Source organism: Vibrio sp. 10N.286.51.C3 (assembly GCF_003050065.1).
Classification (GTDB): domain Bacteria; phylum Pseudomonadota; class Gammaproteobacteria; order Enterobacterales; family Vibrionaceae; genus Vibrio; species Vibrio crassostreae.
The window spans coordinates 57,672-115,342 of record NZ_PIGC01000015.1 but is presented as its reverse complement, the minus strand read 5'-3'; the positions used below and the strand labels follow the sequence as shown (position 1 = coordinate 115,342).

56 protein-coding genes (2 of these 56 cut by a window edge) are annotated in these 57,671 nt (G+C 42.6%); 35 read left to right on the top strand and 21 right to left on the bottom strand.

Features of this window, described 5'->3' with window-relative positions; all coding sequences use genetic code 11:
- The 14 genes from CWO27_RS16615 to rmf form a co-directional block, all read left to right on the top strand.
- On the top strand, nt 1-45 hold the 3' portion of the coding sequence (locus CWO27_RS16615; protein WP_057622357.1) for a GAF domain-containing protein. 447 nt of this gene lie to the left of the window's left edge; only the last 45 of its 492 coding nucleotides appear in the window; its start codon lies beyond the left edge, outside the window; the stop codon is at nt 43-45.
- 97 nt (nt 46-142) lie between these two features.
- The gene (proQ, locus tag CWO27_RS16610) at nt 143-766 is read left to right on the top strand and encodes an RNA chaperone ProQ (RefSeq protein ID WP_017057223.1); all 624 of its coding nucleotides are present in this window, start codon (nt 143-145) and stop codon (nt 764-766) included.
- A 17-nt stretch (nt 767-783) separates the two neighbouring features.
- Nucleotides 784-2,778 carry a carboxy terminal-processing peptidase gene (gene prc / locus CWO27_RS16605; RefSeq protein WP_048660784.1) on the top strand — a complete coding sequence of 665 codons (1,995 nt, stop codon included), beginning with the start codon at nt 784-786 and terminating at the stop codon, nt 2,776-2,778.
- A gap of 262 nt (nt 2,779-3,040) precedes the next feature.
- A complete protein-coding gene (locus CWO27_RS16600) occupies nt 3,041-3,724 on the top strand; it encodes a hypothetical protein (protein ID WP_048660785.1) in 684 nt (227 codons plus the stop codon).
- Nucleotides 3,725-3,941: 217 nt separating this feature from the next.
- Nucleotides 3,942-6,548, top strand: coding sequence for an aminopeptidase N (gene pepN / locus CWO27_RS16595; RefSeq protein ID WP_107899239.1), 2,607 nt, complete (start codon nt 3,942-3,944; stop codon nt 6,546-6,548).
- 203 nt (nt 6,549-6,751) lie between these two features.
- Complete coding sequence (locus CWO27_RS16590) at nt 6,752-6,970, top strand: DUF2835 domain-containing protein (RefSeq protein ID WP_004733645.1); 219 nt, start codon at nt 6,752-6,754, stop codon at nt 6,968-6,970.
- Between the two features lie 228 nt (nt 6,971-7,198).
- On the top strand, nt 7,199-12,040 hold the full coding sequence (locus tag CWO27_RS16585; RefSeq protein WP_102432711.1) for an NAD-glutamate dehydrogenase: 4,842 nt from the start codon (nt 7,199-7,201) through the stop codon (nt 12,038-12,040).
- A gap of 329 nt (nt 12,041-12,369) precedes the next feature.
- Nucleotides 12,370-13,380, top strand: a complete 1,011-nt coding sequence (pyrD, locus tag CWO27_RS16580; protein ID WP_017059681.1) for a quinone-dependent dihydroorotate dehydrogenase — start codon at nt 12,370-12,372, stop codon at nt 13,378-13,380.
- A 206-nt stretch (nt 13,381-13,586) separates the two neighbouring features.
- Complete coding sequence (locus tag CWO27_RS16575; RefSeq protein ID WP_017059680.1) at nt 13,587-14,135, top strand: cell division protein ZapC; 549 nt, start codon at nt 13,587-13,589, stop codon at nt 14,133-14,135.
- A gap of 508 nt (nt 14,136-14,643) precedes the next feature.
- Nucleotides 14,644-16,764: a bifunctional 23S rRNA (guanine(2069)-N(7))-methyltransferase RlmK/23S rRNA (guanine(2445)-N(2))-methyltransferase RlmL gene (gene rlmKL, locus CWO27_RS16570; protein WP_102432710.1), complete on the top strand. Its 2,121-nt coding sequence runs from the start codon at nt 14,644-14,646 to the stop codon at nt 16,762-16,764.
- Nucleotides 16,765-16,789: 25 nt separating this feature from the next.
- Entirely contained in the window at nt 16,790-17,050 is a 261-nt protein-coding gene (locus tag CWO27_RS16565) for a glutaredoxin family protein (RefSeq protein ID WP_102432709.1), read from the top strand.
- Entirely contained in the window at nt 17,028-18,944 is a 1,917-nt protein-coding gene (locus CWO27_RS16560; protein ID WP_055318436.1) for an ABC transporter ATP-binding protein, read from the top strand. The genes CWO27_RS16565 and CWO27_RS16560 overlap by 23 nt, the downstream gene beginning before the upstream one ends.
- Before the next feature lie 9 nt (nt 18,945-18,953).
- Nucleotides 18,954-20,651, top strand: coding sequence for a DUF3466 family protein (locus tag CWO27_RS16555; RefSeq protein ID WP_102432708.1), 1,698 nt, complete (start codon nt 18,954-18,956; stop codon nt 20,649-20,651).
- A gap of 160 nt (nt 20,652-20,811) precedes the next feature.
- Nucleotides 20,812-20,985 carry a ribosome modulation factor gene (gene rmf, locus CWO27_RS16550; RefSeq protein WP_017059676.1) on the top strand — a complete coding sequence of 58 codons (174 nt, stop codon included), beginning with the start codon at nt 20,812-20,814 and terminating at the stop codon, nt 20,983-20,985.
- 252 nt (nt 20,986-21,237) lie between these two features.
- Here the strand turns inward: rmf and fabA are convergent, their stop codons facing one another.
- Nucleotides 21,238-21,753: a bifunctional 3-hydroxydecanoyl-ACP dehydratase/trans-2-decenoyl-ACP isomerase gene (fabA, locus tag CWO27_RS16545; RefSeq protein ID WP_017059675.1), complete on the bottom strand. Its 516-nt coding sequence runs from the start codon at nt 21,751-21,753 to the stop codon at nt 21,238-21,240.
- Nucleotides 21,754-21,823: 70 nt separating this feature from the next.
- Complete coding sequence (locus CWO27_RS16540; RefSeq protein ID WP_048660791.1) at nt 21,824-23,476, bottom strand: AAA family ATPase; 1,653 nt, start codon at nt 23,474-23,476, stop codon at nt 21,824-21,826.
- A 189-nt stretch (nt 23,477-23,665) separates the two neighbouring features.
- Here CWO27_RS16540 and matP point away from each other — a divergent pair, with 189 nt between their 5' ends.
- The 4 genes from matP to CWO27_RS16520 all read left to right on the top strand — a co-directional run bounded on the left by matP (nt 23,666) and on the right by CWO27_RS16520 (nt 26,235).
- On the top strand, nt 23,666-24,121 hold the full coding sequence (gene matP, locus CWO27_RS16535) for a macrodomain Ter protein MatP (protein WP_010440786.1): 456 nt from the start codon (nt 23,666-23,668) through the stop codon (nt 24,119-24,121).
- Between the two features lie 23 nt (nt 24,122-24,144).
- Nucleotides 24,145-24,453 carry a DUF3634 family protein gene (locus CWO27_RS16530; protein ID WP_017059672.1) on the top strand — a complete coding sequence of 103 codons (309 nt, stop codon included), beginning with the start codon at nt 24,145-24,147 and terminating at the stop codon, nt 24,451-24,453.
- 105 nt (nt 24,454-24,558) lie between these two features.
- Nucleotides 24,559-24,870 (top strand): hypothetical protein, encoded by a 312-nt coding sequence (locus CWO27_RS23790; RefSeq protein WP_055318438.1) that lies wholly within the window; start codon nt 24,559-24,561, stop codon nt 24,868-24,870.
- Between the two features lie 144 nt (nt 24,871-25,014).
- Nucleotides 25,015-26,235 (top strand): hypothetical protein, encoded by a 1,221-nt coding sequence (locus CWO27_RS16520; protein ID WP_048661960.1) that lies wholly within the window; start codon nt 25,015-25,017, stop codon nt 26,233-26,235.
- 83 nt (nt 26,236-26,318) lie between these two features.
- On the opposite strand, the gene CWO27_RS16515 is transcribed toward CWO27_RS16520, so the two are convergent.
- The gene (locus CWO27_RS16515) at nt 26,319-26,921 is read right to left on the bottom strand and encodes a DUF2971 domain-containing protein (RefSeq protein WP_102432707.1); all 603 of its coding nucleotides are present in this window, start codon (nt 26,919-26,921) and stop codon (nt 26,319-26,321) included.
- Between the two features lie 905 nt (nt 26,922-27,826).
- On the opposite strand from CWO27_RS16515, the gene CWO27_RS16505 reads away from it, so the two are divergent.
- The gene (locus CWO27_RS16505; protein ID WP_107899238.1) at nt 27,827-28,201 is read left to right on the top strand and encodes a phage protein; all 375 of its coding nucleotides are present in this window, start codon (nt 27,827-27,829) and stop codon (nt 28,199-28,201) included.
- 101 nt (nt 28,202-28,302) lie between these two features.
- On the opposite strand, the gene CWO27_RS16500 is transcribed toward CWO27_RS16505, so the two are convergent.
- The 11 genes from CWO27_RS16500 to CWO27_RS16450 form a co-directional block, all read right to left on the bottom strand.
- Nucleotides 28,303-28,899: a hypothetical protein gene (locus tag CWO27_RS16500; protein ID WP_136975634.1), complete on the bottom strand. Its 597-nt coding sequence runs from the start codon at nt 28,897-28,899 to the stop codon at nt 28,303-28,305.
- Between the two features lie 648 nt (nt 28,900-29,547).
- The gene (locus tag CWO27_RS16495; protein WP_107899236.1) at nt 29,548-30,915 is read right to left on the bottom strand and encodes a zonular occludens toxin domain-containing protein; all 1,368 of its coding nucleotides are present in this window, start codon (nt 30,913-30,915) and stop codon (nt 29,548-29,550) included.
- Nucleotides 30,915-31,256, bottom strand: a complete 342-nt coding sequence (locus CWO27_RS16490; RefSeq protein WP_048659343.1) for a hypothetical protein — start codon at nt 31,254-31,256, stop codon at nt 30,915-30,917. Before CWO27_RS16490 ends, CWO27_RS16495 begins: the two co-directional genes overlap by 1 nt.
- A 2-nt stretch (nt 31,257-31,258) precedes the next feature.
- Nucleotides 31,259-32,848 (bottom strand): hypothetical protein, encoded by a 1,590-nt coding sequence (locus CWO27_RS16485; protein ID WP_136975636.1) that lies wholly within the window; start codon nt 32,846-32,848, stop codon nt 31,259-31,261.
- Between the two features lie 129 nt (nt 32,849-32,977).
- Nucleotides 32,978-33,178, bottom strand: coding sequence for a hypothetical protein (locus CWO27_RS16480; protein WP_055319872.1), 201 nt, complete (start codon nt 33,176-33,178; stop codon nt 32,978-32,980).
- A 41-nt stretch (nt 33,179-33,219) separates the two neighbouring features.
- Nucleotides 33,220-33,444, bottom strand: coding sequence for a hypothetical protein (locus tag CWO27_RS16475; RefSeq protein WP_048659346.1), 225 nt, complete (start codon nt 33,442-33,444; stop codon nt 33,220-33,222).
- Nucleotides 33,445-33,447: 3 nt separating this feature from the next.
- The gene (locus tag CWO27_RS16470; protein WP_107899234.1) at nt 33,448-33,681 is read right to left on the bottom strand and encodes a hypothetical protein; all 234 of its coding nucleotides are present in this window, start codon (nt 33,679-33,681) and stop codon (nt 33,448-33,450) included.
- A 2-nt stretch (nt 33,682-33,683) separates the two neighbouring features.
- Nucleotides 33,684-34,031, bottom strand: a complete 348-nt coding sequence (locus CWO27_RS16465; RefSeq protein WP_107899233.1) for a DUF1293 family protein — start codon at nt 34,029-34,031, stop codon at nt 33,684-33,686.
- Nucleotides 34,019-35,131 (bottom strand): replication initiation factor domain-containing protein, encoded by a 1,113-nt coding sequence (locus CWO27_RS16460; protein WP_107899232.1) that lies wholly within the window; start codon nt 35,129-35,131, stop codon nt 34,019-34,021. Before CWO27_RS16460 ends, CWO27_RS16465 begins: the two co-directional genes overlap by 13 nt.
- The gene (locus CWO27_RS16455) at nt 35,121-35,321 is read right to left on the bottom strand and encodes a hypothetical protein (protein WP_020699819.1); all 201 of its coding nucleotides are present in this window, start codon (nt 35,319-35,321) and stop codon (nt 35,121-35,123) included. The genes CWO27_RS16460 and CWO27_RS16455 overlap by 11 nt, the downstream gene beginning before the upstream one ends.
- Before the next feature lie 2 nt (nt 35,322-35,323).
- On the bottom strand, nt 35,324-35,515 hold the full coding sequence (locus CWO27_RS16450; protein ID WP_107899231.1) for a hypothetical protein: 192 nt from the start codon (nt 35,513-35,515) through the stop codon (nt 35,324-35,326).
- A gap of 134 nt (nt 35,516-35,649) precedes the next feature.
- Between CWO27_RS16450 and CWO27_RS16445 the strand changes: the two genes are divergently transcribed.
- Nucleotides 35,650-36,018, top strand: coding sequence for a DUF3693 domain-containing protein (locus tag CWO27_RS16445; protein WP_107899230.1), 369 nt, complete (start codon nt 35,650-35,652; stop codon nt 36,016-36,018).
- A 150-nt stretch (nt 36,019-36,168) separates the two neighbouring features.
- Here the strand turns inward: CWO27_RS16445 and CWO27_RS16440 are convergent, their stop codons facing one another.
- The 3 genes from CWO27_RS16440 to CWO27_RS16430 all read right to left on the bottom strand — a co-directional run bounded on the left by CWO27_RS16440 (nt 36,169) and on the right by CWO27_RS16430 (nt 39,558).
- Nucleotides 36,169-37,893: an ATP-binding protein gene (locus CWO27_RS16440; RefSeq protein WP_048658753.1), complete on the bottom strand. Its 1,725-nt coding sequence runs from the start codon at nt 37,891-37,893 to the stop codon at nt 36,169-36,171.
- A complete protein-coding gene (locus CWO27_RS16435; RefSeq protein WP_107899229.1) occupies nt 37,893-39,077 on the bottom strand; it encodes an FIST signal transduction protein in 1,185 nt (394 codons plus the stop codon). Before CWO27_RS16435 ends, CWO27_RS16440 begins: the two co-directional genes overlap by 1 nt.
- A 115-nt stretch (nt 39,078-39,192) precedes the next feature.
- Nucleotides 39,193-39,558, bottom strand: a complete 366-nt coding sequence (locus tag CWO27_RS16430) for a hypothetical protein (RefSeq protein WP_102431922.1) — start codon at nt 39,556-39,558, stop codon at nt 39,193-39,195.
- 252 nt (nt 39,559-39,810) lie between these two features.
- Between CWO27_RS16430 and ccoN the strand changes: the two genes are divergently transcribed.
- The 10 genes from ccoN (at nt 39,811) to uspE (ending at nt 48,815) form a co-directional block, all read left to right on the top strand.
- Nucleotides 39,811-41,244: a cytochrome-c oxidase, cbb3-type subunit I gene (gene ccoN / locus CWO27_RS16425; protein ID WP_102424429.1), complete on the top strand. Its 1,434-nt coding sequence runs from the start codon at nt 39,811-39,813 to the stop codon at nt 41,242-41,244.
- A gap of 11 nt (nt 41,245-41,255) precedes the next feature.
- A complete protein-coding gene (gene ccoO, locus CWO27_RS16420; protein ID WP_102431923.1) occupies nt 41,256-41,876 on the top strand; it encodes a cytochrome-c oxidase, cbb3-type subunit II in 621 nt (206 codons plus the stop codon).
- Between the two features lie 9 nt (nt 41,877-41,885).
- Complete coding sequence (locus CWO27_RS16415) at nt 41,886-42,059, top strand: CcoQ/FixQ family Cbb3-type cytochrome c oxidase assembly chaperone (protein WP_004733679.1); 174 nt, start codon at nt 41,886-41,888, stop codon at nt 42,057-42,059.
- Nucleotides 42,059-43,033, top strand: coding sequence for a cytochrome-c oxidase, cbb3-type subunit III (gene ccoP / locus CWO27_RS16410; RefSeq protein ID WP_048658749.1), 975 nt, complete (start codon nt 42,059-42,061; stop codon nt 43,031-43,033). Before CWO27_RS16415 ends, ccoP begins: the two co-directional genes overlap by 1 nt.
- A 108-nt stretch (nt 43,034-43,141) precedes the next feature.
- A complete protein-coding gene (locus CWO27_RS16405; RefSeq protein WP_048658748.1) occupies nt 43,142-43,621 on the top strand; it encodes a FixH family protein in 480 nt (159 codons plus the stop codon).
- A 5-nt stretch (nt 43,622-43,626) separates the two neighbouring features.
- Nucleotides 43,627-45,999 (top strand): heavy metal translocating P-type ATPase, encoded by a 2,373-nt coding sequence (locus CWO27_RS16400; protein WP_102431924.1) that lies wholly within the window; start codon nt 43,627-43,629, stop codon nt 45,997-45,999.
- The gene (ccoS, locus tag CWO27_RS16395) at nt 45,999-46,235 is read left to right on the top strand and encodes a cbb3-type cytochrome oxidase assembly protein CcoS (protein ID WP_048658746.1); all 237 of its coding nucleotides are present in this window, start codon (nt 45,999-46,001) and stop codon (nt 46,233-46,235) included. The genes CWO27_RS16400 and ccoS overlap by 1 nt, the downstream gene beginning before the upstream one ends.
- Nucleotides 46,225-46,899, top strand: a complete 675-nt coding sequence (locus CWO27_RS16390; protein ID WP_107899228.1) for a sulfite exporter TauE/SafE family protein — start codon at nt 46,225-46,227, stop codon at nt 46,897-46,899. The genes ccoS and CWO27_RS16390 overlap by 11 nt, the downstream gene beginning before the upstream one ends.
- 86 nt (nt 46,900-46,985) lie before the next feature.
- Complete coding sequence (locus CWO27_RS16385) at nt 46,986-47,732, top strand: FNR family transcription factor (RefSeq protein ID WP_017632474.1); 747 nt, start codon at nt 46,986-46,988, stop codon at nt 47,730-47,732.
- Nucleotides 47,733-47,864: 132 nt separating this feature from the next.
- Entirely contained in the window at nt 47,865-48,815 is a 951-nt protein-coding gene (uspE, locus tag CWO27_RS16380; protein ID WP_017070547.1) for a universal stress protein UspE, read from the top strand.
- 139 nt (nt 48,816-48,954) lie between these two features.
- Here the strand turns inward: uspE and ttcA are convergent, their stop codons facing one another.
- The 4 genes from ttcA to CWO27_RS16360 all read right to left on the bottom strand — a co-directional run bounded on the left by ttcA (nt 48,955) and on the right by CWO27_RS16360 (nt 52,593).
- Complete coding sequence (gene ttcA / locus CWO27_RS16375; protein WP_017059635.1) at nt 48,955-49,848, bottom strand: tRNA 2-thiocytidine(32) synthetase TtcA; 894 nt, start codon at nt 49,846-49,848, stop codon at nt 48,955-48,957.
- Between the two features lie 303 nt (nt 49,849-50,151).
- Nucleotides 50,152-50,802, bottom strand: coding sequence for a DUF2987 domain-containing protein (locus tag CWO27_RS16370; protein ID WP_102479523.1), 651 nt, complete (start codon nt 50,800-50,802; stop codon nt 50,152-50,154).
- 122 nt (nt 50,803-50,924) lie between these two features.
- Nucleotides 50,925-51,773 (bottom strand): glucosaminidase domain-containing protein, encoded by an 849-nt coding sequence (locus CWO27_RS16365; RefSeq protein WP_102431929.1) that lies wholly within the window; start codon nt 51,771-51,773, stop codon nt 50,925-50,927.
- The gene (locus CWO27_RS16360) at nt 51,766-52,593 is read right to left on the bottom strand and encodes a hypothetical protein (protein ID WP_048612081.1); all 828 of its coding nucleotides are present in this window, start codon (nt 52,591-52,593) and stop codon (nt 51,766-51,768) included. Before CWO27_RS16360 ends, CWO27_RS16365 begins: the two co-directional genes overlap by 8 nt.
- Nucleotides 52,594-52,922: 329 nt before the next feature.
- Here CWO27_RS16360 and potA point away from each other — a divergent pair, with 329 nt between their 5' ends.
- The 5 genes from potA to CWO27_RS16335 form a co-directional block, all read left to right on the top strand.
- Nucleotides 52,923-54,038 (top strand): spermidine/putrescine ABC transporter ATP-binding protein PotA, encoded by a 1,116-nt coding sequence (gene potA / locus CWO27_RS16355; RefSeq protein WP_048658741.1) that lies wholly within the window; start codon nt 52,923-52,925, stop codon nt 54,036-54,038.
- A complete protein-coding gene (gene potB, locus CWO27_RS16350; protein WP_017059630.1) occupies nt 54,022-54,879 on the top strand; it encodes a spermidine/putrescine ABC transporter permease PotB in 858 nt (285 codons plus the stop codon). The genes potA and potB overlap by 17 nt, the downstream gene beginning before the upstream one ends.
- Nucleotides 54,879-55,649 (top strand): spermidine/putrescine ABC transporter permease PotC, encoded by a 771-nt coding sequence (potC, locus tag CWO27_RS16345; protein WP_004733706.1) that lies wholly within the window; start codon nt 54,879-54,881, stop codon nt 55,647-55,649. The genes potB and potC overlap by 1 nt, the downstream gene beginning before the upstream one ends.
- Nucleotides 55,650-55,796: 147 nt before the next feature.
- A complete protein-coding gene (locus CWO27_RS16340) occupies nt 55,797-56,831 on the top strand; it encodes an extracellular solute-binding protein (protein WP_017059628.1) in 1,035 nt (344 codons plus the stop codon).
- 211 nt (nt 56,832-57,042) lie between these two features.
- A protein-coding gene (locus tag CWO27_RS16335) for an extracellular solute-binding protein (RefSeq protein WP_008217941.1) crosses the window boundary here: on the top strand, nt 57,043-57,671 show its 5' portion. 409 nt of this gene lie beyond the right edge of the window; the window shows 629 of its 1,038 coding nt (coding positions 1-629); the start codon lies at nt 57,043-57,045; its stop codon lies beyond the right edge, outside the window.

Sequence of the window (57,671 nt, the reverse complement as noted above, 5' to 3'; positions counted from 1 at the left end):
GCAGAAGTGGAAAAGCTGCTTAATTCGCACGCGAACAAGGCATAAATTATTCTCTTACTGTGGTTTTTCCCAAGCATCTCTCTATAATACGTAAAAATATTTTCTTAATGCTCGCGGAAAACCGCAAAAACCAGGAACCCACATGGAAAACACTGAAAAGTTAAAAAACAGCAAAGAAGTTATCGCATATATTGCTGAATGTTTCCCTAAATGCTTTACTCTAGAAGGTGAAGCGAAGCCACTTAAAATTGGTATTTTTCAAGATCTTGCTGAACGTCTTAATGAAGATGAAAAAGTAAGTAAGACTCAGCTTCGTGCAGCGTTAAGACAGTACACATCATCATGGCGTTACCTGCACGGCGTAAAAGCTGGCGCAGAACGTGTTGACTTAGACGGCAACGCGTGTGGCACTCTAGAAGAAGAGCACGTTGAACACGCTAAAGCTACACTTGCAGAAAGCAAAGCGAAAGTTCAGGCTCGTCGTAAAGAACAAGCACAAAAAGCTCGTGAAGAAGGCAAAGCGAAACCTAAGGCGAAGAAAGCTCAACAGCCTCGTCGTCAAGCGCCTAAAGCACCAAAAGTAGAAAAGCCTGTAGAAACACGCGCTTTGAACGCTGACGAATTCATCGCTGGCAAAGAAGTAAATGTGAACATGGGTAAAGGAAACATGGCTGCGACCATTGTTGAAATCAATAAGGAAGATGTGCGTGTTCAGTTAGCAAACGGCCTACAAATGGTTGTTAAAGCGGAGCACTTGCGCGCTTAAAGGAGATACTCCTACGCATGAAATGCCGTTCAAAATTGACACTGATTGCTGCTAGCTTTTGGCTAGCAGCTTCAGCTCAGGCTCTCGAAGCCAAATTAGATCAGGACGATTTACCTCTACTCGCTCCTGAGGTCCAACACGAAACTGCTAGTAAACGTGTTACTTCTCGATTTACTCGTTCTCACTATAAACACTTCAATCTCAACGATGATTTCTCTCAAGCTATCTTTAATCGTTACTTAGAGATGCTGGATTATAATCGTAATATCTTCACTCAAGCTGATATTGACTCTTTCGCTGCGTCATCTACACAAATTGATGATCAACTGAAAGCGGGTAATAACCAGATTGCATTCGATGTTTATAATTTGTCTATGCAGAAGCGTTTTGAACGTTTTCAATATGCATTGTCTTTGCTAGATACAGAGATTAAGTTTGATACCGATGAAAGTATTGAGCTAAATCGTAGCGAAGCGGAATGGCCAAAAGATATCGCTGAAGTGAATGAGCTTTGGAGAAAACGCGTTAAATACGATGCGTTGAATCTAAAACTTACTGGTAAAGAGTGGCCAGAGATTCAAGAAGTTTTGGAAAAGCGTTACAACAATGCGATGAAGCGTATTACGCAATCGCACAACGAAGATGCTTTCCAAATCTACATGAACGCATTCGCGCGAGAAGTTGATCCGCACACCAGTTACCTTTCTCCAAGAAATGCAGAGCAATTCCAATCCGAGATGAATCTATCTCTAGAAGGTATTGGTGCTGTACTTCAGATGACAGACGACTACACCGTTATTCGATCTTTAGTTGCTGGTGGCCCTGCGTCAAATAGCAAACAATTGAGCGATGGCGACCGTATTGTTGGAGTTGGTCAAGATGGTGAAGAGATTGTTGATGTTATCGGCTGGCGTTTAGACGATGTAGTGCAATTAATTAAAGGACCGAAAGGGACTAAAGTTAAGCTACAGATCTTGCCAGACGGTAAAGATGCAAAAAGTCACGTTGTCACAATTGTACGCGATAAGATTCGTTTAGAAGACCGCGCTGTTAAGTCAGAAGTTATCGAGAAAGATGGCAAGAAGATTGGCGTACTAGAAGTACCAAGTTTCTATGTTGGCCTTTCTAAAGATACCGATAAACTGATCACCGAGCTTAAAGAGCAAGGTGTTGAAGGTATTATTGTTGACCTTCGAAACAATGGTGGTGGTGCACTGACTGAAGCAACCGAACTCTCTGGTTTGTTTATCAAAGAGGGACCTGTTGTTCAGGTTCGTGATAGCTACGGTCGTGTTAAAGTGAACAGTGATACCGATGGCCAAATCAGTTACCAAGGTCCGTTAACGGTATTGGTGAATCGCTATAGTGCTTCAGCATCTGAAATCTTTGCAGCAGCGATGCAAGATTACGGTCGTGCAATTATCTTGGGTGAAAACTCTTTCGGTAAAGGTACGGTGCAACAGCATCGCTCTTTGAATCATATTTATGATTTGTTCGATAAAGAGTTGGGTTACGTTCAATACACAATCCAGAAATTCTACCGAATCAATGGTGGTAGTACGCAAAACAAGGGCGTAGTGCCTGATATTGCTTACCCAACGCCAATTGATCCTGCCGATACTGGTGAAAGTGTTGAAGACAATGCTCTTCCTTGGGACAGCATCGACAAAGCGAAGTACTCAGTGTTACAGCGTAACGATGAGCAAATCGCAGCGTTGACGGCTAAACACCAAGCTCGTATCGCAACAGACATGGAATTTGGCTTTATCGCGCAAGATATTGAAAAATATAAGGCAGATAAAGACGACAACGACCTTTCTCTTAATGAAAAGGTTCGTCAACAAGAGAGTGATGATGCGGATGCGCTTCGTCTAGAGCGTATTAACCAACGTCAAAAAGCTGCTAAATTAGAGGCATTTAAAACGTTGGATGATATTCCAAAAGACTACGAAGCCCCGGATGCTTATCTTGATGAATCAGTTGCTATCATGCTGGATATGATCAAGAAATAAACAGAATGCCTGTTAAAAGACGTACTATTTTAAAAAGCGAGCTTAGGCTCGCTTTTTTTGTGTCTATGATTTGACAGGAATATCTGATTGTAACCGTTGAGATTGTCGTAAAGAACACGCAATATTAAGGGGCATTTAGCTCTGTTTTTCGTTGAATAATGACATTTAAGTTACTTCGCACTTAAAATTTAGTGACTTGGATCATATTTTTTCGCTTTCTAATCATTACGAGCCTAAGCTTAAAGAAAACGAGGGGGCGCGTATGAAATGGATTCTACTAATTTTATCTTGTTTAAGTTTTGTTGCTTTTGGGAGCGAGGTTGCTTCGAACAGTCAACAATCAAAAAGTGATAGTAATCTATCTCATTTTGACCTTCCTCTGTTGCTTGGCGATTGGTATTTGATGAATCCAGATCCTGAGCAAGGTACTGAAAACTTTAGAGCAATCAAACTCACTCTCGATTCAAATTACTCATTCACTATCGATATCCAAAAGAAAGACTATAGTGTTGATCATTGGGAAGGTTTGTATAACGCCAATGAAGATACGATTATTTTGGGTTTGAATACTTCTGAGCCCCAAGTTTACGCGTACAGCAGCAATCATAATATGCTGAATCTTAATGGTGTTATGTTCACCAAAGCCTTGCCCAACGCTCTGGCTGGAATATGGTCAAGCGCCGAACTGTCTGGAAGCGATTTGCGTGCGAGTAACATTCAAAAAATGGATTTAGTGCTTCAACCTGATTTTATTTTCATGTTTCGAGTATCAGATGAAGAAGGCGGTGAAGTCATTCGTCGCGGTGTGTATTACACCGAAGGCGACCAGCTAGTGTTACTTTATGAGAACGGTGAACACGGTACTCGATATACACTGAACAGTGATGTGTTGACGCTGCAAGGTGAAGAGGGAGACATGTTCGCAGTGCTTAATCGCATACGTTAAGTACGAGTTTTATCCATAACATCGGCTCGTTGAAAATATGGTACACAGTTCATTTCTTAGCCTTTCCTTTCTGATTTGATTGATAAAATAGCAAAACATGGAGGCATTTTCTTACAATGCCTCCTTTTTTTAATATTCCTCTTGTGTTCTTGGCGTTCAACCTTTAGATATATACAGTTAACAAATGATTACGTATAACGATCAAAAGGAACCCGTCATGGCACATACACCTCAAGCCAAGTATCGTAAAGATTATCAATCACCATCTCACACTATTTCTGATATCGATCTTACTTTCGATTTATACGATTCAGCATCCATTGTTACGGCTATTTCTAGTGTTAAGCAGGAGAAAGACAGCGCGACATTAGTACTTGATGGTGAAGGCTTGAAGTTGGTTTCTGTTTTGGTTGAAGGCAACGAATGGACTCAGTACGAGCAGTCTGAAACTCAACTGACGCTGAATGACCTTCCAAAAGAATTTACTCTAACCATCGTTACTGAAGTTAACCCTGAAGGGAATAGTGCACTTGAAGGCTTGTATAAGTCGGGTGGTGCGTTCTGTACTCAGTGTGAAGCCGAAGGTTTCCGTCGTATTACTTATTACATGGATCGCCCAGATGTGTTGGCGAAATTCACCACCACAGTAATCGCAGACAAAGCAGAAAACCCATTCTTATTAAGCAATGGTAACCGTGTAGATGAAGGCGAAGCTGAAAACGGTCGTCATTGGGTGAAGTGGCAAGACCCACATCCCAAGCCGGCATACCTATTTGCTTTAGTTGCGGGTGACTTCGATGTACTTCGTGACGCATACACTACACAATCGGGTCGCAAAGTTGACCTAGAAATCTTTGTTGATAAAGGCAATCTAGACCGTGCAAACCACGCGATGGTTTCTTTGATTAACTCAATGAAGTGGGACGAAGAGCGTTTCAATCTTGAATACGACTTAGACATATACATGATCGTAGCCGTTGATTTCTTCAACATGGGTGCGATGGAAAACAAAGGCCTGAACGTATTTAACTCTAAGTTTGTTCTAGCAAACGACCAAACTGCAACGGATACAGATTACCTTGGTATTGAAGCAGTAATCGGTCATGAATATTTCCATAACTGGACCGGCAACCGAGTGACTTGTCGCGACTGGTTTCAGCTGAGCTTGAAAGAAGGCCTAACGGTATTCCGCGATCAGGAGTTCTCGTCTGATCTTGGCTCTCGCGCAGTAAACCGAATCAGCAACGTTCGTATGATTCGCGGGCCACAATTCGCTGAAGACGCAAGCCCAATGTCACACCCAATTCGTCCTGAAAAAGTGATAGAAATGAATAACTTCTACACATTGACTGTTTACGAAAAGGGCAGCGAAGTGATCCGAATGATCCACACATTGTTGGGTGAAGACGGTTTCCAAAAAGGCATGAAGCTTTACTTTGAACGTCATGATGGCACGGCTGCAACATGTGAAGACTTCGTCGCGGCAATGGAAGATGCATCTGGCGTTGACCTATCTCAGTTCCGCTTATGGTACAGCCAGTCTGGTACGCCGACGCTGTCTGTTGAAAGTTATTACGATGCAGAAAACAAACAATACACGTTAACAACTCGCCAAGTAACGGCACCAACGCATGAGCAAACTGAAAAGCAGGCTTTGCATATCCCTCTGGATATCGAGCTGTACACGGCTTCAGGTGATGTTGTTGAGTTACAATGTAACGGAAATCCAGTTCATAACGTATTAGATGTCAAAGAAGCGGAACAAACCTTCGTGTTTGAAAATGTTTCTGAACAACCAATCCCATCACTACTTCGTGAATTCTCTGCGCCAGTGAAATTGGAGTACGACTATTCAGATGAAGAGCTTATCTTCTTGATGGTGAATGCGCGTAATGAGTTCTCTCGTTGGGATGCAGGTCAAATGCTATTGGCGAAGTACATTCGCAGCAACGTTGAGAAGGTTCAACAGGGTCAAGCATTTGAGCTTTCTGATTCTGTTGTTGATGCATTCCGTGGCGTACTGCTGAGTGATTCACTAGAGCCTGCGTTTATCGCAGAAATGCTTTCACTGCCAAGCCATAATGAAGTATCAGGTTGGTACGAGCGTGTTGATATTGATGCGGTCGCATCTGTTCTTAACTCAATGAAAGTAACATTAGCCGCTGAACTTGAAGACGAGTTAGCTGCGGTTTATCACAGCAATGCTCTCACTGAATACACAATCGATCACGATTCGATTGGTAAGCGCACTTTACGTAAAGTTTGCCTAAGTTACTTAGCGCACACAGAACAGGGTAACGATTTGGTTGTTGCAATGTACCAACAAGCAAACAACATGACCGATACAATGGCAGCAATGGGTGCGGCAAACAGTGCGCAACTACCATGTCGTGAAACCTTGATGGCGGATTACAGCGACAAGTGGAAACACGATGGTCTGGTTATGGATAAGTGGTTTGCTCTACAAGGTACAAACCCAAGTTCCAATGCTCTTGAAGTGATCAAAGCATCGATGTCACATCAAGCGTTTAGTTTGAAGAACCCGAATCGAATTCGTAACTTGGTTGGTTCATTATTAAACATGAACCCGGTACAGTTCCATGACAAGTCAGGTCAGGGCTATGAGTTTGCTGGCGAGATCTTGCGTGAGCTTAACAGCAGTAACCCGCAAGTTGCTTCACGTCTGATTGACCCGCTTCTTAAATTCCGTAAGTACGATGATGAACGCCAAGCTCTGATCAAGAAAGAACTTGAGACTTTAAAGGGGATGGACAACCTAGCTAAAGACTTATTTGAGAAAGTAACGAAGGCACTAGAAGCTTAAGTTAAACGTTCTCAAGTAACGGTTTACTTAAATCTGTTTACTTATCAAGAAAAGTCGTCAGTGGTAGAGAATATCTGCCACTGATTTTTTGTTTCTGGTTCATCGAATTTTCGATAAGCTAGAGCAGTTTCAAGCTAGGTTTCACAGTCAGACATCGTCAAGTGCCAAAAAATACTGGCACTGTATATTTATACAGGTATTGTATGAATCGCTATATTTTCCAACTTAACATCTCATATCAGCAGTTTTTAGCCAGCTATTCTGGTGCGGCAAGTAAAGTTCAAGTGATAACAACAACAGGTTTACGTTTACAGTTACCTGCAACTCGATTCAGACCATTTCTTACACAAATAGGGGTTAGAGGGCAGTTTAGGCTGACAACTGACCAAAAAAATAAGTTTATTAAGTTGGAAGCTCTGTAAACCTTGGCGTGCCTAGTGAGTTAAAAGGAATCTTAATCACATAATCAAACATTTCACCTCTTACCACCTCCAAAACAATTAACTATTTTTCAATAATGCTTTTACAATAAATGAATGCATTACCTCTGCTTAACTCGTTAGTAGAAAAGCGCTCAGCGGCACGTTTCAAACACTAGCTTAAGTGATCCCCCTAATAATAAAATATAATTCTAATTGTGGAGTGTGACTATGACCGCACGTGAAACTGTGGTTCCAGTTTTACTTGAAAAAGTTTACAAGCTGATTCAAGACAAACTTGACCTTGCTCATCGACCTCTCGTAACTCAACTTGCTCAACACTTGTTTAGTAACGTTTCTCACGACGATCTAACTCAGAGAAACGAATCCGATTTATATGGTGCTGTAGTTAGCTTATGGCATCACATCAATGAAAAGAAAGCCGACGAAATCTCTGTACGCGTTTTCAACCCGACGGTAAGTCGTCAAGGTTGGCAGTCTACTCATACTATCGTTGAGATAGTCGTTCCAGACAGCCCATTCCTTGTTGATTCCGTAAAAATGGCATTGACTCGCCTAGACCTTTCTTCTCACCTTATGCTTCATAACCCAACACAAATCTCTCGCTCAGATAAGGGCAGTGTTGTCGGTGTAAGCAATAACGAAGGTGCATTCCAATCGCTTTTCCATATTGAGGTTGACCGTCTTAGCAGTAAAGCTGAAATGACAGCGCTTAAAACGGAGCTACTGGATATCTTTACCGATACTAGCTTAGTTGTGAACGATTGGTTGAAGATGGTAGAACGACTTGAAGAAGTAACCAATCAAGTAGAAAAGCAGAAAGAGAGCATTCCTGTAGATGGCCAACGTTTTGATGAAACGTTGGCGTTTCTTCGTTGGTTAGGTGAACACAACTTTACATTCATGGGTTATAAGGAATATGACCTAGTTTCAGTTAACGGCGACACTGAACTGCAACCGACCAAGGAGCAAGGTCTTGGTTTGTTTGCGAACTCAGATCGTGTACGTAACGTTAAGTTATCTGAGTTTTCTGATTCGGCACGCCTTGAAGCGAAAAAGCCTTATGTACTTATCGTAACCAAGGGCAACACGGCTTCACGCATTCACCGCCCAGCTTACAACGATTACATTGGTATTAAGAAGTTCGATAAGAACGGTAAGGTCATTGGTGAGCACCGCTTTACTGGCCTTTACACATCTGCCGTTTATAACCAAACCGTTGAAACGATTCCTCTTGTTCGCGAGAAAGTAGAACGTATTTTGGATGCGAGTGGTTACCGTGAAGGTTCATACTCTTACAAAGCGCTGCACAACATTCTTGAAAACTACCCACGTGATGAACTGCTGCAAGCTCGAGAAGAAGAGCTACTAGAAGTCGGTACGGGCGTAGTACAAATGCAAGATCGCGATCTTCTGCGATTGTTTGTTCGCAAAGACCCGTTTGGTCGTTTCTTTAGCTGCATGGTTTACGTAACAAAAGATCGTTACAACACTGAGCTTCGTCGCCAAACACAGCGCATCTTGAAACAGTACTTTGGTTGTGAAGAAGAGGTTGAATTTACAACGTACTTCTCTGAAAGCCCGCTAGCAAGAACGCACTATATTGTTCGTGTTGATAACAACAACATGGATGTGGACGTGAAAACAATTGAGCAAAATTTAATGGAAGTATCGTCTACGTGGGATGACCGTCTGTCTGAATCAATCATTGCAAACTTCGGTGAGAGCAAAGGTCTTCCATTGTCGAAAGAGTACATGCGTGCATTCCCACGTTCGTACAAAGAAGACATGATGCCAGGTTCTGCAGTTGCGGATATTGAACGTTTAGAAGCACTAAGTGAAGACAACAAATTGGGTATGCTTTTCTACCGTCCTCAAGAAGAGGCGGCAGATTCAAAAGCAGTTCGTTTGAAGTTGTTCTACCACAGCGATGAGCCAATTCACCTTTCTGATGTTATGCCAATGCTTGAAAACTTTGGCCTACGCGTTATTGGTGAATCACCTTATGAAGTGCGTAAAACTAATGGTGTGACATATTGGATCCTTGATTTCTCGATGTTGCACAAGAGCGATAAGACTATCGATCTTCGCGAAGCGCGCGATCTTTTCCAACAAGCGTTCGCAGCAATTTGGGCGGGTGAGTTAGACAGCGATGGTTTCAACCGTTTGGTACTTGGCGCTGGTCTTTCTGGCCGTGAAATCTCAATTTTACGTGCTTATGCTCGTTACATGCGTCAAGTGGGTTTCCCATTCAGCCAACAATACATTGAAGACACATTGTCTCATTACCCAGAGTTAGCAAAAGGGCTAGTGAGCTTATTCGGCAAGCGTTTCGATCCTAAACTGAAGGGCAGCGTGAAAGGCCAACAAGATCTTATTAAGAAGATCACTGAACAGTTGGATCATGTAGAGAGCTTGGATGATGATCGTATCATTCGTCGCTACATGGAAATGATCACTGCAACGCTTCGTACTAACTACTACCAAGTAGATGAGAACAAGCAGTCTAAACCTTGGTTGGCTCTGAAAATGAGACCAAGCGAGATTCCAGATATCCCTGCGCCGGTTCCTGCGTTTGAAATCTTCGTTTACGCACCAGATATTGAGGGTGTTCATCTACGTGGCGGTAAAGTAGCACGTGGTGGTTTACGTTGGTCAGACCGTCAAGAGGACTTCCGTACTGAGATTCTAGGTCTAGTTAAAGCGCAACAAGTTAAGAACACGGTTATCGTTCCGGTTGGTGCTAAAGGTGGTTTTGTTTGTAAGCGTCAACACACTATGTCTGGCCGAGATGAGATCTTTGCTGAAGGTCAACGTTGTTACAAGCGCTTCATCCGTGCCTTACTAGACGTATCAGACAACATCATTGAAGGTGAGGTTATCCCACCTAAGAGTGTTGTTCGTCACGATGAAGATGACCCGTACTTGGTTGTAGCTGCCGATAAAGGTACCGCGACATTCTCAGATCTAGCGAACTCGGTAGCTGAAGAGTACAACTTCTGGTTAGGTGACGCGTTTGCCTCTGGTGGTTCTAACGGTTACGACCATAAAGCTATGGGTATCACGGCGAAAGGTGGTTGGGAATCTGTTAAACGTCACTTCCGTGAAATGGGCATCAACTGTCAAAGCACAGACTTCACTGCAATTGGTGTAGGTGATATGGCGGGCGACGTATTTGGTAACGGTATGCTGCTATCTAAGCATATTCGCTTACAAGCTGCGTTTAACCACATGCATATCTTCATTGACCCGAATCCAGAGTCGGCATCAAGCTGGGTAGAGCGTGACCGTCTGTTTAATCTGCCTCGTTCAAGCTGGGAAGATTACAATAAAGACCTGATTTCTCAAGGTGGTGGCATCTTCTCTCGTCGAGCGAAGTCTATTTCCCTAACACCTGAAATTCAGAAAATGCTGGGTACCAAGAAAGCTTCTATGGCACCAAACGACTTGATCAAAGCGATCTTGTCTATGCAGGTTGATCTACTTTGGAATGGCGGTATTGGTACTTACGTTAAGTCTTCTAGCGAGACTCATACTGATGTGGGTGACCGTGCAAATGACGTGCTACGTATTGATGGCCGTGACCTAAAAGCTAAGGTTGTTGGTGAAGGCGGTAACTTGGGTATGACTCAATTGGGTCGTATTGAATACGCTCTAACGGGCGGTCGAGTGAATACTGACTTTGTTGATAACGTTGGTGGTGTAGATTGCTCGGATAACGAAGTTAACATTAAGATCTTCTTGAATGGCTTAGTGTCTAATGGTGATCTAACCGTTAAGCAACGTAACCAAGTGCTTGAGTCAATGGAAGATGAAGTTGGTGAAATCGTACTAGATGATGCGTACTGCCAAGCTGAGTCCATCTCTGTGACTGAGCATCAAGGTGTTGGCTTAGTGAAAGAGCAAATCCGCTTCATCCACACAATGGAAAAAGCAGGGTATTTAGACCGTGGTTTGGAATACATCCCAGATGACGAAACGCTGTTAGAGCGTGAGAAGCAAGGCCAAGCACTAACAAGACCTGAGCTATCAGTATTGATCGCTTACGGTAAAATGGTTCTAAAAGAAGATCTTGTAAGTGATGATATTGCGAATGATGAGTTCCATGCTCAACAACTGATGCAATACTTCCCAACGGAGTTACGCCGTAACTACTCCCAGCACATGGATAACCATCCACTACGTGCCGAGATCATTGCAACTGCGCTTGCTAACCAAATGGTTAACGAGATGGGCTGTAACTTTGTGACTCGTTTGCAAGAAGAGACGGGCGCGAACATTGTTGATATTGCGAATGCTTACGCGGCATCACGTGAAATCTACGGTCTAGGTAAGGTACTAAAGAGCATCCGTGAACTGGACAACATCTCAAGTTCTGAAGCTCAATACGAATTGCTTTACCATGTGCGTCGTACGCTTCGTCGCCTAGCACGCTGGTTGCTAAGAAACCGTACGGGTAAACAGTCAGTGAACGCATTGATTGAGCTTTACCAAGGTGATGTGGCTGCGATTACTGAAAAACTGGACGAAAACCTAGTCGCATCAGAAGTAGAAGAGCATCAAGCAATGGCTCAACTATGGATTGATCAAGGTGTAAATGCTGAGCTGGCTAATTCAGTGGCTCGTTTGTCTAGCCTGTACTCAGCACTGGATATATCCACAGTGGCTCGTGAAACAGGTAAAACAGTCCAACAAGCGTCTAAGCTTTACTTCAACCTTGGCGACCGTTTGTCACTGCATTGGTTCTTGAAGCAAATCAATGGCCAAGCTGTAGACAACAACTGGCAAGCGCTGGCACGTGCTGCATTCAGAGAAGATCTGGATTGGCAACAACGTCAGCTAACTGGCCAAGTACTTAACTGTGGCTGTGCTTCAGACATCGATGTGATTAAAGCGCTTGATGACTGGATGGAAAGTAACTCTGTTTCTCTGCATCGTTGGGAGAGCATCTTGAACGAATTCAAAGTGGGTTCTGTTCATGAGTTTGCTAAGTTCTCAGTGGCGTTACGTGAATTGATGTTGTTGAATCTAAACTGCATGTCGAAAGACTAGTCACTAGATAAAACGAAAAATATAAGGGCAGGCCACAAGGTCTGCCTTTTTCGTTTCGGTAAAGTGGGATCAATAGAACTAACGATTTTTGAAGGACCAACCTCGACGGACACGTGGTTTGTTGTTAAGTGAGTTGGTGGCTGTACTAAGGTTGAGATTAGAAATGGGTTAATAACCTGAAGAAACGATAACGTTTGCTTAATAATGAACCTCATTCGTTAGCAAACTCGATTATCTTACCCTTACAGACAGTAATAGATTGAATAGTTGGGTAAATAAGTAAATAATATCGCCCCGTTTACACGGGGCTTTTTTCTATCGGAGGCACAATGCTTTACCGTCTAGCCAGAACTGGCTTTTTCCAACTTGATGCCGAAAAGGCACATGATCTTGCAATTCAAAATTTCAAACGCTTTACAGGCACACCAATTGATCTTTTGTATCGCCAACAATTACCTCATCGACCTGTAGAGTGCATGGGTCTTACTTTTAAAAACCCAGTTGGCCTCGCGGCAGGCCTAGATAAAAACGGCGAATGTATTGATGCATTTGGCGCTATGGGTTTTGGTTTCGTAGAAGTAGGAACAGTGACTCCACGTCCACAAGCGGGTAACGACAAACCTCGTTTATTCCGTCTTGTAGAAGCTGAAGGTATCATCAACCGCATGGGCTTTAACAACCTAGGCGTCGACAACCTTGTTGAGAATGTTAAGAAGTCGAACTACGATGGCATCTTAGGTATTAACATCGGTAAGAACAAAGACACACCAATTGAAAAGGGCGCTGAAGATTACTTGATCTGTATGGAGAAGGTATATCAATACGCTGGTTACATTGCTGTGAACATCTCTTCACCAAATACTCCAGGACTTCGTTCTCTACAATACGGCGAAGCTCTAGACGATCTGTTGTCTGAACTTAAAACCAAACAATCTGAACTGGAAGAGAAGCATGGTAAATATGTGCCTCTTGCTCTTAAGATTGCTCCGGATCTAAGTGACGACGAAATTAGCCAAATTTGTGAATCATTGATCAAAAATAAGATCGATGGTGTGATCGCAACAAATACAACATTGGATCGTTCAATCGTTGAAGGTATGAAACATTGCGATGAAGCGGGTGGCCTAAGTGGACGTCCAGTTCAATCTCGCAGCACTGAAGTAGTTCGCAAACTTCACGAAGAGCTTGGTGACAAACTGCCGATCATTGGAGTAGGTGGTGTTGACTCGTATGTTGCTGCAAAAGAGAAAATGATGGCAGGCGCGAAGCTTGTACAAGTTTACTCTGGTTTCATCTACAAAGGTCCAGGCCTAGTTGGCGACATCGTTAAAAATCTATAAGCTTAAAATTGCTTTTATTCTTGAAAAGCGACAATCTGGCATCGTCTTACTAAAAGAGACACTGTAACTTACTGAGTTGTAGAGAAAAGCGATAAGAAAGAGGAATTCATTTCCTCTTTTTTTTTGCCTATTGCTCAGTAAAATTACTGTAATTGAAGGTAATTTTGCGTTTTACCTAATGGAATGGTTCAACAGTGTGAGACGAAATGATGCTTAAACCTAGCGATACATGGAGTTGGTATTACGATGAGCAGCAATGTTCATTAATGCTAAACCTCGGAGAGGATATGATTTTCAAAACGAATCTGGTCCGCAATAAGCTGGTGGACTGCGCGTTTAGAGATAATGAATTCACCGTTGATGACGCATCTTCATACCAAACCTTCAAAGAACAAATTTCTGGCTTAGAACTGTCTGAGCCTCGTCAAGCTGAACTAGCGCTTTATTGTGTGGCAGCAAAACGCTTCCATAAGCCTGTACAGCCTAAGAGTTGGTTCTTCGACTCACAGGGCGCTGGGCATGAATATCCTCAAGAAGGGGATATCGTACAAATGAATAACGAACATAGCTTAGGGTATTTCATTGTATTAGAAGTGGGAGAGTGCGCGAGCCTATGTGCATTTGTCGACCTAGAAGAGTTTCTGCTTACACCTTCAAAAGGGTTACGCTTTGGCGACTCGATTAAGGTCATGCACGATAGAATGATAGACGCGAACGCTATTCTTCATCAAACGCACATTGCGATGGTCGGTTAGCCTTCTATTCAGTCCATCATTTCTCACACACATCGCAACGCGTAAACCTGTCAAACCTTCCCCAAAATCGGCTCAATAGCCGATTTTTTTGTGCCTAAAAAACCTCATCCTGATAAATACATCACTGCTTAACCATTTAAATAGTGAACTTACGACTATTTTTTCGCCTTAATTTCAGCTTTTTTTCATCGCTAGAAGTGTAGTTGGTCCATCTTTATTCCCTGTTTTTGGTCTTTTGTAGCTAAATTTCACCCATAAATCCCTCCTGGTATATACCAGTTTAAAGGTGAATATAAATTCACATTGCTGTTTTGGTTAACAAATGGTCAGAAATGGAGTTGGTTCGATAGGTCTTGTGTTCTAAGGGGATGTGGGTAAGCGATCGCTTCAAGACTGTGCATTTGCTAGCCAGTTAGTCGAAAGATTCAATGAAAAGACGCGTTTAGTGTGATGCTCTAGTTACAAATTCAGGTATAATCGAGCTCATTTTTATCAATAAAAGAACACTATGAATCAATATCTAGCGGTTACCTCAAACGGCCTTGAGAATTTATTAGTTGAAGAACTAACCCAACTAGGGATTACAAACGCAAAACCTGTTCAAGCAGGTGTTAAATTCAAAGCGACCAATGAGCAAATTTATCGTTGTTGTTTGTGGAGCCGTTTGGCTTCTCGATTTGTACGTGTCCTTTCTGAATTCACTTGTATGGACGACATGGATTTGTACCTATCAACCACTGCGGTTAACTGGGTAAATCAATTCCATAGCTCTAAGCGTTTCGTTGTTGACTTTAATGGTACGAACAACGAAATCCGTAACAGCCAATACGGTGCGATGAAAGTAAAAGATGCCGTTGTTGATTGCTTCGAGAAGAAGTCTTTGCCTCGTCCTTCTATCAGCAAAGAGAACCCAGACATTCGTATTCACGTTCGTCTACACCGTGATAAAGCGATTCTTGGTGTTGATATGGTGGGAAGCGGTCTTCACCAACGTGGTTATCGTCCTGAATCAGGTCGCGCACCTCTGCGTGAAACGCTTGCTGCAGCGATTCTTCTTCGTAGTGGTTGGGATGCAACGAAACCATTCTTAGACCCTATGTGTGGTTCAGGTACGTTAGTGATTGAAGCGGCAATGATGGCTGCAAACATGGCTCCTGGTGTTAAACGCCAGAAGTGGTGTTTTGAATCACTAGAAGATTTCGAACCAGAGCTTTGGGCTGAAGTTAAAGCTGAAGCGAACGTTCAAGGTCGTCGTGGCGTTAAGAAAGTAGAATGTAAGTTCTATGGTTACGACAACGATGAACGCATGATCAAAACAGCGCGCGACAATGCTCGTCGTGCTGGTGTAGAAGATCTGATTGAATTCGAAGTAGGTGATGCAGCAAAGCTTAAGCGCCCTACGGAATTTACTGATGGTGTGATTGTTTCTAACCCACCTTATGGTGAGCGTCTGGGTACAGAGCCTGGCCTAATTGCACTTTACACCGCATTCGGTGCACAACTTAAAGCGGAATTTGGTGGTTGCAACGCATCTATCTTCTCTAGCTCAGACGAGTTACTAAGCTGCTTACGCATGCGTGCAGACAAACAGTTCAAATTGAATAATGGTGCGTTACCGTGTCACCAAAAGAACTACTCAATTTCAGATCGTCCGATGTCAGAACGTCCAACGGGCGAGCAAGAACAGCTGATTGCTCCTGACTTTGCAAACCGACTTAAAAAGAACATCGGTAAAATTGGCAAGTGGGCTAAGAAAGAGCAATTAGATTGTTACCGTATCTACGATGCTGACTTACCAGAATACAATGTAGCGATTGACGTATACCCAGGTCACCTTGTGATTCAAGAATACGCAGCGCCTAAAGATGTTCCGGAAGAGAAGGCAAAACGTCGCTTAACCGATATCATCCGTGCTTCTATTCAAGTAACGGGCGTTGAAGCGAACAATGTGGTTCTAAAGGTTCGTCAGAAGCAGAAAGGCCGTTCTCAATACCAGAAGATGGCTCAAGACTCATCTAACCTAGAAGTGAACGAATACGGCGTTAAGCTGATTGTTAATCTTCATGATTACTTAGATACAGGCTTGTTCCTAGATCATAAGATCACTCGTCGTCGTATCGGTGAGATGGCTGCAGGTAAAGATTTCCTAAACCTGTTCGCTTACACAGGCAGTGCATCTGTTCATGCTGCTGTAGGTGGCGCGCGTTCTACAACAACGGTTGATATGTCTAATACCTACCTTGAGTGGGCAAAACAGAACATGGAGCTTAATGGCCGTGTTGGTCGTCAACATCAGTTTGTGCAAGCTGACTGCTTACAGTGGTTGGTTAAAGAGCAGGGTTCTTACGACCTGATCTTTATTGATCCACCTACGTTCTCAAACTCAAAGCGTATGGATCAATCTTTCGATGTTCAACGTGATCATATTCAGTTGATGGAAAACCTTAAGCGTCTTCTTCGTGAAGAAGGCACGATTGTGTTCTCTAACAACAAACGTCACTTCAAAATGGATCTAGAAGGTCTAGAAGCGTTAGGTCTTAAAGCTCAAAATATCTCAGCTAAGACGCTTCCATTGGACTTCTCTCGCAATAAGCACATTCATAACTGCTGGTTGATTACACATAAGTAGTTAAGAGATTGTATAAGGATATATAGTGCTGACTCTCTACAGTACAGAAGGGTGCCATCTATGTGAGATGGCATTCCAACTCACGGAACAGTTAAACATTAGCCATCACGTCAACGTTGTCGACATTGCATTTGATGATGAGCTCTTTTCCCGTTACGGGGTCACTATTCCGGTGCTCAAATTTGAAAGCTCTGACCTTTCTCAAAGCTCAGAGCTTAACTGGCCATTTGGCTTGTTAGAACTTAAAGATTGGTTAAAGAAGAATGGCATTACTTACAATTCATAATGGGCAATTAGCGTTTGGCGATCACCCGTTATTAGATCGTGCGGACTTCGCACTGCAAGAAAACGAACGTGTGTGTTTAGTAGGGCGCAATGGCGCAGGTAAGTCTACGTTGATGAAAATCCTGTCTGGGAACATCATCATGGACGACGGCAAGATGCAAATCACACAAGATGTGGTTGTATCTCGCCTTGAGCAAGATCCACCGCGCAATGAGCAAGGTACCGTTTATGATTACGTTGCTGGTGGCCTAGCGGAAATCGGTGAACAGTTGAAGATCTATCATGATCTTCTGGATCTCATCGGTACTGACCCTAGTGAAAAGAACCTAAATCGTCTTACTCGTGTTCAAGAGCAATTGGATCATGCGAATGCATGGCGCTTTGAAGATCGCGTAAGCAACGTATTGGCTGCACTTAAGTTGACAGCTGAAACAAAGCTGACTGATTTATCTGGTGGTTGGCAACGTAAAGCGGCGCTTGCTCGTGCGCTTGTATGTGATCCTGACGTGCTTCTACTTGACGAACCGACTAACCACTTGGATGTTGCGACCATTGAATGGTTAGAGGGTTTCCTGAAAGACTTCCGCGGTTCAATCATCTTTATCTCGCATGACCGTGCGTTCATTAAATCGATGGCAACACGTATTGTCGATCTTGATCGCGGTAAATTGAGCTCTTTCCCGGGTGATTACGAAAACTATCTTGTTGAGAAAGAAGAAGCGCTTCGTGTTGAAGAGATGCAGAACGCTGAATTTGATAAAAAGCTCGCTCAGGAAGAAGTATGGATTCGTCAAGGCATTAAAGCTCGTCGAACTCGTAACGAAGGCCGCGTACGTGCGCTTAAGAAGCTACGTGAAGAACGTTTGAACCGTCGTGAAGTGCAAGGCAAAGCGATCATCCAAATCGACGATGGCCAGCGTTCAGGCAAGATTGTATTTGAAGCTGAGAACATTAACTTTGGCTTCGAAGGCAAAGAGATTGTTAAAGACTTCAGCTTCAACATCATGCGTGGTGATCGTATCGCTCTGATTGGTCCTAACGGTTGTGGTAAGAGTACGGTACTTAAGCTGCTTCTTGACCAGCTTAAGCCTGATTCAGGTCGTCTGCATTGTGGTACTAAACTTGAAGTGGCTTACTTCGACCAATACCGCGAAATTCTAGACCCTGAGAAGTCTGTAATCGATAACTTAGCGGATGGTAAGCAAGAAGTCACTGTAGGTGGCCGTGAGCGTCATGCACTCAGCTACTTACAAGATTTCTTATTCTCTCCAAAACGTGCTCGTACTCCTGTTAAAGCACTATCTGGTGGTGAGAAAAACCGTCTGTTACTAGCTCGTATCTTCCTTAAGTCGAACAACTTATTGATTCTCGATGAGCCAACCAACGATCTAGATATCGAAACTTTGGAACTTTTAGAAGATTTGCTTGCCAACTATCAGGGTACGCTTCTTTTAGTGAGCCACGATCGTCAGTTTGTTGATAACACGGTTATGACAAGTTGGATCTTTGAAGGTAATGGCGTTATTGAAGAATTTGTTGGTGGTTATCACGATGCTCAGCAGCAAAGAAAACAAGCATTAGAGTACCGACAGGTTGAAAAGCCATCAAAGCCTGAGAAAGTAGTTGAGGAAACTCCCAAAACTGCGCCAGTTAAGGCTAAACCTAAGAAGTTATCGTATAAGCTACAACGAGAACTAGAAGCGCTACCAATGCGTTTAGAAGAATTGGAAACTCAAATTGAAACTCTTCAGGAAGAAGTCAACGATCCAAGCTTCTTTTCAAAATCTGTAGAGCAGACACAACCAGTATTAGATAAGCTATCTGCAGCAGAGCAGGAGCTTGAAGTTGCTTTTGAGCGCTGGGAAGAGCTCGAGGCACTACAACAGGAAAGTTAAGAAGTAATAATGACTTGTACTAAATTTAAATTAACAACAGTTGCAGCATTAGTTTTTGCTGCAACTAATGCGAATGCTGCGCTTTATAAGGTAGTGGAAGTTACTCCTTCGATTACTGGCGCATCAGAGATCTTTGGTGTTGCGATTCAGCCAGCGACTGTTTCTGGAACAGAGAGTTGTTTTACTACTGGTACTGTCGGTGGTGTTGCGTGTGACAGCTTCAAATTGGCTGGTGAAACTCGCAATACAGTCGAAGCTGTAAGTTATCGCGAAGAAGTGCCTTTCGCTATGGACGCTCCGTTCCAATACATCCAAGAGTTCGATGATTTCGAAAACTATTGCTACCGAGAGCTAAGATACTCTACATGTGAAAGTTGGGCGCAAAACCGTTGGAATGATACTTGGAGCAAGGAAAGAAATGACCTTACTCACGTCAATGCTAAAGCCTTTGTCGAAGGTGGCGCTACATTTGACACTCGTAATACGGTAATTAACTCTCTAGATGACAATGCTCAACCACTAGGTGTTAAATCTAAAGGTGATATTCGCAATAACGCGATGTTTACGACGACGGCTGGGCCTACTGGTACGTCTGAAACTCGTGCATGGAAAGCGATTAAGGCAAGCAACGGTACTGTTTATAATGTAGGTAGTGTCTCTGAAGAGTTTGTTCCGACTGATACATCAGAACCAGATAAGGCCTATGCTTCTAAAGCGGCGATCTGGGACGGTACTACGACCAAAGAAATCGATTGGATTCGCAGCGGTGACGCTAAACAAGGTGATTACTTTGCTCAAGGCAGTATGCGTTCAATCGTTGAATCAGGTTCTGGTTTTTACGGTGTTGGCTATAATACTGCAGATGGTAATGGTGACCTACAAGACATGAACGCCAGTGTTTTTGTGAGTGACTCATTAGATCTTACTGGTGCAACATGGACGACTACACAGATTAGCGGTGCAGAGGTTAAGTCAGGCTCGTCTAACGACGATGCTAGATACAGTAACTCTGTAGCGACTGACATCAACGATAATTTGTTCGCTGTTGGTTATTCTAAGCGTAATGGTTATGTACCAGAGAGTGGTAGTGCAGGTAATAAGCCTTTCGTTGTAACCGATGCTAAAAACCCAACAGCAACGTACTTGTCTGGTGGTATCTTCTTTGGTGGTTCGAGCGGTGAAGCTAAAGCAGTTAACAACTTTAATGAGTTTGTTGGCCAAATAGATGCAGAAACCACTCGTGAGGTTGATGGTAGTGAAAGAAGACACAGAGGCTTTATATATCCTTATAACGTGTCTTCATCAACTGAAGCTCGTCGTGTAGACATCTTTAACGGTCAGGCTTGGTGGTTAGATGATCTAACAAATGATGGTAATGTTTCCGGAGAGAACAACAAGTTCCGAATTATTGATGCTACTGACATTAACGATGCTGGTGTGATCTCTGCTACTGCTATCAAATGTACAGTTGGAGGAACGACTCAACCGTATGACACAACGTCTCACAACTCATACTGTGGTGGCGCGTCATCTAACGCGGTAGAAGAGGTTGTTGCAGTTAAGCTTGTACCAATTGCCGGTGCAACTAAAGCTGATATCCAAACTCGTAGTGCCGACTCAGAGAAAGTTGATCGTCAAGGTGGTAGCCTAGGTTGGTTAACTTTGACTGTGCTTGGTCTGTTAGGGTTCCGCAGAAAATTTAAATAATTTATCTCTTGGGCCCGAGTTCACAATTCTGAACTCGGGCTTTTTTTCGCCTTGAGAAAAGTGAAAATCTGATCGATTCTTAAAGTTGGAGTCACAAAAACTCCGCAAAGTTGTAATCATTGTATGTTAGTAAATGGAACACCCGTATGAGGACTGCACTATGAAGAGACAAAAGCGTGATCGACTAGAACGAGCACAATCTCAAGGCTACAAAGCTGGTTTAAATGGTAGGTCGCAAGAAGCTTGCCCATATAGCCAAATGGACTCTCGGTCTTATTGGTTAGGTGGTTGGCGTGATGCCAAAGATGATAAGCAATCAGGTCTCTATAAGTAGATAGGGCGTAAAGAATTCAAGGTCAGGGCTCCATTGTCTGTTGATTACAACGGCTGGAGCCTTGTTAGTTTCAGAACAATACAAAGATTCCCAGAGCTATATAGAATTCTAGTTTCGCTATCATAAGCGTATCGCTGGTGGATTTATCCTGTTTCAAGCTTAATACGGGATATTTTAATGCACTATAACTAAATTTATTGAAATGAAAATAAAGCAGCCATGGGCTGCTTTATTAAAAATCTAATAGTTAGATTAGAATGCTGACGTATCTTGGAAAAGGCCAACTTTCAAATCTTTAGCAACGTAGATCTCTTTACCATCAACAAGTACGCGACCATCCGCAAGACCCATAACTAGGCGACGGTTAACAACACGCTTCATGTGGATCTCGTAAGTTACTTTTTTCGCTGTTGGCAGAATTTGACCAGTGAATTTCACTTCGCCAACACCTAGAGCTCGACCTTTACCTTCGCCGCCAACCCAACCAAGGTAGAAGCCAACCAGCTGCCACATTGCGTCAAGGCCTAGACAACCCGGCATTACAGGGTCACCTGGGAAGTGACAATCGAAGAACCATAGGTCAGGAGTAATATCCAGCTCAGCAAGAACTAAACCTTTACCGTAATCACCTTCAGTTTCAGACATTTTAGTGATGCGATCCATCATTAGCATGTTCGGTGCTGGTAGTTGAGGACCTTGTGGCCATAGTTCGCCTTGGCTTGATGCTAGAAGCTCTTCGCGAGTGTAAGAATCACGTTTGTTTTGCATTATCAATTACTCCGATTTTTGATAGGTGCATATTAGTGAACAGGTGTACGCTAAACAAGTCCGATCAGTACTAGACAAACCAGTTTTTAATGCGTCCAACGATTCCAATAGGGTGCTCATGTCTTTCAAAGTTTTCAATACGTTCCGCGATTTTGCTCAGAACGCTTTCTTGTTCATCGTCTCTAAATGGTTTGTTCATAATGAGAGGAATTGCTTCATCTACATTAGACACAGACCAAATATGGAATTCTTCATTCTTAATGCTTTCAATAAGGTCTGGCTTCAGTGCAAGGTGCCTTAAATTTGATCTTGGAAGTATCACACCTTGTTCGCCAGTTAAGCCATTGTGCTTACACACATGGTAAAAGCCTTCGATTTTTTCGTTTAGCCCACCAACCGCTTGTACACGACCAAATTGGTCCACTGCACCAGTAACCGCAATTTGTTGATTGATAGGGTATTCAGACAAAGCACTCACCAAAGAGCAAAGTTCTGCAAGAGAAGCACTATCGCCATCTACTTCGCAATACGATTGCTCAAATACCACAGAAGCGGCATAAGGTAGCGGATCTTCAAGGTTGAGTGCGCTGCTCACAAATGCTTGCATGATCATCATACCTTTAGCATGAAGATTACCACCAAGTTCGGCTTTGCGCTCAACATCGGCAATATCACCATCACCAAAGTGAATAACACAGGAAATTCGTGCAGGTTCACCATACGATATCGGGTGCCCAGGAACATCGATGACTGTTAGGCCATTAACCTGACCAACTTGTTCACCTTCAGTTTCAATAATGACTTGGCCATCTCGAATATCATCAAGAGCGCGTTCTGGTAGGTACGACTCTCGGTTGTATTTGTGTTGTTGAGCTTGTTGGATATGGTGAATATCAATCTCACCATTGTTAGCTTCAATCAAAGCTTCGTTCAATAACGCATTGTGCCAAATAGGGCATAATGGAGTATAGCTTTGATCTTCAGTCTCTCTTGCTCCGGCAGTAAGAATGCCCGTCAACGCTTGTTGCGTGATGGTTGGCAGTTCATAGCGTAGTTGAAGCCACTTAAGGTAACCAAGATATTGAGTCAAATTCTCTTCAGAGATCTTGATATCTTGCTCAATTTCGCTAAATAGGCAAAAACCGGTTTGAATATCGCTGTCTAGATAATCAAGGTCACCTAATTGAGCTCTATCACCAACCACAATCAACTTAATGTTGTAGGTAAGAGGCAAAGTTGGAGATTGGTTCAAGTGCTCAGGGTTGCTACTGATAGGCTCTACGGCTTCACCAAGCAGCGCAGATTTAAGCAGTAACCAGCTTCCTGGGTTTGCTAAGATCAAGTTTGCTGAAACGATCAGATAACCGTTGTTTGCTCTAGCCAGGAGGCCAGGTTTTGTCGCAACAACCTTACCGTCTTTCGATTGAACTTGGTCAAAAAGAGAGGCAGCATTTAAAGATTCAGTTTTTATAACCGGTAGAGTGTGATCATCTAAAGCAGTGACTAGAGATTCAACAATCATTTGACGATAGATCGAATTGTCCGGAGCGTTTACAAGTAAAACACGCGAAAGGTTAGACAAACGGACAAAGCGGGTTAGCGCATCTTTGAATCTATGTTGAATATCTGAAAACGGGAAAGGCGAGATGTCAGGGAATTGCTCTAATTGAGCGCTATATTCGTCGTACTGAGGCGTAACATGTCGCCAATCTACTTGAGTCATTTAAGTTTCTGATTATGATAATGAGGTAGGGAGTATATAGAAAAACCGATCTCGCTTGTAGCTCTATGTGGTAGTTACTAATCACTAAGCTAATATAAGTATGATCTTGGTCTATTCTTTCAAGACAATAATTGTTAAACAGCCCATTTTGGGTTACGCTGTCACTAGGATTAACTCTCGAGATTAGACATGAAATATCAGCAACTTGAAAACTTGGAATGTGGTTGGAAATGGAACTATCTGGTCAAAAAATGGAAAGAAGGTGAATCGATCACTTGCCATATTGATTCAAGTGAAGCTGATGTTGCTGTTCAAGCCTTATTGAAGCTGGAACACCAGCCTACGGGTGTTCTTGAGTGGATCTCTAACAACATGTCTCCTGAGCTCGATAACAAGCTTAAACAAGCGATCAGAGCTAAGCGAAAGCGCCACTTCAATGCTGAACAAGTTCACACCAAGAAGAAATCAATCGACCTTGATTATCGTGTATGGGAAAAACTATCTCAACGAGCGAACGAGCTAGGTTGTACGCTTTCCGACGCCATCGAGTATTTGGTTAGCGAAGCGTCTCGTAGTGAACAGGCCAGCAAGACGGTGACTAGCCTTAAAGAAGACTTAAGCAAACTCCTTTCTGACGATAAATAACCATCAACAGTAGTGGTGACATTATGATGTACGTAATCTTAATCGGTGCGGTATTAGTTTTTTGGTTAGTAGCAGTCGATCGACCGGTGTTGAAAATTAAATTTAGTGACGGGGCGATCGAACAAGTTAAAGGGCATCTTCCACCGAGCTTTAAGCATAACCTTCAAGAGATTGGTCATAACAATACCTTTAAAGGTGAGCTAAAAGTGTATGCAAAACGTTCTGGCTACAATCTCAAGTTCACTAAAGATGTGCCTAAAAACGTACAGCAACGTATTCGTAACGTGTTCCCGCATAATGGTTTTAAGTCTAAAGGCTCAAAGAAAGCGTAATCGTTGAGAGTTACGCGCTAGCTAGTCAATCTTCATACTAAGTTAATCCTTCATTTCTCTTAAATCTCCGCATACTGTTCTCACCCTCAACAAAGAGAGAGCAGTATGAGATACCTAGTATTACTATTATGTTTTTTATCCCCAGTCGCTTTTCCCGACGATGCATTGGTTAATCCTGTAGCCAAAAAGATAAAAGTCACCGTCATGAAAGGGCTCAACAAGAGTAATGTTGATTTCGAGGGTTATTGCGATCTGATGATTGAGATGAAGCACTCTAAAGGTTACGCAAGAATCAAAAAGGTGAGAACGTCTGGAGATAGTAAAGTTTGCAAGCAGGCAAAAAAAAATCTACCGACGAAGAAAAGGTTCAAATACAGCTTTCCAGAAAAGTATATCCGGCTACATATCACACACTAGCCACTCTCAACGCACTATAACTAAATATCCTTAATTTTATTGAAACAATTTCGTGAACCAATCTCTAATTTCTATTAATATTAGTTTTGTTATAAAGGCAGGATATGCCGATACAAGAGCATTTACGGCAAAGGAAAGTCACTGTTGTTGTTAGCAAATAAAAGTTATACCCCTGAAGTCGTTGAGATCTCAAGGAAGGTCTCAATCAATGTTGAAGCTCGCTTTAATCGATGGTTAATCTCACCTGAATATAAGCTCGCACAATCTACAGTAGACACGTTACTAAGTTTGGAAAATAGGTATTGTGATAGCGTCATATTTGATGAATCTGACCGCATATCTCACAACCAACGTATTTTATTGCGCTGCGAGCAGGATAGAGTCAATGCTCATCGCGAGAAAGTCGACGCGAAGCAACAAACCTTACGATACGTTATCGATGATGTCAGCAATGCCGCTTCTGCGCTAATGCTTGAGAAGCTTCAAGGTACCTTAATAAGTTCGTTGTTTTCAGACTTACCCGATTACAATCAATTCGCTAGTGTTGCGTATTCGCCATCTTTAAACTTTTCCAAACTCCATGAAATATCCGCGAAAAGTAGGCCATTGAGCTCAAGTTTAATTGAGTTTGTTTCCAATCAAGAGTTTGCAGATAAATATGGAAAGAAATCTAAGGTGATTCTCGATCCAAAAATTGCAGCACGACAGATAGGTATTGAAAATTGTCGTTTATTGTTCCCTTTGTTAATGAGTCAACAGCTGATCAAGTGGAATGATGGCAATATTAAACACATCACACCTAAGGTTTGGCAGCACTTGGTCGTGACGTCAAATGCGACTCGAATTCGACTTCAAGAAACGTCAGTTAAAGATCCAAACGTAGGAATTTTACTTGGCGTGTTGCGAGTTCTGCCTTTGTTTCTAATTTGTAACCACTTTTCTTCCACGTTTGAAGACGCATTGGTAAAAACGATGCTTGGTTATCGTGAAGCAAGTGACAAACATGACGAATATTATGCTTGTACTGAGGTGATGCCAAATACACAGTTTCTCGAAGCGATGGTCGAGCAGTTAGAGCTTAAACTACTAAAAAACCTCGTTGAATTTATAGATTGGAGCCCTGGAAACCAGTTCATAAAGAGGGCACTTCTAGAGGAAGTGAATGACACTCCTGTACTTGAGCGAACGGTTTATGGGGCAGCTTTGGCTCAAGGTAGGAAGTATTCTGTTTTCGAAGCGTTAGAGAATAGTGAGTTATTTAACGTTAAGCACCGACCTTATTGGTTTTCAACTGTTCAAATGTCTATAGCGACGATTGAGCAGATGCAAGATCAAGTGCCTGGAAAACTGACGACGAACATGTAAAAAGGGAGCCACATTAAATGTGGCTCTCTTTTTTGTTGCACTGTAACGTAATGAAAGCGCCTGTAAATCTTGCTGTATACCGTTTAACAGACCACTTCGAATGTAAACGACTCCTGCTTGGCAATTGCATGCTTAACGGGTATACCAAGGCGCTGGCAAGTCATCAGAACTTTCAACTTCCTGTCGGCAGGAGCGTGCTCTGACAGAATCACCGAGCTTAGGCATTCTCTATTAAGGTAGAGCTTATTACCGATCATTTCCTCATCAGATAGCACCCAACGGTATTCCTTTTCGTAGCACCAATTAGAGTGCTTAACCTTGAACATTTCAGATCCCAATTCAGATCCTTGCAATTCCCCCAACGATACTGAGTGGAACATGCTTGGCTCATCTTCGTATTGGACTTCGAAACAGTTGAGATTGGCCTCACCGTTATAGCAGTTGAGGTCATACTCGATGCACATACCTTTAAAGTTGTCGCCATACTGAGACCATAGTATAGGGTGGTCGCTGGATTGAGAAAAACACATAACCTTGAAATTGTTTTGAAGTTCATTCTTGAATATGTGGTTAGATTCAAAAGGGTTATTGAAAGTTTTAGCATAATCGAACCACAGCGAACACTCGGCAATCGACTGTATGTTTCTATCATGGAGGGATCTGAACTTATAAAGTTTAGGCAACATATCAAACACCTAGTTTACAAAATTGCCTGATGTTAACACTTTAATTCATAGCTGAGACCTGAATGCATAGCATTTGATTGCCTAATCACCAAATATATTCATATAACTGTTTGATAGATCAAAATTTAAACATGAAATAGTAGCCTGTTTAAGTGGTTTATCTGGCAGCTGAGCGACAGTAATCTAACATTCGCTTGTTGAAAATAAGATACAACGTAACTTTTAGTTTATCTGGGTGAGGTTGGTAAACAGGGACTGCTGAGTTTAATAAGCTTCGTGTAAATACCTGAAAGCTATCGGATATATGCTCTAGATCGATTCCAACGACATCCCATAAACTAAGCGTGACATTAAAGTACCCATGTGAAACGCGTACGCATGTTAACGGTTTTAGATGTTAGTACGAACATTGGCGCCAGAAGAAGAGCCACATGAAAAGTTGGTGACGGTTGTAGGTAAAATAATTCAATTTGATTGGCTACTGATAAAGGTGTCGTTTTGGTGTTATCAATAAAGATGGTCGCCTGTGTGAAATCTGAAAAGAAAACAACAACCAATGCCCACAAGATTCACACACAACACAGCAAAAATGACTACAAACATGAGCATGAATCAGGAAACGAGAAGAGAAAAGCTTTCTGTTGATAAAGTTTGTGTGCACGGAGATCGAATTACGGACGGTACAGACGTTGGGTACATATAGCTATTTGTTTTTTGTGATCTTAAAGAGCGCTGCTGCATGCTTAAAAAGACCAATACGTTAGATTAGGCGGATATTTTAAAGTAGTTCAAACCGGACATTACTAAATTGCTCTAACAATCCCACTACGTATTATGTCTGCTTATGTTCAATCGTGCATATCTCCTTGAATCACTGCAACCTCTTGTATTTAGAGGTTTTATCATTGAAGTATCGCGAAATGAGTAAGAATTACATTTTTCGAGAGTTAGAATGTCAAATGACCAAGGAAGAGGTCGCGGAACTGTGTTTTAAAACTGTGAGAACGGTCACGGGATGGGACGAAGGGAAACCAATACCGCCTGAGTGCAAAAGGCTAATGAGAATGGCAAAAGGCCGGGAACTAAGCATTAGTGAAGATTGGTTACAGTTCAAAATGTTATACGACAAGATGGAGTTGCCGACAGGCCAAGTGGTGAGGCCACAACAAATATTGGCAGGGATTGCACTATTGGGGATTCAGTCTGAACTAGAGATTAAGACTTCTACTCACTTATTAAACCTAGCAAGAGCTATAGCAAGCATTAAGAGAAAAGGTTGATGACAATATAAATTCTGCCACAGTAAACAAAGAATCCCAACGATGGAATGAAAAACTCTAAGCGTTGGGAATCCCTCTTAAACTATTTTTTGTACATTATTTCACAGGTACTTTGTTAGTACATAAGATCCTATAGAACCAACCAGTGCAGCTAGAATTGCCACTATGAGTGATTCAGAGTTTCGTAACAGTATATTTGGAGTGTCAGATTTCGTAGTTGTTTTGACGATCACACTACTCGACATTTCATAACGAATAGAAAGGGCACAAAACAGAGCTGCTGTGGCGAGCATTCCAAAGGCAATTATTTTATCTGATTCTGAAATAAATAATCCTGCGATAACTCCAGGAACGATGTAACTGCTCCATTTTATTAGTTTAAAAAACGGTCTCTTTCTTGACTTAATAATAGTTTTAATCATTTCAATAGCACCGATAACGTCTGGACGTTCATCGCTGATAAAAGCTGTTATTTTGTAAGGTAAGAACTCTAAGCTAATATGTGGATTTCTACATCTAATGTGCAAACGATTGAAACGTTCACCTTGAGTCTTAGATGCTAACGTCGAAAGTTCTGTTAATGTAACGTCTTCAAAATCTTCTGTAGACACTAAAACATCATCAAATGACGTCTCCAAAATCGTTACGATTTTTTCTATATCATCGAGGTATAAAACCGCTGGAGGAAAATCTTCCATTAGCCTACTTTTGTTCTTTATCTTCATTTTTCCCTCTGAGGTACCACGTTTTGTTATACAAATTTCAAAAACACCTGAACAAGCCAATATAACGTAGTTGAAGCCCCTATTAACATAAGCGTAACCATCGCTAACAGCTGAACCATTGAAACCGGAAGACTTGGTATTTTACGGGAAATTTTCATTTGCAAACAGTGGCCTATGACCATAAAGCAGATAATTAGATCAAAAAATAATTCTGTATAGCTCAACACAAGGAACTAGCGCGCAAGCTTGCAACTAGAGCAGGGTTGTGTGAGTGCTGATAGGTAGGTCGAATTTACCCCCGTGATACAACACGGGGGTTGGCTTCCTCCCGCCGCGCTCGTCCTCCTCAGTCTTCGTCGTCCTCACTTGTTGTCCGTCAGCACTGAAAAGAGATCCTTTTCGACACTCAAATGATCTTAAAGAAAGCCAGTGAACACAAAAAAGCCTTACCGATATGGCAAGGCTTTAAAGAGCGATTCTGGCAGGATGAGGGAGGGTGCTACTTAGATTGGCATTGGCAGTTAGAAACACTCGCCAGTTGAGACATACGGACTAATAACCTCTACGGTGTGGCTCGGTGCCTCGTTCGCGCTTCGCACTCTCTTATCCCTGCGGGGCTAGTTAAAACAAACTTACATCAGCTCGACTCACTTCTGGCAAAGTGGCCGCGGCAGCTGCGTAAGGCTTACATGTTATCAACTTCGACAGCTGGCCTCTGTTCAGCTTCAACAAGCAATCATCAATTCGGTCAAACGTAATGTCGTAAGCTTTTAGAAAGTGTTCGTTTACAGAGTAGAAACCATCGAGCGCTTCCACCTCGATGCTAACATGACGTTCAATAGAGCCGTTTTTGATAGCGAAATTGACACCCGTTACAAACGCTTTCTTAATTCCCTCAAAAGGAAGTACCTCAGCTATAGGAACATGAGAAAGGCTATCTTTGTCAGTGCCTTTACTGCTATCCCCACGAGAAGATACATCCCCAGAAGCTTCATTATTTTTGCTAGGTAGTGTTTCACTTTGCTTAGGAACGGCAGCTGAAGACGTTGCTTGTCTCGTTTCCTCCACCGTCTCAGTAGTTTCAAAATAACGATTGGATAAGTCATAGATTATGTACCCCAAACAGAAGATGGATAAAAGGAAAACCAAAATAGCTTTAGGGTTACGAAAAAGCGTATTCATGGCTAATTGTTGTTTAGCGCTGCCTGTCCCCGTAGATTTGTAAAGAAGGAAAGAGTCTAGAGGGATTTTTTGGTTGGTTAAGTTAACGTCTTTCTTTTTGGGAATGACCGGTGTTGATACCGACTTATCATGCTTCAAAATATAAGGGTTACGCTTAGTCCAAAAGAACTGGTCACGCCCTTTATGAAAGAAATTCTGATTCGCACATGCCTTGATTCCTGAATCGATTTGCTTCCAGTCAGGTGAAAGCAACTCGATATCCCAATCATACTTTCGGTGCCTCATGAATCCTTCATTGAAGCTGTGAGGATAGATAATCCTGCCTTCAGAATCGTACTCAGCAATCCCTCTATCATCGATTTCAGAATCTTGTAGTTCGTCCATGTTCGCAGGGGTGTAACGAGAATTGAAAAAGCGTTCGTAGTCTTTAGGTAACAAGCCGTCACGAGGCGATTGGGTGATGAAGTCAGATAAAGGTTTGTACTTCACTTTGCGAATATCAAAGCCCACGTTTTTAGAGAAGATATCCTGGCACTCATCAATAACGATAAGCGCACCAATAGGGCACCAACAGAAGAAATGCGTCCAAAGGTGAACGCCAGATTCATCCCTAGAGCCAATACGAAAGAGTTTTGCGGTACTAGGGAACTGGATATTAAATCGCTCTTCAATAACCGTTAAGGGCTGCATACCCTCCATGTTAGTCACAACCGTTCTACCTGCTTTTAGAGCTTGATAGATAGAGAAGTAAGCCGTGTATGCAGACTTGTAAGAGCCGTTAGCCCCCGTTCTGATGGTGATAGCCATTATCTAGAGAGCCTCATTACTAAAGCGGTAGTGAAGAAGTTAGCCCAGACTGCAAGGCCTTGAGGAACGCCAAACTTAAACGCATAAAACCTCAATTCATCAGGTAAAGCATTAAAAGCTTTGGAGAGGATGTCGTTAAAGCCGATCTCTTTTAAGAGGATTTGAGCCGAGTTATAAGAGAGCTTAATGAACTCCAATTCCGCTTTTAATTTCATCTTAATCATAAAAATCTGGATGTATGAAAAGAGGTCTAACGTCATTTGGGGGATAGCTTTAAAGAAGTCCGTAATAAACGCCATCTGTAAGCTAATCCAATCAATAAAAGAGTAGATGTAATCCATAACTAATCCTTACCTAACATTCTGATACCAGACAAAACAAACAAGAACATCACAACCGCTGAGATGATCGTCGCGTTCTCCAATAGAGCTGAGAGCACGCCTGATTTGAAAGAGCGTTCAGCATGGTTAACATTGAGATTTAAGGTGTGCTCTTTATAGGTGCCGTTATTAAAAGAGCTGGTATCGATAGAGAATAACGCTTTGAACTTTTCAAATTCATCGGTCATTTCTTGTTTGATTTCTAGGACTTCATTTTGAACGTCAGCAATTTGGTTTTGAGTGACAATGAAGCCCTCACCATTAAAGCCATAAGTAGGCTCAACAAAGTTATTGTCATTGGTGACACCGTCGATTAGGTCAGTTAGCTTACTTTCTACACCCGACATGTCAGAGGTATCAAGTCCGTCTATTTTATCTGATAGGGCATCGATGCTTGATTCAACACCGGACAAATCAACCGTTGATTGACCGCCAGAAATAGCCGCTATTTGATCGCTTAGCTGTGAAAATTGACCATCAGTTTTTTCGGAGTAAGCAGTGAAATCTTCATTGAACCAATCAAGGTTACGCTCAACAGCTCTTGTGACAGCTAAGTTCTGTTCAGCTAATGGTTTAAGCTCTTTGAGTAGCTTCTGGTTAGCATTGGCTTTAGCAGCATTTCTTAATTGAGTTTTCTGCTGACTAGTCAAGCCAGAACCGGAAACGTCAAGATTGTTAATTGCATCCAAAGTTTGATTTGATGAATCAGCAGCATTTTGAGCACTACGCTTAACCTCATACAGCTGCCCACCTATGTTTGAAATGTACCCCTTAACATCAAGAACATTGTCATTAATCATTTCTAATTTCGTATCAGCCTCAGAAAATTGAGCATCAACGTCTAGGAACTCGCGCTTAATCAAAGCAGAATTATCGACCCCACCAGTATCAATATTGTTAATGGCTTGCTTGATACCCTCTAGCTTTTCCCTAGTTTGTAGCTCTTGATTTGTCATTGTTTCTCTTAAGTTCCGCAATGTACGAGAGAACTTTTGGTCAACATCACCAGAAACCATAAGATTGATAATATTCGTCAGATCTCTATTGGTATTCATTAGCCCGTAAAGAGCAACATCAGAACTCTTACAATCGGGGTCAGCCCCGTCACAAGTAACGACCTCGGCTCGACTGGCCTTATACCGTTCAAAAAAAGGATCAAGTTTGTCGGGTATCCCGTTATTGTCCTCATCAAGCTCCGCGTTGTCGTTAAGAGTAGGGTTCGGGTCAACACCATTTGCAAGCCCGTCACCGTCCCAATCTTCATCATTGTCAGGTATGCCGTTATTGTTTAAATCACCGTCTTGCTCAACCTGAGAACCACAGTTAAAAACATCCGTAGACGAGTAATCCCAACTACCAACGCAAAGAGTATTAGATTGCGGCGGGTTTTCATCACAAACTAAACTACCGCTAGGAAGTAAAGAACGACTTGGAGGAGTATCTGAACATAATTTAACTTTAAGCTGAGAATACGTCCCAGAGTAGCTCACATCAGCCGAGAGCACAGGAGCAGATAAAAGAACTAGGAGACAAAGGTATTGATATCGTTTCACTGCAAACCCCAGATAAGAAAACGCCCCCAAACTAGGAGGCATTGATACCCGTATATACGCCATATACGAATGACATAGCCATAACCACCCCAAACAGGACGGTTACGACTTGAGAGACAATGTCTCCCATTAGTTCCCCATAGAGTTCATGATAGCGCGAAGACCAAAGCCAATCGCAGCAAGACCGATAAGACCAACCACAACCAAACCGTAGTTCGATTGACCAGTCGTTACAGCTTCGTTGATAGCCGTTGTGATAGCAGTGTTATCAGCAAATGAAGAAGCAGATACAAATGCAGTAGAACCTAGAACCAATAGACGTTTTTTCATGATATTTCCTTTTTTAAGAGTGTGTTACTAAAAGTTGACCCTTAGCCTTTGCCAAGAGTTTTTAAGATTCGTCCTAGCACATGGCCAGAAACGAAAGATAATAAAATCCAACCTGAAACAGCGGTATAGAGTTCACTGTCGATGTTCAAAGACTGAGACGCAGTGACTAAATTGTTGTATTCAGTATCAGTGAGCATTACGAGCTGACAATCAAAGTCAGTTGACGTTCTTAAGTAACCTTGTTGAGTGGTCGTAATGCAGTTCATTGATTAAGCCTTACTTGAAGCGCTTTTTTGACGATTGAGAGAGCCAATTTCAGACAAAAGAAAGTCTCTTTTAACCTCTAAATCACAGATAGTTCTCGTCAGGAGCAAGCGGTCAATCCAATCAATTACAAACGAGCAAACACGACCAAATAGTGAGAACGCGACCATGGTAATAATTAGGGCTTCAATCAGTGCATCCAAATCATTGCCAGTTAATTGATAAACGACCGTTTCCATAATTAAGCCTTGTTAGCTTTCATAAAGTTATCGAAGTGCTTTTTGACTTCTTCATCGACAGGAACAAGTTTGTTTACCAAGATATCGAGTGGATCATTTGGGTTAGCACCAAAGCTCAGTTCGTATTCACGGTTAGCAACAAAAGCGCGTGATTGGATAAGCTGACGAGCGTAGGCCACATCAATTTTCAGAGCTTGTTTGTTGTAAGGGATGTCAGTTGAGAAACCGATACCCGTTTGCTGAAACTTCTCGTTATCGACTTCTTCTACGGCACGTAGGACAGACAGCTCCGCGAACTCCATGTTAGATTTCGGGAAACGCTTGATAGAGATACCAGTTATTGTAGGCATATTCTTGACTCCAAAATTTCGATTTTCTGTTTAGTGTATTCGTCAGGAATACCTAACGAGGTTTCAAAGTTGGCGCGTCTATGGTGCGTAGGAATGAGCATTCCGAATGCTTCACCTAAGTCACCCTCAGTCATTGCCACAACTTCAGAAAGTGCCTTACCACATTGGCGACGAACCCAAGCAATACGAGCAAAGAACTCAAGACCGGCCTTCTTTTTGTTAAGCTCAATCTTCATCGGTTCAGCAGGGTCGATACTTGCTGAGAAGTCACACAGACCAGCAAAGGCCGAAGCAGGCGAGGCGAGTAGTGCCAAATCACACTTCTTCAATTCCACTTCATTGCGGTACCAAATCACTTCAGGGTCAGCGATGTTTTGCTCAAACTTCTTGTTGTACACACGCCAGTAAATTGCAGAGGTACGAGAGCCAACAAGGACAGCTTCCTCTGATAATTCACCGGATTGTGAAACGCGCTTATGAGGAACCATTGTCGGACCACGTCCACGAGAAGCAGTGCGAAATGCTCCCTCATAAAAACATTTCTCAGCATACTTACAGTCAAAGATTCCGGTGTAGTCATCCACGCAGAGATCCAAACGGGCTAGGCGAGTGATACCCAAAAGTGACAACCACCAATGCACCTTTTTGTGTGTGGTGAAGTCGAACAACTTAGCGCAACCCGTACCATTGATTTGTACGTAAACCGTGTCGTTGTTACCGCCAATACCCACCAAACCACATTCAACCGTTCCCGTAGAATCGTAAATCACCATTGAATCTTCATAGCCATGCAAGCCACGGCCTCGCATAGGAGACAGACGGAAGTTAAAGACTTTAAACATGAACTCATCAAACCTATCGCCTAAAACCTTACGACACTTGTTACGGTGTAACTCGATTGATTTCTCTATAGCTTCCGATGAGTTAAAGCGACCTTTAACGCTTTGCTTTTTAAATTCAGGAAACTGCATGTTGATAAAGTCTTGTTCGTTCGAGTTATCCAAGTGTCTAAGCGAACCGTACGAAAATGAAAACGCTAGGTGATCCACTTGAACCGGACGAATTTCATCATGGAACTTATGAGGCTTTTTAGATGGCATGGAACACACCCTTAACCAAAAGCTCTTGGTAGTTCTCATCGGTGATTTCGACAATCTGAAATGACACCATGCCGTAATGAACCTCCATGAACTGGAAGAACTCACGCTGAGTCTTAAAGAAGTTATGACCCCAAGGAAAATAGGCGTTGATACCGTGATTGGGTTCGTTGTCGAAGTAGATAGAATCCATAATTAAGCCTCAACAACTTTCATTAGAGGCCAAGCAGGAAGAAGTCTATTGAAAGCGTCTTGAATATCAGCATCAGTCAAAGGCAATGCTTTAGATTTGTTAACCGTAATAACAGGAGTAAGACCAGTATCGGTAACTTGATAATGAGAAAGGTATCGAGGAAGAATTCCAGAGCAAACTTGAACGATGTACATAGCAATCCACCTTGAAGCCAAATTAATAACCAGAATTGGTTACTCGGAAGAAAGCATATACACCAAATTTGGTTACTGCAATAAACCAAAATTGGTTACTAATAAGCTATGATTAGGAAAACGGAGGATTTAGCATGTATCAAAATGAACTGATTGAAGCCTATAAAAAGGCTCAAAACTACGTTCAAGACAAGCAAATAGCTATGGATATGAACATTCCACAGCAAAGAATCAGTGATTTTAGGAAAGGTCGTCGCTATCTATCTGATTCACAAACAGTTTTCTTGGCTGAAAATGCAAAGTTAGACCCGCAAGTAGCATTGCTTGGTTGTCACGCTGACCGCAGTGATAATCCACAGATAAAGCAGATGTGGGAACACATGGCAAAAAAGTTTAACGGGCTTAATATGTCAGGCGTTTCAATGGCTTGCGGTGGCTTAGCACTAATGGTTGCTACCCCAAATGAAGCCCTAGCCAACTGCGTATTATGTATATTATGTTAAATTGACTTTGGTGTTTATAAGGCAGGTATCTTTATATGATGCCCTGCCTCTTATCTATCTACCAAATCGGCGTTCTATTTAACAGTAACGCTATTTACCATAAAATACCTAATAAACATATTTCCTAATCTTCGATTAAGAATACGTTTATTAGACTTCAAGCATCAATCGATCAATTGCTTCTGTGATCTCTTTGGTTCTTACTGGCTTGGTCACGAAATCATTCATACCAACATCTAAGCACGAACATTTGTCTTCAACAGATGTGTGTGCTGTTAGCGCGACAATTGGCGTTTTGATGTTCGCGTCTCTCATGTATTTGGTTGTGGTTAATCCATCCATTACTGGCATCGACACATCCATTAAAATAATGTCTATCGAGTCATTGGCTCTTTCCACAAAGCCTATCGCTTCCTCACCGTTGCTGGCGATGAAAACTTCGTGGCCTTGTCGCGTTAGGATTAATTTGATCACCATTTGATTGGTTGGGTTGTCTTCGACAACTAACACTGAATAACGGCTTCTTAAATCTCGTGGACAATCATTATCTTCAATGTTGGCCAGATTGTTCGTGACTCTGGTTAGTACTGGCAGTTGTACTTCGAATTTAGAACCTTTTCCTGGTTCACTCTCTACCGATATACGCCCTTGCATCAGCTCAACCAGTCTTTTGGTGATTGCCAAGCCTAAACCTGTGCCGCCAAATCTGCGTGTGATTGTGCTATCAGCTTGCACAAATGGACTGAACAGCGACGAAAGTTGTTGTGAGCTGATACCAATCCCTGTGTCTTCTACTGTTATATAGAATGAACTCTGCTGGTACTTGATAGAAACATGGACATGCCCACGTTCAGTGAACTTAATGGCGTTACCAATTAGATTAAATAGGATTTGTGCCAAACGACTTGGGTCGAGATAATGAAGTTCACCCTCAGGGATATCGCTGGTTACGGTTAGCGACAAACCTTTATCGTCTGCTGTCTTCTTTTGTTCAGACAACACAAAAGTTACAGTGTCGCTTACGTTGCTCCATTGAGGCGCTAACGAGAAGCATCCAGATTCAATCTTAGAAAAATCCAACACATCACTGATAATTGCCAATAGGAGCTCAGATGATGTGCTCATGTTGAGTAGTATAGACTGTTGTTCTTCGTTCAATGATGTGGATTTGAGGGTGTCTATTAAGCCAATAATGGCGTTTAGCGGTGTTCTTAATTCATGACTCATCATTGCGAGGAATTCAGACTTTGCCTTATTAGCTCTTTCGGCGTCTTTTCTTGCTGTGACAAGCTCTGCTGTACGTTCTCGAACGGTTGCCTCAAGCTTTTCTTTATTCTCAATATCGAAAACAGCACGTTCTATCAACGGTCGGAAACGGTTTAATGTGGCCTTGGTTTCAATACTAAAGTGCTTGGTATTAGAGTGGATAAAGATGATGACGGATTGTGTTAGTCCGCTATCTATACCCGTAATTAGAACGGAGTTGATTTGGTCGAGAACAATGGGATGCAGAGAGTTGAATTCCCCAAGAGACTTGGGTTCGAAAAGGATGGCGCATTCACCATTGATAACTCGCGATAGCTTGCCACAATCGCTCCAATTCATTTGTTCGAAGACTTTGTTATTGGTTAGCAGGGTTTTGAAACTGCCTTCGTTCCCTACTCTTGATACCACGATAAAATCATCAAACCTAATGTATTTTTTGAGGACAAACTCAAGGCTAGAGAATATCTCAGATATGTTACTCGCCTTACTGATCGCAGAGATGGTTGATAAGATCACTCTGTTCTCTTCAGCCAGTTTTCGCTCACGGGCTTTTAGTTTTTGCAGTTCAATACGAGCTTCTTGCAGCGCTTCTTGACCTTCAGAACCCATTACTTTTTCAACCTATAAAACGTTGCAGACGATACCATTAAATTCCCGTGTGCGTTTTCGCCACCAGAGAGCCTGCCTTGCTCACCAAACGTGAACGGACATATGTATGGAAGCCCATTAAGTGCTTGATTTATTTGCTCGCAAACCTCTTCCATATCTTGCTTTAGGTTGAGCATTGGGCCCGCGCAAAAGATGTTGATTGCTCCGAGCTTCTCTTCAAGATCCATATCGTTGTAATAAGAAGAATGAATGATATTAGCGGCACGGCTTATTAACTGTTGTTTAGAGCCTTGCATTAGATAGATGGTGTCACCTTCACTAATGTCGGTGAAGAGCTCGATCCCGTTGCACTCTGTTTCTCGGATAGAGTGAGAGAGCTTGAAATACGGATAGTTGTAAGATGAGCCAACTTTCCTCCCCAAAGGATAAACAGACGATTTTTCAAAGATATAGCCATCGTCACTGCCACCTAGGTGAAAATTGGTCCATTCGTTATAAACTGTGGCAGCTGGCCGATGGTCTATCTCCAGCAAAATTCTATTTCGTACTTTAGTCACAGTGCCTGAGTAACGTGTAGGCGTATGACCTGCACTGAAAGAGGAATAGATTGACTGAGACGCAAACACCACCGTTAAAGATACGCCATTTATAGATAGCGACTCTTCGGTGAAGATGCTCCAATTTCCAGAAACCTGATTGTCCGCAGCACTACCGCCAATAATAGGCACCTCAGTACCAAACTTTTTATCGATAGCTGCCATCACCTTCTCTTCATTACCAGGAGTGGAATGCAGCAAGATAAGATCGGGGATTTCGCCCTCTCGGTTGGCGTTCTTAAGTGCTTTGTCGATCGCGCTGAAGGTGCTGCGGTCTATGGAGTCGCTAAAGTGCTCGATACCTGTACCGTAGGCGTTGATTCCCGAGTCATAAATGATGAGTACGCCAATTACCGGACCAGAATGAAACCCAGTTTCTGTCATAATGCCGTGACAAGTGGTACAGCCATGTACAGGAGTGTTAGGGAGAGCGTCTACCAAATATCTCTGAACAGCGAGTGTCGAATATTCTTCTGTGCAGTAGCAAATGAGACAAGCAATATCGTCAGCGTTTTCTACCCCGCTGAGCAACTCATCTACTGCGATTTTATCGTCTAGGGAGTAAGAGACTTTTGATAGAAATTTCATAGATTCTGGGAAACTTTATTAATGTTCTCTTTATAACACTTTAATGCATTGTGTTTCACTGATTTGGTACATATTTCTATCAAAAGAACCGAGGCGTACCCCAGTTTTCTCTCTGTTACTCTTTAGACAGGTTTACAGAAAACGTGCTCACCTGTTGTGGAAATGTAACCGTTATTGAGGAAGTCTTATCATTAGTTTGTAACAGCCAATCTGATGGCCCTTTTTCTTTCAGAATTCCGCTTTCATTATAGCTAATGATAAATTTGCCAGTTTTAGATGTTTCGATCGAATACCCTAGATTATCGCCCGAAATTAAAACATTATGATTATCAATACCAAATTTACAAGGTTTTGAAACGATACAGTTCACTGTTTCGTCATTATCGTATGTTACTGTTCTCCAAGTAAATGCAGCTATTAAAATAACCAACATGACGATAATTTGAACAAGCCTGCCTTTTGTTAGCTTTTGTGCCGCCATTATAATCTTTACTCCTTGTTACAAAGTTCAAAGTTTTTAAATAAAAATCCAATTCCTGACCAAGCGTAAGGTTACTACTCTGTCATTGATTTGTTAATTCAAGTATAGTGTCGCGTTGAAAATGCCACTTTTTTTTAAAATCAGCAAGTGGAAATAAAGCCCTGAATAGGCTGAATTTCCTTTTCTAATTTGGGTGGCATTACGACGTGAGTCGTGTTGGAAGTAAAGTGTAGTAAATAAGAAATTGGAAGCATGCAAATGAGCCAAGAAAAGCAGCTTGAACAAAACTACAACTATACGGTCGTCCGTCAATTTACCCTAGTTACAATTTTGTGGGGTATTGTCGGTATGGGCGTTGGTGTTTTGATTGCCGCTCAATTAGTTTGGCCACAGCTAAACTTTGATACGCCGTGGTTGACGTACAGTCGTTTACGTCCCCTGCATACTAATGCGGTTATTTTTGCGTTCGGTACAAGTGCGCTGTTTGCAACATCATATTATGTTGTACAACGTACCTGTCAGACGCGTCTCTTTGGTGGCCCTCTCGTAGCCTTTACCTTTTGGGGTTGGCAAGCGATTATCCTGTCCGCTGCAATTACTTTACCGTTAGGTTTAACCTCTGGTAAAGAATACGCAGAACTTGAATGGCCAATAGATATTGCTATTACTCTTGTGTGGGTAGCTTATGCAATCGTGTTCTTCGGAACCATGATTAAGCGTAAGACATCGCACATTTACGTAGCGAACTGGTTCTTCGGAGCCTTCATCATCACGGTTGCCGTGTTGCACATCGTTAACAGCCTGGCTGTTCCTGTATCTGCGTTTAAATCGTACTCGATTTATTCCGGTGCGATCGATGCAATGGTGCAATGGTGGTACGGACACAATGCGGTAGGCTTCCTATTGACAGCTGGTTTCCTAGGTATGATGTACTACTTCGTACCTAAACAAGCTGGTCGCCCTGTTTACTCTTACCGTTTGTCGATTGTTCACTTCTGGGCTCTCGTGTCTCTGTATATCTGGGCTGGTCCTCACCACCTACACTACACAGCACTTCCTGACTGGACTCAATCTCTAGGTATGGTTATGTCTTTGGTTCTGTTTGCTCCATCTTGGGGTGGCATGATCAACGGTATTATGACTCTATCTGGCGCGTGGCATAAGCTTCGCTACGACCCAATCCTACGTTTCCTAATCGTTTCTCTATCATTCTACGGCATGTCGACATTCGAAGGCCCAATGATGGCAATCAAAACGGTTAACGCACTATCTCACTACACGGACTGGACTATCGGTCACGTTCACTCTGGTGCGTTAGGTTGGGTTGCAATGGTTTCTATCGGTTCGGTTTACCACTTAGTTCCTAAACTATTTGGTCAAGAGCGTATGTACTCTGTATCTCTAATCAATGTTCACTTCTGGTTAGCAACGATTGGTACGGTTTTCTACATTGTTGCAATGTGGATCTCAGGTGTGATGCAAGGTCTGATGTGGCGTGCAGTTAACTCTGACGGTACATTAACTTACAGCTTCGTTGAATCTGTAGAAGCATCTTACCCGTTCTACTTTGTACGTTTCTTAGGTGGTTTCATCTTCCTATCTGGTATGTTCTTAATGGCATACAACACGTACAAAACTGTTTCTGCACCTAAAGATAGCCTTAAAGCTATCCCTCAACCGGCTTAAGGAGATTTAGAATGAGCTCAAATTCAAATAATCGCCATGAGTTGGTAGAGAAGAACGTTGGCCTACTAGCGATTCTTATCGTTATTGCTATCAGTTTTGGTGCTTTAGTAGAAATTACCCCGCTTATTTTCCAAAAGCAGACGACTGAACCTGTAGAAAATCTACGCGTTTACTCTGCTCTGGAAATGGAAGGTCGTGATATCTACATTCGCGAAGGTTGTAACGTATGTCACAGCCAAATGATTCGTCCTTTCCGCTCTGAAACGGAACGTTACGGTCACTACTCTGTAGCTGGCGAAAGCGTTTGGGAACACCCATTCCTATGGGGTTCTAAGCGTACTGGTCCTGATCTAGCGCGTGTTGGTGAACGTTACTCTGATGAGTGGCACCGTGTTCACCTTATCGACCCTCGTGAACTTGTTCCTGAATCAAACATGCCTGGTTTCCCATGGCTTGCTGAGAATGTACTTGATGGCAAATTGACTAAACAGAAGCTTGAAATCTTCCGTAATCAATTTGGTGTTCCTTACACAGACGAACAAATTGCTAACGCTAAACAAGATGTTGAAGGAAAAACAGAGATGGATGCAATCATCGCTTACCTTCAATCGCTTGGCCACGCAATGAAATAAGGAATAATTATGGACATTATTACATTTCAAAGTGTTTGGACTGTTACTGTTTTTGCTTGTTTCATCGGCATCGTTTGGTGGGCTTTCGGTAAAAATCGTAAGTCGCGCTTCGACGAAGATGCAAACCTAGTGTTCGCTGATGAAGCACCTGCGAAAGATAAAAATCAAGGAGTGACGAAGTAATGAGTACATTCTGGAGTATTTGGGTAACAGTAATCACAATCGGTACGTTGATTGGCTGTGCAGCCTTACTTCGTTGGTGTTCCAACGATAAAACAGGTGTAGAAGAAGGTCATGATATGGGCCATGAATACGATGGTATTCGTGAGCTTAATAACCCACTACCTAAATGGTGGACATACCTTTTCGTTAGCACAATTGTGTTTGCAGCTGTTTATCTAGCTCTATACCCAGGCCTTGGCAACTTTAAAGGTCTACTAGGTTGGACGAGTTCAAACCAAACAGTTCGTAGCGTAGAAGAGTCTCGCTCTGCAATCGCTGCTGCGCAAGCAAACAAACAGTTAGATGCATACGCGAAAGAGCTTGATGATGCAGACACCTACTTTGGTGAAGCATTCAGAAAGTTAGCTCACGACGAAAATGGTCTACGTTCTGTCCCTGACATTGCATCAGATGCTGATGCAATCAAAGTGGGCCAACGCTTGTTCCTACAAAACTGTTCTCAGTGTCACGGCTCTGATGCTCGTGGTCAGAAAGGTTTCCCGAACCTAACTGATAACGCATGGCTATATGGTGGTGAACCACAAGCTATCGTTACTACCATCATGCATGGTCGTGTCGGTCAAATGCCAGGTTGGAAAGACGCTCTTGGCGAAGAAGGCGTAAAAGAAGTAGTTAGCTACACGCTTAGCCTTTCTGGTCGTAGCGTAAACGCACGTGAAGCAGAGGCTGGTAAAGCTCGCTTTGTAGTGTGTGCAGCGTGTCACGGTACTGATGGTAAGGGTAACCCTGCTGTTGGCGCACCTGACCTAACTGACCGCGACTGGCTATTCGGTGATTCTCGCGCTGATGTGACGGAAACAGTCATGTACGGACGTTCTGGTGTAATGCCGGCTTGGAAAGACATCCTCGGTGAGGATAAGGTTCAGCTCGTCTCAGCCTACGTCTGGAGCCTCAGCAACTCAGATAAAGAGTAACATAATGATAACAGCCCCTTCTTAAGGGGCTGTCTTTCTTTTACAGTTATAACCTTAAGTGTTTGTAAAAAATAGTTTTATTTCATTGTATATATTGAGAATAATAATATGGAACAACCTTGGTATAAGCAGTTTTGGCCGTGGTTTTTGCTCTTCCTAACCGTTGGCGTTTCTATGCTAACGTTGGTTCGAGTCGCGATACTTACCAACCATTCAGTTCACGTTGTTACTGAAGATTACTATAAAAAAGGTAAAGGTATTAATGTCGACATTTCAAAAGTAAACGTTGCTAAAGAGCTTGGCCTATCAGCTTCAGTTAGCGAGAAAGGTAACTCGGTTATCATTACTCTCGACAAAGGCAAGCTAGACCACTTCCCTGCTATTAGCGCAATGTTCGTGCACCGAACGCTGCCTGACCGTGATTTTACTCAGCTACTGACCGCTGATGCGAGAGGCAACTACACGTTGACTCTGGACCATGAAATGCAAGGTCCATGGTTTATCGAGCTTTCTCCGCATAATTCTGAATGGTTAGTTCAAGGTCGCATGAACTTCCCTATTGATACTCCTACTCAACTAACGAACTAAAGCTTATGTGTGAATCCTGTTATCACTGCGGTGAAGATGTACCAGCGGAAACGGATTTTAAAGTAGAAATCTTAGGATCGGTGCGGCAGATGTGTTGTCCGGGCTGCGAAACCGTAGCCCAGACAATCGTTGATGGCGGCTTGGTCTCTTACTACCAATATCGTACCGCTCCAGCTGAAAAAGCGGATCTCGTGCCAGAGCAACTTCTGGCACTCAGTCATTACGACAACGAAGATGTTCAATTGGAGTTCGTCCGTAACTCTGAAAATACCTCTGAAGTGACATTGTCACTAGAAGGTGTCTCTTGTGCTGCTTGTGCATGGCTTATTGAGAAGCAAGTCTCTTCAAAGTTAGGGGTTGTTAGTATTCGTGTTAATACCACGACTAACCGCGCCCTGCTCAGTTGGGATAACACTCAGGCTAAACTGAGCGAGCTGTTGTCTGCAATCCACACCCTAGGTTATAAAGCCGCACCATTCGAGGCCGATCAACAAGAAGCCGCCTATCATCGTTCGATGAAGAATTATCTCTATCGTCTTGGTATTGCTGGTTTAGCAACCATGCAGGTCATGATGCTGGCTGTGGCGCTTTATCTTGAAGTCTTTGGTAACCTTGAACCTGAATTCAAAAGCTACTTCCGTTGGGTGAGCTTAATCTTCGCAACACCGGTTCTGCTCTACTCTGCATTGCCTTTCTATATCAATGCGTGGCGTAGCCTCAAAGGTCGAACATTGGGTATGGATGTGCCTGTGTCGATTGCTCTGTTGTTTGCCTACGTTGCAAGTTTGGTCGCAACGGTGACAGAGAAAGGTGAAGTATTCTTCGAATCTATCTCGATGTTTACCTTCTTCTTACTGCTTGGTCGTTTCCTTGAAATGCGCGCTCGTCGTAAAGCAGCTGCCGCTAGTGGTAACCTGCTTAAGCTCGTTCCTGCTATGGCAACAACATTAGAAGGCGAACAAGTTCCGGTAAAAACCTTAAAAGTTGGCGACCAAATTCGCGTTCTTCCGGGTGAACACATTCCTGCCGATGGCAAAGTATTGTCTGGTCGAGTTCATATTGATGAATCGATGCTGACTGGTGAATCTATCCACGTAGTAAAAAACGAGGGTGATATTGTCTTCGCTGGTACATTGAATGGTGACGAGTCGTTTGAACTGGAAGTGATGACATCAAAAGCGGATTCGGTGATTTCCAATATCGTTCGCCTGCAAGATGAAGCGCAACTTTCTAAGCCTAGAATTGCTGAAATTGCCGATGTAGTAGCGCGATACTTTGTTGCGGTTATCTTGATCATTTCATTTGGCACTTGGTTCTACTGGCACCAAACACGACCAGAAGATGCTTTCTGGATCATGTTGTCTGTACTCGTTGCGACTTGTCCGTGTGCTCTGTCACTCGCGACACCGACGGCAATTACCTGTTCCACTTCTCGTATGGGTAACTTCGGTATCTTGCTGCGTAAAGGCCATGTATTTGAAACCTTGTGCAAAGTGAATCACTTGATCATTGATAAAACAGGCACATTGACTGAGGGTGATATTCGTATCAGCCAAGTTGAAACCTTCGCTGAGCTTGATAAAGACACCTGTCTCAAAGTCGCGGCGAGCTTGGAGCAACACGCTAACCACCCTATTGCGAAAGCGTTCAAGACTCATATTTCAGATGATATTGAAGTAGAGTCTGTCAATAACGTGATCGGTTCAGGTATTACTGGTGAGTGGAATGGCCTGGAAGTAGCGATCGGCAGTAGTGAGTTCATTTTGGGTGAAGCTCAACCATCGGAAAGTAACGGTATTTACTTGTCGATGGCGGGCCGTCATATCGCAACGTTTACTTATGAAGATCCCATTCGCAAAGAAAGCATCGAGTTTATTAAGCAATTTAAAGAAGCGGGAATCAAAACGACTCTGCTTACTGGCGATTCTTTGATTAACGCGAAGCCTGTTGCTGAAGAGATCGGTATTACAGACATTGTTGCTAACGCGAAGCCTGAAGATAAACTTGCTTACTTGAACTCTCGAGATGCAAGTGACATTACCATGATGGTTGGCGATGGCATTAACGATGCCCCTATTCTTGCGGGTGCTCACCTTTCAGTTGCTATGGGTGGCGGTACGGATGTGGCGAAAGCTTCTGCGGATATGGTGTTGTTGGGTGATAAACTCGATAGATTACTTAAGTCGCGTACTTTGGCGTTAAAAACGCGTAAGATAATCCGTGAAAACCTAGCTTGGTCATTAGGGTATAACTTACTCATTCTTCCATTGGCTGTTGCAGGTTTGGTTGCTCCATACATCGCCGTTGTTGGCATGTCTGCCAGCTCTATTATTGTTGTGTCTAACTCGTTAAGGCTTTTAAAAGAGCAAGGTAAATAATGGAAAGTTTATACATCCTGATCCCCATTGCGATTGTACTAGTGTGCATCGCTGTTGGTATTTTTCTATGGGCGGTGAAGAGCGAACAGTTTGAAGATCTAGAACGTCAAGGTCACAACATTCTGTTTGATGAAGACGAAAAGGCTCACAACCATTCTGATAGCAAACCTGTCAAGAATGAGACAGCTTACAGCGAAAGCCAAACTAACGTAGACAAAAAGAACGATGACGCCTGATTGGATCGGAGCCTTTGTTGTTGGATTGATCGGCGCAGGCCACTGCATGGGAATGTGTGGTGGTATTGCGTCGCTTCTTTCGATTGGCAACAGTAAACCTTCCCCTGTTATTCCCCTGCTTTATAACCTAGGACGCTTGCTAAGTTATGCCGTGATTGGTGGTGTGATTGGCGGTGCAATTTCTTCGATAGGTCAGCTAAGCGATTTTAACGCTATGCTGGGTTGGCTGCGATTATTTGCTGCTGGCTTTATGATCGTCTTAGGTTTGTATATCGGTAAATGGTGGTTCGGCTTGTTGTTCTTTGAAAAGATCGGACAGAAACTATGGCGCTATATATCTCCTTTAGGTAAATCATTTCTACCATTGAAGCACCCTAGCCACGCTTTGCCGTTTGGCTTTATTTGGGGTTGGCTTCCATGCGGCCTGGTTTACTCTATGCTTACGTGGGCAGCCGTATCAGGAAGTTGGTACAACGGAGCCGGTATCATGCTTGCTTTCGGTTTAGGCACGCTTCCGGCAATGTTAACAGTTGGCATGGGTGCCAATTTCCTCAAAAAACTGCAACAAGCTGACTTATTTCGCCAACTAGGCGCAATTTTAATCCTTATTTACGGCTTCTATACCGGATATATGGCGCTACAGCTCATTATTTATACCGTATAGCCATTCTTTAAATCCGGTTTTTTTACTACCCTTTAGGATTAAGGAATGCTAAAATATTGACGTATATCAAATAGTGAAAGATTGTTATGATTTCTGAAAAGCCTGTGACGAAACGTGTTCAGTCTGGTGGTTGTGCGATCCATTGCCAGGATTGTAGTATTAGCCAGCTCTGTATTCCGTTTACTTTGAATGAATCTGAACTCGATCAACTTGATCAGATCATTGAGAGAAAAAAGCCTATTCAAAAAGGCCAAGAGTTATTTAAAGCCGGTGACGAGCTTAAATCTCTATACGCTATTCGCTCTGGAACGATCAAGAGCTACACGATTACCGAGCAAGGTGATGAGCAGATTACTGCATTCCACCTAGCGGGCGATCTTGTTGGCTTCGATGCGATTACTGGTGACCTACACCCTAGTTTCGCACAAGCGCTAGAAACTTCTATGGTATGTGAAATCCCATATGAAATTCTTGATGACCTATCAGGAAAAATGCCTAAATTGCGTCAGCAAATTATGCGCCTGATGAGTAACGAGATTAAAGGTGATCAAGAAATGATTCTGCTTCTTTCTAAGAAGAACGCGGAAGAGCGTCTTGCTGCATTCCTTTACAACCTTTCTACTCGCTTCTCTCAGCGTGGCTTCAGCCCGCGTGAGTTCCGCCTAACGATGACTCGTGGCGATATTGGTAACTACCTTGGCTTGACTGTTGAAACAATCAGCCGTCTTTTAGGTCGTTTCCAAAAAGCAGACATCTTGAGCGTTAAAGGCAAATATATCACTATCGAAGATCACGATGCGTTGATGGAACTTGCTGGCGTTTCAAAAGAATAGTCTAGATATCAATGATGTAGTTCAATAATGAGCTACATCATGTTTCTCTCTTAAAACCTCTTTTATTTCTCTTAATCTCCCCATAACTACGCTACATTATTTATATGTTCGGTCTGAAAAGTAGGCTTAGTTATGAGTATCTATAACAAAATTTTAGTTGTCGCAGACATTAATCACGATGAGCAACCTGCTCTAGTTCGTGCTATCCAACTTGCCAAGAAAAGCACCTCAACAAGCCACATCACTTTCTTTTTGTCGATATACGACTTCTCGTATGAAATGACATCTATGCTCTCTATCGATGAAAGAGACGCAATGCGCAAAGGTGTAATTCACCAACGCGAAATTTGGATGAATAAAGTCGCAGAACCTTACCTAGATGATTCTATTGAATTTAATGTACAAGTGGTTTGGCACAACCGCCCGTACGAAGCGATCATTGCCGAGGTGTATAGTGGCGAGCATGATATATTAATCAAAGGTACGCGTAAGCATGATACCTTGGAGTCTGTCATCTTCACTCCAACTGATTGGCATCTGTTGAGAAAATGCCCTAGCCCAGTGCTATTGGTTAAAAATGATTTCTGGCCAGATCACGCGAAGATTTTTGCTTCAGTTCACGTTGGTTCGGAAACAGAAGCTCACTTAGAGCTTAACGACACTATGGTCGACAGGTTACTAGAGATCACGGGTCGTTTGGATGCTGAACCGTTCTTGGTGAATGCCTACCCAGTGACACCTGCTAATATCACGATTGAACTGCCAGAGTTTGATCCAACGTCTTATACTGACGCAGTTCGTGGTCACCACTTGACGGCAATGAAAGCGCTTCGCCAAAAGCACGGTATGTGTGAAGAACAAACTGTGGTTGAGCAAGGCTTGCCTGAAGATGTTATTCCTCGTGTGGCTTCTGAAAATAACGCTGCAATGGTTATTCTGGGTACCACGGGTCGTACTGGCTTGTCTGCCGTGTTTATTGGTAATACAGCGGAGCATGTTATCGACAAAATTAACTGTGATGTGTTGGCTCTTAAACCGTCTGGTTACGTGAGCCCATTAGACCCTAACCTTTCGAAAGGTTAAGTCGTTTAAGCACAGAGCTTCACTACAAGTTCAACTCATAAAAAAACGCCTCAAGCATTGCTTGAGGCGTTTTTGTTTATCTAGAGCAACGCCATTCCAAATACAGAATGGCTAATATCATCTTTATCGACTCAAATGGCTAAACGTTCGTTACGTCGATGAACATTGACTCATCAATGTTTGAAGATGAGATTTCAGCTTCTTCGAATTCGTATGCTTTGCGATCTTCACTACGGTCTAGAGGAAGGTTCACGAAATCAAACAGCTCGCGGTCAGCCAGTTGACTTGGGCTTACGTTCTGGATTGACTTGAAGATCTTCTCAACACGACCTGGCGTTTTCTTATCCCAATCAATTAGCATCGCTTTAATGTTCTGACGCTGTAGATTCTCTTGTGAACCACATAGGTTACAAGGAATGATTGGGAACTCTTTGTGCTCAGCGTATTTGATTAGGTCCGTTTCGCGACAGTAAGTCAGTGGACGGATAACAACGTTACGACCATCATCTGAACGAAGCTTTGGTGGCATAGCCTTTAGGCGCGCGCCGTGGAACATGTTTAGGAACATGGTCTCAACGATGTCGTCTAGGTGGTGACCAAGTGCGATCTTAGTTGCGCCGATCTTCTCTGCGAATGAGTACAAAGTACCACGACGAAGACGAGAACATAGGCCACACGTTGTTTTGCCTTCAGGCACTTTCTCTTTAACCACTGAATACGTATCTTTATCTACGATGTAGTAAGGAATGTTCAGCGTTTCAAAGTACTCAGGAAGAATGTGTTCAGGGAACCCAGGTTGTTTTTGATCTAGGTTTACTGCCACAACATCAAACTTGATAGGCGCTGCTTCACGTAAACGTAGCAAAATGTCTAGCATCGCAAATGAATCTTTACCGCCACTAATACATGCCATTACTACGTCATTCTCTTCGATCATGTTGTAGTCGATGATGGCATTTCCAACATTTCTTCTCAGACGTTTCTGAAGTTTGTTGAATTCAAGTGTTTCTTTTCTATTATCGTTTTGGTTCATTGCGACTCTCACACCGTCGTATTACCGACTGTAGATTGCTAGTGGGACTGTTTTAGGGCGTGGATTATACGGATTTTTATTTCATGTTGAAATAGTAACGGCAGGATAAACAAGCTGAGTATTAGAAAGATTCGGCTTTTATTGTTCGATAAGCTCCCTAAGCGGTAGGGAAACGCGGCTTCATAAGCTCTCGGTTGATATCACAGATAAAGAAAAGCAGCCTGCTCTAATTCGATCAGGCTGCTTTAAGATATGTCATGAAAGTTTGGAGACTGATTCTGCTAACAATAATTCCTTTAAAAATTATTGCGCGGGAATGTACGGCAATACGCGAACTGTTGGTTCTGGTAACGTGATGCTGTCACTTCCATTCAGTTCTTCTAAGGTGAATTTCGCTCGCCCTTCTTCGATTGGTAGTTGCTTGCCGTTTGAAACCTCTATGTTGCCTTCAAGCTTATTAGCGAATTCCAGCGTTAACCCTTGTATATCAGGCGTGAACCAACCAGAGAACATACCGCTGACATCTTCAAGCATCGCCTGCATCTGTGGTAATAGGTTTTCTAGTTGAGTTACTTCTACTGTGCCAGCTAAAGGCTCTTGCGTCATCACAACCAAAGAATACGCACACTCTTCTTCTTGAGTTTGTACAAAGATAAGAGGATTAGCTGAACGTAGGTTTTGATCTACAGGTAGAAGCAGTTCATTCGCAGGAGAGACTTTTAGCTCTTCGTAGTGCTCTTCTTTTTCCATCCAAGCTTTGCTGATGTGACAGGTTTGCTGAGCTTGTTGATCAACAAAGAAGACCGCAACTTTGACATCATCATGCCCTTCTTTGGTGTTGTTTTTCAGCTGAGTATAAAGCTTAGAATACGTGAACATGTACTCTTGCGCGGAAGCTGGAAGAGAAACCCCAAGGCTTAATGAGGCTAATAAAGCGAGTGCTGTCTTTTTCATTATTATAATCTTGTCGAAGTTGAGCGTTTATAAATAGAAAGAGCAGCGAATGAGCTGCTCTTTATGTGATGTTATTTGTTCAAACTTATCGTATAAGCTCAACAAATGACTATCAAATCGAGTTACTTTGTCCAGTATACCTCGTTGTGACGGATCATAGCTTGTAAATCAGTCACATAGTCTGAACCGCGCTCAGAATATTTTAGCAAGCCGTTGGTGAGCTCTGTTGCGGTTTCGGTCGTTAACAGATCGTCGCCCTGTGTTGCTAGTTTTGCGCGAATTGCTCTTAGGTCTGCGTAAGCACGGTTTCGGTTTAGGTTCATGAAGTAACGGTGCACAGACTCTTGGCTTGAAGAGAATGTTGCGACTTCATGAGAGCTACCTTCGTTACGTTGTAGCGGAACAAGGCCACAACCTTTGGTGTAACACCAGTGTCCGAAATAGTTGTTCGCTTTGGTGGCGAAACGCGACGTTCCCCAAGCTGACTCATTCGCTGCTTGTGTCAGTACGAGCGCTTCTGGCAGTACATTGACGCGATTAAGCATCTCTGTCAGCCATGCCAGATCTAAACCTTCACTAGGCACAGGTAAGCTGTATAACTTCCCTAACCTTTTCGCATAAGACGCGTCTTCAGAATCAATTTTGTTTAAACCAGATTCAGAGAGCTTAGTTAAAAACGCGCGCTCTTTGGTGATACGTTTGTTTTCAATATTGATGCTTGGACGTAGGAACGAAAAAAATGTGTCCTTTTTCTCGTTCACATCTTCGATGGCCGCAAAATTTGGTGTGCTCGAAGAAACCGTCAAGTCGCCAAATTGGTCAGTGGAATTGGCGCTCTGCTCTGTCGTACGTCGACGCTCCTCTTCTTGGTAAATATAAGGACCAATTAGTGAAATAGAGCCAACAAGAGCCAGTGCCGTCACTTTAAGCGCAAGTGATTTGCTTGCGCTTGCCTGTGTGTCTTTATGCATCGAACACCTGTGGGTTTTTGTTATTGTCGTCGTTATTGCTGTCGTTGTTATCGTCATCACTCTTTGGACGATCTGAAGCAATCAGTTTCAACTTGATGCCAAACATTTCACGGTAAAGGATACCTTTCACGTGGAAGAAGAATGGAAGAACGAAGATTAAGCCAATGCCGTACATCATCGCAGCCACGATGAACATCAACATAACCATTAGGTAAATAGACGCGACCACGAAGATCTTCTTGTTTACCGCTCTTAATGAAAGCAGAAGCGATTGCATTGGCGGCACTTTCTTATCACAAATCAGCAGAATCGAATGACTGAACGCAAGTGAAAAGTAGATAGATAAGAACGGCAGAATCATACCTGCTATGCCTTGAAGCATTAGGCTAAATAAAGTCACTAGGATAACGGGAACCGTAAACTGCAAACCTTTACCAATATGGCGTACTTTGGTTTGTAGACCAGCAGCGTGGCTCATGGCCATTAAACAGATACCAGCATAGATAGGTGCACTGATCACTTCATAGCTAAAGTTCGCAATAAAAATTGATTCAACGATTTGTGGTGTAAACGACTCTGGGTCGATAACCGCATCCAATATAACCGCAGGGTCACCAAGCTGTAGTTTAAGTGCGATATAAAAGATAGCGAGTTGCACAAACATCAAAGCAATAATCGCAGGGGAAAACGAAAGAAAGTGACTTATCGTATGTTTCCAAGCTTCTTGGAATACAGCCGTTGCTTTGAGCTCATAATCGCCAGAAAGTGCACGGTTGATACTACCGCCCAAATTAAAATCTTTTTCGATGTCGTTGTTCATATTGATACCTAGGTGCGCCGATTAAGCGAAACCACCTAACTTATTGATAAAAAATTACCTTCATTATACTCATATGTCGGATACAAACTAAAATATGATTCTGTAACAAGGCTTGCTTTTGCGTCTTAATGGTTAATAATTAGACACTTGTTGGGGTGTAAACCCAGTAAATAACAGTATGGTAAAGGATGTTTACTTTTACCTGCGAAATTTTTTATCTTCGAAAGGTAAAAAATGCTTTGAATTCACGTTTTTGGTGATTATGATGCGCGCCTTAAAGGTGTATAGCAACAGGTCTCAAATAGAACCAAGGTGGAGAAAAACAGACGTTGAACGCTAAAAAATCAGTAGGAAAGCCAGTAGTACAGCTAACTGGCATCAGTAAAAGTTTCGATGGTAAGGAAGTCATCGGCAATCTGGATTTAAACGTAAATCATGGTGAGTTTCTCACGATTTTAGGCCCATCAGGTTGTGGTAAAACAACCGTACTAAGAATGATTGCGGGTTTTGAAACGGCAGATAGTGGTCAAATACTATTAGCTGAACAAAACGTAACCCAAGTTCCTGCTGAACAAAGGCATGTAAACACTGTATTCCAAAGCTATGCCCTATTCCCACATATGACCGTTTTCGACAATGTGGCATTTGGCTTACGCATGCAGAAAGTTCCAAACAGCGAGATTGAACCTCGTGTAATGGATGCTTTGAAAATGGTGCGCCTAGAACAAATGGCACAACGAAAGCCACACCAGCTATCTGGTGGTCAACAGCAACGTATTGCAATCGCTCGTGCTGTCGTTAATAAGCCTAAAGTTCTTTTGTTGGATGAATCTCTATCTGCTCTGGATTACAAACTGCGTAAACAGATGCAAATCGAGCTGAAACAATTACAACGCCAACTTGGTATCACGTTCATTTTTGTAACGCATGACCAAGAAGAAGCGCTGTCTATGTCTGACCGTATTATTGTTATGCGTGATGGCGTGATTGAACAAGACGGAACACCAAGAGAGATCTACGAAGAGCCTAAGAACCTATTTGTAGCGCGCTTCATTGGTGAAATTAACGTATTCGAAGCGACAGCGAAATCTCGTCTAGATGAAAAACGCATTGTTGCGACAATCGAAGGTGAAGAGTCGGTTATCTATCACGATAAAGACGTCACACCGGGTCAAAAACTGCAAGTATTGCTTCGCCCTGAAGATCTTCGTATCGAAGAAATCAAAGAGTCTGAGCAACGCGGTATTGTTGGCCACATTGTCGAGCGAACCTATAAAGGCATGACATTAGATTCAGTTGTAGAACTTGAATCTGGTATGCGTGTCATGGTTAGCGAATTCTTCAACGAAGATGACCCTGATGTTGATCACTCACTGGGCCAAAAAGTTGCAGTAACTTGGGTTGAGAGCTGGGAAGTGGTATTAGAAGATGAGCAAGAAGTTTAATTTACAAAACGCAATTGTTGCTTTAATCACAGGTTGGTTAGTGCTGTTCGTGATGATTCCAAACATCATGATCATCGGTACTAGCTTCTTAACTCGTGATGAAGCGAACTTGATCGAGATGACCTTCACCCTCGATAACTACGTGCGTTTGGCTGACCCGCTGTATTTTAAAGTGTTGATGCACTCTTTCTATATGGCAATTGTCGCAACCCTACTTTGTTTAATTATTGGTTACCCGTTCGCTTACATCGTGGCAAAAATGCCTGCGAAGTGGCGTCCAATCATGTTGTTCCTAGTGATTGTCCCATTTTGGACTAACTCTTTGATTCGTACTTATGGATTGAAGATTGTACTGGGTACGCAAGGTGTCTTGAACAAAAGTTTGTTAGCGCTAGATATCATTGATAAACCGCTACGTATCATGTACTCAGAAACCGCAGTAATGATCGGTTTAGTGTACATCCTACTTCCGTTTATGATTCTGCCGCTGTATTCAGCGATTGAGAAACTGGATGATACGTATTTAGAAGCGGCTAAAGATTTAGGTGCGAACAAACTGCAAACGCTATTGAAAGTTGTACTGCCCCTAACAATGCCGGGCATTATCGGCGGTTGTTTATTAGTACTACTGCCAGCGTTAGGTATGTTCTACATCTCTGACCTATTAGGCGGAGCTAAGAACCTATTGATTGGTAACGTGATTAAGAGCCAAGTGCTCAACGCTCGAGACTGGCCGTTTGGTGCAGCGACGAGTATCGCACTGACCATGGCAATGGCTGTGATGCTGTATGCCTACTACCGAGCAGGTAAGCTATTGAATAAGAAAGTGGAGCTAGACTAATGGGGCGCACAGTTAAGTTCAGCTTTATGGCGCTGGTATACGCCTTTCTATACCTACCTATTATCGTATTGATTGCTAACTCGTTTAATGCCAATAAGTTTGGTATGAAATGGGGTGGCTTCACGACTAAATGGTATGACGCGCTTATTAACAACGACAGCCTAATGCAGGCTGCGTGGCACTCGATCAATGTAGCGGTGTTCTCAGCAACAGCCGCAACGATTGTCGGTAGCCTTACAGCAGTAGCCCTATTCCGTTACCAATTTAAAGGTAAAGGCATCGTAAATGGCATGTTGTTCATCGTAATGATGTCACCAGATATCGTAATGGCAATTTCGTTACTGGCTCTGTTCTTAGTAATGGGTGTACAACTTGGGTTCTTTACCCTACTTGCTGCTCACATTACCTTCTGTCTACCGTTCGTTGTGGTAACGGTTTACAGTCGCTTGAATGGCTTTGATGTGAAGATGTTAGAAGCAGCAAAAGACTTAGGTGCGAGCGAATGGACGATCCTAAAACAGATCATCTTACCACTTGCTAAGCCAGCGGTTGCTGCGGGTTGGTTATTGAGCTTCACTCTGTCTCTGGACGATGTGATCATCAGTTCTTTCGTAACCGGTCCAACGTATGAAATCTTACCACTGAAGATTTACTCAATGGTTAAAGTGGGTATCTCTCCTGAGGTAAACGCCCTAGCAACAGTGATGTTAGTGGTGTCGTTAATACTGGTGATCATTTCTCAGTTATTAGCGAGAGAAAAAATCAAGTAAGTCTCCTACTCTATAAAGAGACAGGCTTGGTAAGAAGTTAAGCTACTTCAAGTTCAAAAAAGTGTTAATCATAAACAGAATGGTAAATTGCCATTCTGTTTTTCTATCTACTGCCTTCGGGCAACGTTTAGTTTGGAGCTAACGTCAATGAAAAAATGGGCTACTCTATTAGCTGGTAGTGCATGTGCGCTTTCAATGTTATCTGCACCATCATTTGCAAAAGATAACAAAGAATTGGTATTCATGAACTGGGGACCTTACATCAACAGTGAGATTCTAGAACAGTTCACTGATGAAACTGGTATCAAGGTTATCTACTCGACTTACGAGTCGAACGAAACCCTGTACGCAAAGCTAAAAACACACAACAAAGGCTACGACCTAGTTGTGCCGTCGACTTACTTCGTATCTAAGATGCGTGACGAAGGTATGCTACAAAAGATCGACAAAACTAAGCTGAACAACTTCAAGAATCTAGATACTAACTACCTAGATAAGCCGTACGACCCAAGTAACGACTACTCTATTCCACACGTAGTTGCGATCACAGGTCTTGCTGTTAACACTGACATGTACGATCCAGAAGATTTCCAAAGCTGGGCTGATCTATGGAAGCCTGAGCTTGAAGGTCAACTAATGATGATGGATGACACTCGTGAAGTGTTCCACATCGCACTACGTAAGTTAGGTTACTCTGGTAACACAACAAACGAGAAAGAGATCGACGAAGCGTACGCTGAGCTACAAAAGCTGATGCCAAACGTTCTAGTATTTAACTCAGATAACCCAGGCGCGCCATATATGTCTGGTGAAGTTGGACTTGGTATGCTGTGGAACGGTTCTGCTGCCGCTGCGCAAAACGAAGGTCTACCAATCAAATTGGTTTTCCCTAAAGAAGGCGGTATCGGTTGGGTTGATAACTTTGCAATCAGTTCTGGTGCGGTAAACGTAGAAGCGGCTCATAAGATGATCGACTTCCTACTTCGCCCTGAAATTGCTGAGCAGATTTCTCGCGATACTGGCTACCTAACGGCAGTTAAAGCGTCTAACGAGAAGTTCAAAGACAGCCCTGCTCTGTTCCCGTCTCAAGAAGATCTTGACCGTGTTGAATGGCAAGCTGCAGTTGGCGACAAGACAGTGAAGTACGAAGATTACTTCATGAAACTTAAAGCAGGTCAGTAACTTAGCTTATTATCTAGTGGCGACTAAGTAATAGGTTTACTTCACAAGCCTAGCTAGATAATCAACAAGTTAAAAATAAGAATATCAATGAATAGGCAGCTTAGGCTGCCTATTTTATTATATCGCTGCTATAATATACCCCGATTTTTAGGAATCCTTTTACTTTGGGCTCACTACCCAACTTCAAATCAAACAAATGAACGGAACAGTAATGAAAAAAACACTGTATACCGGCGCATTGTGTGCTGCTACTTTACTTTCTACACCCTCTTTCGCAGCTGACCAAGAACTGTATTTTTACAACTGGTCTGAATATATCCCAAATGAAGTATTAGAAGACTTCACAAAAGAGACGGGCATTAAGGTTTATTACTCTACTTATGAGTCTAACGAAAGCATGTACGCTAAGTTAAAAACTCAAGGTACGGGTTATGACTTAGTGGTTCCTTCTACTTACTTCGTTTCTAAGATGCGTAAAGAAGGCATGCTTCAAGAGCTTGATAAAACTAAGCTAAGCCACTTTGCTGATTTGGATCCAAATTACTTAGATAAGCCATTTGACCCAAGCAACAACTACTCAATCCCATACATTTGGGGTGCAACGGGCATTGGTATCAACTCAGATATGCTAGACAAGTCTTCAGTGAAAAACTGGGGTGACCTGTGGGATACACAGTGGGAAGGTCAGCTGATGATGATGGATGACTCTCGTGAGGTTTTCCATATCGCTTTATCTAAATTGGGTTACTCTCCAAACACAACCAACCCAGAAGAAATCAAAGAAGCGTACGAAGAACTTCGTAAGCTGATGCCAAACGTATTGGTATTTAACTCAGACTT

Bases quoted from the DNA above. Each gene is read 5' to 3' on its own strand.
- proQ (WP_017057223.1), top strand. From the start codon at position 143: ATGGAAAACACTGAAAAGTTAAAAAACAGCAAAGAAGTTATCGCATAT.
- prc (WP_048660784.1), top strand. From the start codon at position 784: ATGAAATGCCGTTCAAAATTGACACTGATTGCTGCTAGCTTTTGGCTA.
- CWO27_RS16600 (WP_048660785.1), top strand. From the start codon at position 3,041: ATGAAATGGATTCTACTAATTTTATCTTGTTTAAGTTTTGTTGCTTTT.
- pepN (WP_107899239.1), top strand. From the start codon at position 3,942: ATGGCACATACACCTCAAGCCAAGTATCGTAAAGATTATCAATCACCA.
- CWO27_RS16590 (WP_004733645.1), top strand. From the start codon at position 6,752: ATGAATCGCTATATTTTCCAACTTAACATCTCATATCAGCAGTTTTTA.
- CWO27_RS16585 (WP_102432711.1), top strand. From the start codon at position 7,199: ATGACCGCACGTGAAACTGTGGTTCCAGTTTTACTTGAAAAAGTTTAC.
- pyrD (WP_017059681.1), top strand. From the start codon at position 12,370: ATGCTTTACCGTCTAGCCAGAACTGGCTTTTTCCAACTTGATGCCGAA.
- CWO27_RS16575 (WP_017059680.1), top strand. From the start codon at position 13,587: ATGATGCTTAAACCTAGCGATACATGGAGTTGGTATTACGATGAGCAG.
- rlmKL (WP_102432710.1), top strand. From the start codon at position 14,644: ATGAATCAATATCTAGCGGTTACCTCAAACGGCCTTGAGAATTTATTA.
- CWO27_RS16560 (WP_055318436.1), top strand. From the start codon at position 17,028: ATGGCATTACTTACAATTCATAATGGGCAATTAGCGTTTGGCGATCAC.
- CWO27_RS16555 (WP_102432708.1), top strand. From the start codon at position 18,954: ATGACTTGTACTAAATTTAAATTAACAACAGTTGCAGCATTAGTTTTT.
- rmf (WP_017059676.1), top strand. From the start codon at position 20,812: ATGAAGAGACAAAAGCGTGATCGACTAGAACGAGCACAATCTCAAGGC.
- fabA (WP_017059675.1), bottom strand. From the start codon at position 21,753: ATGCAAAACAAACGTGATTCTTACACTCGCGAAGAGCTTCTAGCATCA.
- CWO27_RS16540 (WP_048660791.1), bottom strand. From the start codon at position 23,476: ATGACTCAAGTAGATTGGCGACATGTTACGCCTCAGTACGACGAATAT.
- matP (WP_010440786.1), top strand. From the start codon at position 23,666: ATGAAATATCAGCAACTTGAAAACTTGGAATGTGGTTGGAAATGGAAC.
- CWO27_RS16530 (WP_017059672.1), top strand. From the start codon at position 24,145: ATGATGTACGTAATCTTAATCGGTGCGGTATTAGTTTTTTGGTTAGTA.
- CWO27_RS23790 (WP_055318438.1), top strand. From the start codon at position 24,559: ATGAGATACCTAGTATTACTATTATGTTTTTTATCCCCAGTCGCTTTT.
- CWO27_RS16515 (WP_102432707.1), bottom strand. From the start codon at position 26,921: ATGTTGCCTAAACTTTATAAGTTCAGATCCCTCCATGATAGAAACATA.
- CWO27_RS16500 (WP_136975634.1), bottom strand. From the start codon at position 28,899: ATGGAAGATTTTCCTCCAGCGGTTTTATACCTCGATGATATAGAAAAA.
- CWO27_RS16495 (WP_107899236.1), bottom strand. From the start codon at position 30,915: ATGGCTATCACCATCAGAACGGGGGCTAACGGCTCTTACAAGTCTGCA.
- CWO27_RS16490 (WP_048659343.1), bottom strand. From the start codon at position 31,256: ATGGATTACATCTACTCTTTTATTGATTGGATTAGCTTACAGATGGCG.
- CWO27_RS16480 (WP_055319872.1), bottom strand. From the start codon at position 33,178: ATGAAAAAACGTCTATTGGTTCTAGGTTCTACTGCATTTGTATCTGCT.
- CWO27_RS16475 (WP_048659346.1), bottom strand. From the start codon at position 33,444: ATGAACTGCATTACGACCACTCAACAAGGTTACTTAAGAACGTCAACT.
- CWO27_RS16470 (WP_107899234.1), bottom strand. From the start codon at position 33,681: ATGGAAACGGTCGTTTATCAATTAACTGGCAATGATTTGGATGCACTG.
- CWO27_RS16465 (WP_107899233.1), bottom strand. From the start codon at position 34,031: ATGCCTACAATAACTGGTATCTCTATCAAGCGTTTCCCGAAATCTAAC.
- CWO27_RS16460 (WP_107899232.1), bottom strand. From the start codon at position 35,131: ATGCCATCTAAAAAGCCTCATAAGTTCCATGATGAAATTCGTCCGGTT.
- CWO27_RS16455 (WP_020699819.1), bottom strand. From the start codon at position 35,321: ATGGATTCTATCTACTTCGACAACGAACCCAATCACGGTATCAACGCC.
- CWO27_RS16450 (WP_107899231.1), bottom strand. From the start codon at position 35,515: ATGTACATCGTTCAAGTTTGCTCTGGAATTCTTCCTCGATACCTTTCT.
- CWO27_RS16445 (WP_107899230.1), top strand. From the start codon at position 35,650: ATGTATCAAAATGAACTGATTGAAGCCTATAAAAAGGCTCAAAACTAC.
- CWO27_RS16440 (WP_048658753.1), bottom strand. From the start codon at position 37,893: ATGGGTTCTGAAGGTCAAGAAGCGCTGCAAGAAGCTCGTATTGAACTG.
- CWO27_RS16435 (WP_107899229.1), bottom strand. From the start codon at position 39,077: ATGAAATTTCTATCAAAAGTCTCTTACTCCCTAGACGATAAAATCGCA.
- CWO27_RS16430 (WP_102431922.1), bottom strand. From the start codon at position 39,558: ATGGCGGCACAAAAGCTAACAAAAGGCAGGCTTGTTCAAATTATCGTC.
- ccoN (WP_102424429.1), top strand. From the start codon at position 39,811: ATGCAAATGAGCCAAGAAAAGCAGCTTGAACAAAACTACAACTATACG.
- ccoO (WP_102431923.1), top strand. From the start codon at position 41,256: ATGAGCTCAAATTCAAATAATCGCCATGAGTTGGTAGAGAAGAACGTT.
- CWO27_RS16415 (WP_004733679.1), top strand. From the start codon at position 41,886: ATGGACATTATTACATTTCAAAGTGTTTGGACTGTTACTGTTTTTGCT.
- ccoP (WP_048658749.1), top strand. From the start codon at position 42,059: ATGAGTACATTCTGGAGTATTTGGGTAACAGTAATCACAATCGGTACG.
- CWO27_RS16405 (WP_048658748.1), top strand. From the start codon at position 43,142: ATGGAACAACCTTGGTATAAGCAGTTTTGGCCGTGGTTTTTGCTCTTC.
- CWO27_RS16400 (WP_102431924.1), top strand. From the start codon at position 43,627: ATGTGTGAATCCTGTTATCACTGCGGTGAAGATGTACCAGCGGAAACG.
- ccoS (WP_048658746.1), top strand. From the start codon at position 45,999: ATGGAAAGTTTATACATCCTGATCCCCATTGCGATTGTACTAGTGTGC.
- CWO27_RS16390 (WP_107899228.1), top strand. From the start codon at position 46,225: ATGACGCCTGATTGGATCGGAGCCTTTGTTGTTGGATTGATCGGCGCA.
- CWO27_RS16385 (WP_017632474.1), top strand. From the start codon at position 46,986: ATGATTTCTGAAAAGCCTGTGACGAAACGTGTTCAGTCTGGTGGTTGT.
- uspE (WP_017070547.1), top strand. From the start codon at position 47,865: ATGAGTATCTATAACAAAATTTTAGTTGTCGCAGACATTAATCACGAT.
- ttcA (WP_017059635.1), bottom strand. From the start codon at position 49,848: ATGAACCAAAACGATAATAGAAAAGAAACACTTGAATTCAACAAACTT.
- CWO27_RS16370 (WP_102479523.1), bottom strand. From the start codon at position 50,802: ATGAAAAAGACAGCACTCGCTTTATTAGCCTCATTAAGCCTTGGGGTT.
- CWO27_RS16365 (WP_102431929.1), bottom strand. From the start codon at position 51,773: ATGCATAAAGACACACAGGCAAGCGCAAGCAAATCACTTGCGCTTAAA.
- CWO27_RS16360 (WP_048612081.1), bottom strand. From the start codon at position 52,593: ATGAACAACGACATCGAAAAAGATTTTAATTTGGGCGGTAGTATCAAC.
- potB (WP_017059630.1), top strand. From the start codon at position 54,022: ATGAGCAAGAAGTTTAATTTACAAAACGCAATTGTTGCTTTAATCACA.
- potC (WP_004733706.1), top strand. From the start codon at position 54,879: ATGGGGCGCACAGTTAAGTTCAGCTTTATGGCGCTGGTATACGCCTTT.
- CWO27_RS16340 (WP_017059628.1), top strand. From the start codon at position 55,797: ATGAAAAAATGGGCTACTCTATTAGCTGGTAGTGCATGTGCGCTTTCA.